This window comes from Streptomyces sp. NPDC007084 (assembly GCF_040703595.1).
Taxonomy (GTDB): domain Bacteria; phylum Actinomycetota; class Actinomycetes; order Streptomycetales; family Streptomycetaceae; genus Streptomyces.
In genome coordinates this window covers 113,118-169,050 of record NZ_JBEYFY010000011.1, presented here as the reverse complement: position 1 = coordinate 169,050, position 55,933 = coordinate 113,118, and the positions used below count along the sequence as shown (strand labels likewise).

Sequence of the window (55,933 nt, the reverse complement as noted above, 5' to 3'; positions counted from 1 at the left end):
CGGCACGGGCTGCGGAGCGATCTGCGGCCCCGGCTGCGGGGCGGGCTGCGGGGCCGGATAGGCGGCGGCAGCGACCGGCTGCGGCTCGGAACGGGTCGGGGCCGGGGCGGGCTGCCGCTGGTCGGGGAAGATCACGGCGGCGGCCGGCCGTACCGGCGGAGCGGGCGGCAGGACGGCCCCGGGGGCGGGCGCGGGCTGCACCTGAGCGGCGGCGGCCCCGGGCCAGGCACCCGTCTGGGCGACGGTCCGGGCGGCCGGCGCCCGCAGCCCGGCCCCGTTGGTGGCGCCCACCAGACGGTCGACGGCCGCCGTACCCGAGCTGTAGCCGGTCCCTGTGCTCAGCTCCGGTACGGCGGCTCCCCTCCTGGACGCGTAGAGCACCTGCTCCAGGCCGGACACCAGGCGACGCACGTCGGACTGGGGGCGCACCACGAGTCTCAGGAAGCGGCTGGACGAACCGATCTTGTTGCCGCACTCGCGGACCAGGATGCGGTGCTCGGTGAGCAGCCGGTCCCGGACCACGGTCCCCTCGGCGCCCACGGGCAGGCGTACGAAGAGGAAGTTGCCCTGCGAGGGATAGACCGTCAGGCCGGGCAGCGCGGCGAGTTCGCGGGCCATGTCGAGCCGGTCGCGGCGGACCATGTGCAGGCTCTCCAGGTACTCGGCGCCGTGCTCCTTGAGCATGAACACCACGCTCTCCGCGAAGGAGTTGAGGTTCCACTTGGGCAGCATCGAGCGGACCCGGCCGGCCAGGGCGGGGTTCGCGACGAGATAGCCGAAGCGGATGCCGTGCAGGCCGAAGTTCTTGCCGAGGCTGCGCAGCACGATCACGTTGGGCCGCATGACCGCGTCCTCGACGACACTCGGCTCGGACTCGGCGTCGGCGAACTCCAGGAACGACTCGTCGATGACGATCAGGTCCAGGTCGGCCATCGCGTCCATGAACTGGATGACGGACTGGCGGGGCAGGAAGCCGCCGTCGGGGTTGTTCGGGTTGCACAGCACGGCGACCCGGGTGCCGCGGGCCCGGATGAACTTCGCGTACGCGGCGAGGTCGAGCGCGAAGCCGGTGGACTCCTGGAGCGGGAACATGTCGACCCGCTTGCCGGTCTCCATGGGCTGGTCGGTCCAGCGGCCGAAGGTGGGGACGGGTATCGCGAGGGACTCGCGGACCAGCAGATGGTCGATCCAGGTGATGAGTTCGGTGGAGCCGTTGCCCATCGCGACACACTGCGGCGGAAGCCGGAGCAGCGAGCACAGCTCGGCGGTGATGGTGTCGGCGCTGCTCGGGTAGTAGGTGATGATCTCCCGCAGCCGGCCCGCGAGTTCGTCGAACATCGCGGGGGTGGGGAAGTACGGGTTGCACGGAATGCAGAAGTCCAGGGGCCCGGCTCCGTCACCCTCCCGCGTCAGTGCGGCCATCGACGGGCTGTGCGCCGCGGTGCCGCGAAAGAGCGAGGTGACATTGCCTGCCATGGAACCTCCGTAGGGGGCGGGCCCGCTGGGGAGGACGGGCCCTTGGACGAGGGGTGGCCCGCGCGGGGGAGCACGGGCCGCCCTCCCATACGGACGCGGGGGCGAGGCTGTTCAATCGCCGGGAGAGGGGCGGATGGAGGGAAATGGCCGGGGGTGTCGCGTACCGGCCTGCCGGAACTTCCGGTTCCGCACAGAACTTTCACAGGCGCGCCTAGGAACGTGACCGAGAGCGAACTTAGTCTTCCCGCGTCATGGACTACTGCCACCCGTGCCGACGGCACCTCAACGGCGCCCTCGCCTGCCCCGGCTGCGGCACCCCGGCCGAGGCCCCACGCGCCCGGGAACCCCGGGTGCCCGACACCCGCCCCGCCACCCACGGGGAACGGGCCACCGCCCCGTCGTACGGCGAAGGGGCGTCGGACGGTCCGGTCAACTCCGCCTACGGCGAAGGGACTTCGGACGGTCCGGTCAACTCCGCCTACGGCGAAGGGACTTCGGACGGTCCGGTCAACTCCGCCTACGGCGAAGGGACTTCGGACGGCCCGGTCAACTCCGCCTACGGCGAAGGGACTTCGGGTGGCCCGGACGACGCGGAGGCGCTCGGCCCCGGGGCCGGTACCAGCCGGCGGGACCGCAAGGCCGCCGCCCATCGCAGGCGCCGCCGCCGCGCCCTGTTCGTCGCGGCGGGCTTCGTCCTCGCCGCCGGCGGCCTGAGCCTCGCCGAACTCGGCGTCGACGCACCCGGGTTGGGTCCCGGCCCGGCGGTGGCCGGCCGGCAGTCGCCGGACGGCTCCGCGGCCCGGGTGAAGGACTCGGCGCGGCCGAACGGCGACGCGGCGGCCCCCGCCGGTGCCTCCGCCGGCCGTACCTCCAAGGCCTCGGCGTCGGCCTCGCCCTCCGCCTCCGGTTCACCCTCCGTGTCCGCCTCCGCGACCAGCGGCACGGGCACGAAGGAGGACCAGTCGGTGAGCGCGGGCCCGCGCCCGGACCGGCCCACCTCGGCCGCGCCCGCCCCCTCGGCTCCCGGGACCTCGGCCCCCGCCACGACGGCCCCGACGACCCAGGCCCCGCCGCCGGACCCGACCCCCTCCAAGACGTGCAGCCGCTTCCTGTGGTGGTGCGCCTAGCGAACGCCCCACGGGGCCCGGCGAGTTCACGGGCCCCGTCAGCGCACGGCGCGCCCCGTGGTTCACGGCCCCGGCGGCTCACCGTGCCCGTCGGTTCACGCCGCCGTGTCGTCCGGTTCCACCATCCGGGACAGCAGGTCCCGCAGGGTGAGCCGCTCCTGTTCCGACAGGCCCGCCAGCGGCTCCCGCGCGAACTTCAGGGAGTCGCGCAGGCCGCCGGCCACCGCCCGTCCCTCGGCCGTCGCCGCCGCCAGCTTCACCCGGCGGTCCGCCGGGTCGGGGCGCCGCTCCACCAGGCCCCGCGCCTCCAGCCGGTCCACGATCCCCGTCACGTTCGACGGCTCGCACCGGAGCTTCTGCGCCAGCCGGCGCATCGGCAGCGGCTCCAGGGAGAGCAGGCTGAGCAGCCGCGCCTGCGCGCCGGTCAGGGCGTGCTCGGCGGCGGCGTCCTCGTACTCGTCGTGGTAGCGGGCCACGACCGTGCCGATCAGCTCGACGACCTCCAGGGTCAGCGGGTCGATCCGGGGTCTCTTCTGGGGAGCCATGCCGTCGAGCCTACCCCGTTACTTGACATCATGAAATATTCAGGAGCATGGTTGTTTCAGGTAGTGAAGTAGTTGGCATCGAGCTACCTGGTAGCCACGCCGTTGTTCACCGTTGAAAGGCGCACCCGCATGTCAGAGGCCGCTCAGCTCCCCTCCGTCAACCGTGAATGGCACCTGGTCAGCCGTCCCGTGGGCTGGCCGAAGCCCGAGGACTTCGCGCTGGTCGAGGCCGAGGTGCGGCAGCCGGGCCCGGGCCAGGTCCTGGTGCGCAACGCCTATGTCTCCGTCGACCCGTACATGCGCGGCCGGATGAGCGCCGCCAAGTCGTACGTCGCCCCCTTCGAGCTGGGCAAGACCATGCAGGGCGGTGCGGTCGGCGAGGTCGTCGCCTCGAACGCGGAGGGCATCGCCGTCGGCGACCACGTCCTGCACTTCTTCGGCTGGCGCGAGTACGCGGTGGTGGACGCCAAGCAGGCCGTCAAGGTCGACCCCGAGGCGGCGCCGCTCTCCACGTACCTCGGCGTGCTCGGCATGACCGGCCTCACCGCCTACGCCGGGCTGCTGCGCGTGGCGGACTTCAAGGAGGGCGACTCCGTCTTCGTGTCCGGCGCGGCCGGCGCGGTCGGCAGCCAGGTCGGCCAGATCGCCCGGCTCAAGGGCGCCTCGCGGGTCATCGGCTCCGCCGGCTCGGACGATAAGGTCAAGCTCCTGGTCGAGGAGTACGGCTTCGACGCGGCCTTCAACTACAAGAACGGCCCGGTCTCCCAGCAGCTCCGCGAGGCCGCCCCCGACGGCGTCGACGTCTACTTCGACAACGTGGGCGGCGACCACCTGGAGGCGGCGATCGGGTCCCTCAACCGGGACGGCCGCATCGCGATCTGCGGCATGATCTCCGTCTACAACAGCACCGAGGCCGTCCCCGGGCCGAAGAACCTGGCCCGCCTGATCCAGACCCGCGGCCGTATCCAGGGCTTCCTCGTCGGCGACCACTACGACCTCCAGGAGGAGTTCGTCCGGGAGGTCGGCGGCTGGGTGCGCTCCGGCGAGCTGAAGTACAACGAGACGGTCGTCGAGGGCATCGAGAACAATCTGGAGGCGTTCTTCGGCGTCCTGCGCGGCGACAACACCGGGAAGATGATCGTCAAGCTCTGAGCAAGGGCGGCCCTGTCGCCGGGCTTCCGGAATGCGGTAACTTCTTTCCGAAGTCGTCGCGATCGTGGGCGCGAGTCGCGGCGGCCGGCCAAGGAGGAGCGCACCGTATGTCCATCCAGCAGTCCGAGGTCCTGTACACCGCCGTCGCCACCGCCGAGAACGGCAGGGACGGCCGGGTCGCCACCGACGACGGCAAGCTCGACGTCGTCGTCAACCCGCCGAAGGAGATGGGCGGCAGCGGCGCCGGCACCAACCCGGAGCAGCTCTTCGCCGCCGGGTACAGCGCCTGCTTCCAGGGCGCCCTCGGTGTCGTGGCCCGGCAGGAGAACGCCGACATCACCGGGTCGACCGTCACCGCGAAGGTCGGCATCGGCAAGAACGACGACGGCTTCGGGATCATCGTGGAGATCTCCGCCGCGATCCCGAACGTCGACGCCGGCACCGCCCGCGCGCTCCTGGAGAAGGCCCACCAGGTCTGCCCGTACTCGAAGGCGACGCGCGGCAACATCACCGTGACCCTCGTCTGACGGCACCCGTCGCGAAACCCCGTGGAGGCCGCACCCGGAAAGGCGGGGTGCGGCCCCCTCCGCGCCCGGGGCGCACCCCGATAGGGTTCCCCCATGCGTGATCTCGGGGTGGGTTTCGGTCATCTGGTGCGCGGCCAGCGGTGGGTGGTCCGGCACGGCAAGCAGTACGGGTTCGGCCTGCTGCCCGGCCTCATCACGCTCGTGCTGTACGCGGCGGCGCTGGTCGCGCTCGCCCTGTACGGCGAGGACCTGGTCGCCTGGTCCACGCCGTTCGCCGACGACTGGTCGAGCCCCTGGCCGGGACTCTTCCGCGGTTTCCTGACCGCCGTGCTCTTCGCCCTCGCCCTGCTCCTCGCGGTCGTCACCTTCACCGCCGTGACCCTGCTGATAGGCCAGCCCTTCTACGAGAGCCTCTCCGAGAAGGTCGACCGCGACGTCTCCCCGGACGGCACGGCCCCCGAGTCGGGGCTGTCCCTCTGGCGCGAACTGTGGATCTCCGGCCGGGACAGCCTCCGGATCGTGGTGCGGGCCGCCTGCTGGGGCGTGCTCCTCTTCGCGCTCGGCTTCGTGCCGCTCGTCGGCCAGACCGTCGTCCCGGTGGTCGGCTTCTTCGTCACCGGCTTCTTCCTCACCGAGGAACTCGTCGCCGTCGCCCTGCAACGCCGAGGCGTCGACCTGCGGGGCCGCCTCACCCTGCTCCGCGCCCGCAAGACCCTGGTCTGGGGCTTCGGCACACCGCTGGCGGTCGCGTTCGTGGTGCCGTTCGTCGCGGTCTTCCTGATGCCGGGCGCCGTCGCCGGCGCCACCCTGATGGCCCGGGACCTGCTCGGCGAGGAGACCGGCGAGGGCGCGAGCGACGCCGAGGTCGCCGCCGCGGCGAATTCCCCCGAGGGCACCACGCCCGAGGGCGGCTCTCCCGAGGGCGGCTCTCCCGAGGGGGCGACTCCCCACCGGACCGCCGGCCAGGGAGCCGAAGGCACGGCGCAGACCCCCGCGCCGTAACCTCGCGCCGCCCGGCCCTCGGACGGAGAACGCCGCCGCCCGGCCCTCAGGCGGCGAACGCCGCCGTCCGGCTCAGACGGAGAACGCCGCCGCCGACGTCCGCAGGGCGGCCAGGAACGCCGTGCCCGCCGGGGTCAGGGACCGGCCCCGCGGCGTCGCCGCGTACACCGCCCGGGCCGGCGCCGCCTCGTCGCGGACCGGGAGCAGCGCGATGTCGGGCCGTACGGCCTCGGCGGCGAGCGCCGGGACCAGCGTCACCCCGAGCCCGGCGGCGACGTACCCCTGCTTGGCGGTCCAGTCGGCGACGACATGCGCGACGCGGGGCCGGAACCCGTGCCGCAGGGCGGCGTCGAGGAGGGTCCCCTCGGGGCGCCGGCTGCCGGAGATCCAGTCCTCGTCCGCGAGTTGGGGCAGCCGCACCGCGTCCTCGCCGGCCAGTGGATGGTGCGCGGGGACGGCCACGTAGAGGGACTCGTCCAGCAGATGGTGCAGCGTGCAGAGGTCCAGCGCGGCGCGGCCCGTCGTCGAGACGACCGCCAGATCGAGGCGTCCCGCGGCCAGCCGGTCGAGCAGGGCCGGGGTGAGCCCCTCCTCGCGGCCGAGCCGGACGGCGGGGTGCCGGGCGCGGAACGCCGCGATGGCCCGTGGCACCAGCGCCGCGTCCGCCGTCGCGAAGGCGCCCACCCGCAGCCGTCCGCCCGCCGCGTCGCGCAGCGCGGCCAGTTCCCGGCGCGCCCCGCGCAGCCGCTCCACGACCGACTCCGCGTGCGGTACGAGGATCAGCCCGGCCTCGGTCGGCCGGACACCCCGGGGGAGCCGGTCGAACAGCGGCGCCCCGCCGAGCGCGGCCTCCAGCGCGGAGATCTGCCGGGACACCGCCGACTGCGTCCACCCGAGCGTCCGCGCGGCCACGGTGAACGATCCGTGCCGGGTCACCTCCAGGAACACCCGGAGCCAGACGGTGGAGAGATCGGCGGCGTCACCCGGAACGGGCGGGGCCGCCGCCCCGCCGTGCGCCCGGGTCTTTGGTGAAGTTGCTCGCGGAAGACCCGCGTTGGCGGCTCCCGCCTCGGACGCGGAGCCGTCGGTCGGGGCGGACGGATCGTCGCCGTCATGCTGGATGGGCATGGCAGACATGCTAGACATTCGCTTGTCGCATCACAGGGGCCCCGCCTAGCGTCGTGGGCATGGAGAAGATCGCCTTTCTCGGGCTGGGACACATGGGCGCGCCCATGGCGGCCCGGCTCGTCGGCACACAGCACCCGTTGACCGTCTGGAACCGGAACGCCGAGAAGGCCGCGCCGCTCGTCGCCGCGGGCGCCGCGCTCGCCCCGACGCCCGCCGAGGCGGTACGCGGCGCGGACGTCGTGATCACGATGCTGGCCGGTCCCGCCGCCCTCGAAGCGGTCGCCGAGGCGATCGTGCCCGAACTGCGCCCGGGAGCCCACTGGGTGGAGATGTCGACGGTCGGCCCCGGCGCGGTCGGGAAGCTGGCGGCCCGGCTGGGGGAGAGGGTGACCCTGGTCGACGCGCCCGTCGTGGGCAGCGTCGACCGGGCGGCGGCGGGCCGGCTCGCCATTTTCGCGGGCGGCGCGGCGGACGGCGTCGCGGAGATCCTGGCCCGCCTCGGGACCGTCACCCGCACCGGCGCTTCCGGCTCCGGAGCCGCCCTCAAGCTCGTCCTCAACGCCGCCGCCCTCGGCGGAATCGCCCTGGTCGCCGAGGCCCTGGCCCTCGCGGACGCCCTCGGCCTGGACGAGGACACCGCCCGCGCCGCGCTGGCCGCGGGACCGCTCGGCGGCGCCGTCGGCCGCGCCCACGCCACGGACGTCCACTTCGCCGCCGCGCTCGCCGCCAAGGACCTCGCGCTCGCCACCGAGGGGGCCCGCCTTCCGGCCCTGGACGCCGTCGCGGAGCACTACCGGCGCGCCGCCGAGGACCCCGCCACCGCCCACGAGGACATCGTCCACACCGTCACCCGTATCCGCCGCACCTCCTGAGGAGCCCTCATGCGTGTCACCCTCGACAGCCCGGCCGCCGCGCCGCAGCCCGCCAACGCCTACTACTCCCAGGTCGCCCGCGTCGAACTCCCCGGCGGCGGAGCCCTGTTGTACCTCTCCGGACAGGTCGCCGAAGGGGCGGACCTCGCCGCCCAGAGCCGCGGGGTCTTCGAGACCGTCGCCGCGCTGCTCGCCGCCCACGGCGCGACACTGGACGACATCGTCAACATCCGGACCTACCTCACCGACCTCGACGACCTGCCCGCCTACGGCGCCGTACGCCGGGAGTTCCTCACCGGCACCCCGCCGACCAGCATGACCTTCGAGGTGTCGCGGCTGTTCCGGCCGGACGCGCTGGTGGAGGTGGAGGTCGTCGCGGCGGTCGGCGCCCCGGCGCCGGAGCACGCGTCGGGGTGGGGGGCCGCCGGTGCCGCGAGCGGCGTCAGTCCTCGCCCAGCAGCGTGAGGAAGTCGCGGAACGCGGCCGGCATGTCCACCGACTCCGGGTCCAGCAGCCACTGGTACTGGAGCCCGTCCATCACGGCCACCAGCAGCGGCGCGGCACGCTCCGGGGTGAGCCCGCTCGGCAGCCGCTCCCCGTACTCGGCCCGCAGCGCCGAGGCCATGCCCGCCCGCACCGCGGTGTAGCGCCGGGTGAAGAACTCGCGCGCCGGATGCCCCTCGGTGACGCTCTCGCCGAGCAGCGCGGCGAAGGTCTGGATGATCCCCGGCCGCATCGCGTTGTACTCGACCAGCGAGACGAGCAGATCGGAGCGCCAGGCGCCGTCCGGCACGGCGTCCCACTGGTCCCGCTCCTTGAGGACGGCGACGAGCAGCGCCTCCTTGGTGGGGAAGTGGTGCAGCAGCCCCTGCTGGGTGAGCCCGACCCGTTCGGCGACCGCGGCGAGGCTCGCCCCCCGGTAGCCGCGCTCGGCGATCACCTCCAGTGCCGCGCGCACGATCTCCGCGCGCCGCTCCTCACTCCTCGTCCTGGTCGCCATGGCGTCACCGTACGACATGCGCTCACCCCGCTTATAACGGCAGGGTAACGAAACCTACCGCTCTACAGGCACCCGGTGCAGGATGAGAGGGCGCAGACGGCTTTCAACGAGGAGGTGCCGGCATGACGGAGACAGCGGCGGACACGGCGAACGGCCCGCGGGGAGCGGAGGCGGCGCACGGCCCGCGCGAGGCGGACGCGGCCCGCGAGGCCGTGGTCGAGGCGGCCCTCGCCCGCCTCGACCTGGACGCCAAGACCCGCCTGCTGGCCGGCCAGGACATGTGGACGCTCCCGGCGCTGCCCGAGATCGGCCTGCCGTCCCTCGTCATGTCCGACGGCCCGATCGGCGTCCGCGGCGTCCACTGGACCGCCGACGACCCCTCCGTCGCGCTGCCCTCGCCCACCGCGCTCGCCGCCACCTGGGACCCGGAGCTGGCCCGCCGCGCCGGCACCCTCCTCGCCCAGGAGGCCCGCCGCAAGGGCGTGCACGTCCTGCTCGCCCCGACCGTGAACCTGCACCGCTCCCCGCTCGGCGGCCGTCACTTCGAGGCCTACAGCGAGGACCCGCTGCTGACCGGCGCGATCGGCGCCGGCTATGTGAGGGGCGTGCAGTCCGGCGGGGTCGGCACCACCGTCAAGCACTTCGTCGCCAACGACGCCGAGACCGACCGGTTCACCGTCGACAACCGCGTCTCCGAACGCGCCCTGCGCGAGCTGTACCTGGCGCCCTTCGAGACCATCGTGACCACCGCCCGCCCGTGGGGCGTCATGACCGCCTACAACAAGGTCAACGGCACCACGATGACCGAGCACCACCACCTCGTGAACGAGGTCCTGCGCGGCGAATGGGGCTTCGACGGCTTCAACGTCTCCGACTGGATGGCCGGCCGCGCCACCAAGGCCGCCATCGAGGGCGGCCTCGACGTCGCCATGCCCGGCCCCCGCACCGTCTACGGCCCCGCCCTCGCCGCCGCCGTCCGGTCCGGCGAGGTGGCCGAGGCCACCGTCGACACGGCCGTCCGCAACGTACTGCGCCTCGCCGCCCGCGTCGGTATCCTCCAGGGCGCCGAACCCGTCGTCACCGAGCCGCCCGCACCCCTCGACGGCCCGGCGCTGGCCCGCGAGATCGCCCGCCGCTCCTTCGTCCTCGTCCGCAACGAAGGCGCCCTGCCGCTCCCGCGAGGACAGCGGGTCGCCCTCATCGGAGCCGCCGCCCGCGACGCCCGCGTCCTCGGCGGCGGCTCCGCCACCGTCTTCCCCGCCCACGTCGTCTCGCCCCTCGACGGCCTCACCGCCGCCCTCCCCGAGGGCACTCTCGGCTACGCCGTCGGCGCCGACCCCACCGTCGAACTCCCCGTCGCCGACAAGGGGTTCGCGCTGCGCGCCATCTGCCGCGACGCCTCGGGCACGGTCATCGGCACCGGCTCCGCCCCGAACGGGCAGATCCAGTGGATGGGCGACGACCTGCCCGAGGGCGTCACCCACGAGGCCCTGCGCACCGTCGAACTCACCGGCACCTTCACCCCGCGCGACACCGGCCCGCACACCTTCGGCATCAAGGGCCTCGGCGCGTTCACCCTCACCGTCGACGGCACGACGTACTTCGACGACGTCCAGGGCACCGACAAGGACGACCCCTTCATCACCTTCTTCGGCGCCCCCGTCCCGCGCGGACAGGTCGAACTCACCGCCGGACAGCCGGTCGAGGTCTCCCTCACCCACGTGGTCGTCTTCCCCGAGGACGTCCCGATGAAGGTCGTCGGCTTCTCGCTCGCCCACCAGGAGCCGGTGCGCGACCCCGACGAGCTGATCGCCGAGGCCGTCGAGGCGGCCCGCGCCGCCGACACCGCCGTCGTCGTGGTCGCCACCACCGACCGCGTCGAGTCCGAGGGCTTCGACCGGACCGACCTGAGGCTCCCCGGCCGCCAGGACGAACTGGTGCACGCCGTCGCCGCCGCCAACCCGAACACCGTCGTGGTCGTCAACTCCGGCTCCCCGGTGGAACTTCCGTGGCGCGACGAGGTCGCCGCCGTGCTGCTGAGCTGGTTCCCCGGCCAGGAGGGCGGCGCCGCCCTCGCCGACGTCCTCACCGGCGCCCACGAACCCGGCGGACGCCTCCCCACCACCTGGGGCTCCCTCGCCGACGCCCCGGTGACCCAGGTCACCCCCGTCGACGGCGAACTCCCGTACACGGAGGACGTGTTCATCGGCTACCGCGCCTGGGAGAAGGAGGGCCGGACCCCGTCGTACGCCTTCGGCCACGGCCTCGGCTACACCGAGTGGACGTACGAGTCGATCGCGGTCGAGGGCGGCACCGTGACCGTCCGCGTCCGCAACACCGGTGAGCGCGCCGGACGCGAGGTCGTCCAGGTCTACCTGGCCCCCGTCGAGCCGGACGCCGAGCGGCCCGCCCGGGTGCTCGCCGGATTCGCCGCCGTCGAGGCGGCACCCGGCGACAGCGCCGAGGCCGTCGTGGAACTCCCGCGCCGCGCCTTCGAGATCTGGGACACCGCCGCCGGCGGCTGGGCGTTTGTGAAGGGTTCGTACGAGATTCAGGCAGGGCGTTCCCTCACGGACCGCCGACTGCGCACGATCATCGAGGCGTAACCGTTCGCACGCCCCCTTGAGCAGCCCCGGTCCGGAACCTGACCTCCGGACCGGGGCTCGCCCTTTCCCGCAGGACGCGGGCGCGCGGGCCCCCGGACGCGCGGGCCGTCAGGCGCGCGCGGAGAACGCGTACACCGTCTCCGACCGGTACACCCCGCCCGGCCGCAGCTCGGTGCTCGGGAACTCCGGCCGGTTCGGCGAGTCCGGGAAGTGCTGGGTCTCCAGCGCGATCCCGTCGTTGGGCGCGAAGGGCGCGTCCAGGTGGTCGGCCGTGTAGAACTGGACGCCCGGTTCGGTGGTCGCGACCGTCAGCACCCGCCCGGACGCCGGGTCGTGCAGCTCCGCGACCTCGACCGGAGCGTCCGTGATCCCCTTGTCCAGCACGAAGTTGTGGTCGTAGCCCGCGCCCGTCTTGCGCGCCGCGCGGAAGTCGAAGCGGGTGCCCTCGACGGACTCCAGCTCCCCGGTCGGGATGAGGTCCGCGTCCACCGGCGTCAACCGCGAGGCGTCCAGCCGCAGTTCGTGCCCGATCGCGCTGCCGGACCCGCTCAGGTTCCAGTACGTGTGGTTCGTCAGGTTGACCACCGTCGGCGCGGACGTGACCGCCTCGTAGGCGATGCGCAGCGCGCCCCGCTCGTCCAGCGTGTACGTCGCGGAGACCTCCAAGCGGCCCGGGAAGCCCTCCTCGCCGTGCGGACTGACCCGGGACAGCCGCACCCCGTGTTCGACCGGCACCGCGTCCCACACCCGCTTGTCGAAGCCGCCGTCGCCGCCGTGCAGCGAGTTGGGGCCGTTGTTCGGCGCCAGATGGTAGGTCACCCCGTCGAGCGGGAAGCGCGCCCCGCCGATCCGGTTCGCGTACCGCCCCACCAGCGCCCCGAGATACGGCTCCGGATGCTCCACGTACCCCGCCAGATCGGGGAAGCCCAGCGTGACGTCGAGGACCCGCCCGTCCCGGTCCGGCACCTCGGCCGACTGCACGATCCCGCCGTACGTGAGCACACGCACCCGGACCCCGGCCCGCTCCAGCGTGAAGCGATGGACGGGGGTGCCGTCGGAAAGTGTGCCGAAAAGTTCGCTCATGACGGAAACCCTAGGTGACGGGCTTCCGGGAGGTAACGGTCCGGTAGGCGATCTCCGCGAGTCGGGCCTGTCCGTCCGTGCTCGGGTGGAACCAGTCCCAGTGACTCAGCTGGTCCGTGCCGAAGCGGTAGTCGAACACCGCGTTCCCGTCGAAGCGGCAGTGGGTGTCCTTGGCGCACACCTCGCGCAGCACCCGGTTGTAGTCCTCGACCCGCTCCCGCACCCGGTCCCGGCGCAGCGTGGCCGCCGAGGTCAGCGAGTCGGCGTCGCCCAGCATCGAGGGGCAGATGCCCAGCTTCCAGATCTGCTTGCCCAGCGCGTTGCCCCGCCCCTGGGACCACAGCCGCTTCAGGTCCGGCACGCTCGACACGTACACCTGGGTCCGGGGCAGCTTCCGGCGCAGGGTGCCCATGGCGTCCTCGAACTGCTCGCGGAAGGCGTCGACGGAGGTCATCGCCGAGGTGGAGGCGCGGCACGCGTCGTTGGCGCCCGCCATCACCGTGACCAGATCCGGCTTGCGGGTCGCCGCCTGCGCCATCTGGCCCGGCAGGTCGGCCATCCGGGCGCCGGTCACCGCGTAGTTCCAGCTCCGCTCGGCCGCCCCCGCCGTGCCCAGCAGCCGGACGGCGAGGCTTCGCACCCGCGGGTCGCTGCCGGTCGCCCAGGACACCTCGGGGCAGTCGGACAGCACGCTGCACGCGTCGAACCCCCGGGTGATGGAGTCGCCGACCGCGGCCACCGACCGCGGGCTGCGGTCCCAGGCGGGCGTCGGCTTCGGGGACGCGTGGCTCCCCCCGCCGCTGGGCGCCGAGGAGGCGCCGCCGGAGGCGTCGCACCCCGCGGCCCCGAGGAGGGCCGCCAGCGCGACGGCGAGGACGGCCCGTGAACGCCGGCCGCGATTGCGCATCCCGTGGTCTCCTCGTTCGTCGTACAGGGTTGGCCGGCACCGCCCCGGGCGGGCCGGTCGCACCACGTCGCACACGGCCGGTCACCCGCGCTCCACGCGCGGCCGGACCGGCTCCAGGGCCGCGTCCGAACCCCTGACAGGAGGTCAGGACGCGTCCCGCCGGGTGAAACCTCTCGGTTCACGGCGCCTGGACCGACGGTACGTCACACTCCTCGCGTCACCGCACGGTAGCCTCGCCCCGTGGCCGCCCTGCCACTGCCGTTCCGCTAAGTTACAAGATGTCTCGCTCTGTCCGGAGGCCCCAGTGACGACACGTGGAGTTCTCTACGTGCACTCCGCGCCCCGCGCGTTGTGCCCGCATGTCGAGTGGGCGGTCGCGGGGGTGCTCGGCACGCGCGTCAACCTCGACTGGATCCGGCAGCCCGCCGCCCCCGGCACCTGGAGATCCGAGTTCTCCTGGAAGGGCGAGGCCGGCACCGCCTCCCAGCTCGCCTCCGCCCTGCGCGGCTGGCACCTGCTGCGCTTCGAGGTCACCGCCGAACCCTGCCCCACCGCCGAGGGCGAGCGCTACAGCTGCACCCCCGAACTGGGCATCTTCCACGCGGTCACCGGCATCCACGGCGACATCCTCATCCCCGAGGACCGGCTGCGCGCCGCCCTGCTGCGCTCCCAGCGCGGCGAGAGCGACCTGGAGGCCGATCTCTCCAAGCTCCTCGGCAAGCCCTGGGACGACGAACTGGAGCCCTTCCGCTACGCCGGCGAGGGCGCCCCGGTCCGCTGGCTGCACCAGGTGGTCTGACCCCGGCCGAGAACGCGCCGAACGGCGTGTGGCCCGTACCCCGGAATCCGGGGTACGGGCCACACACCGTTCAAAGGCGGGGAGAGCGGCGTCAGATCGTGCGGAACGCCAGCACCACGTTGTGGCCGCCGAACCCGAACGAGTCGTTCAGGGCGGCGATCCGGCCCTCGACGGGCAGCTTGCGCGCCTCGCCGCGGACGATGTCGGCGGCGGCCTCGGCCTCGGGGTCGAGGTTCTCCACGTTGATGGTCGGCGGCGCGATCCGGTGGTACAGCGCGAGCACGGCCGCGACCGACTCCACGCCACCGGCGCCACCGAGGAGGTGACCGGTCATCGACTTGGTCGCGGACACCGCGAAGTGGTCGGCGTCGTCGCCGAACACCTTGCGCAGCGCCTTCAGCTCGGCCACGTCACCGGCCGGCGTCGAGGTGGCGTGCGCGTTCACGTGCACGATCTCGGCCGGGTCCAGGTCGGTGTTGTCGAGCAGATTCTGCAGGGCGTGCGAGATGCCGCGGCCCTCGGGCTCGGGCTGCACGATGTCGTGCGCGTCGGCCGAGATGCCCTGGCCCACCGCCTCGGCGTACACCCGCGCGCCGCGCTTGGCGGCGTGCTCGGCGGACTCCAGGACGAGCACACCGGCGCCCTCGCCGAGGACGAAGCCGTCCCGGGCGATGTCGTAGGGGCGCGAGGCGCCCTGCGGGTCGTCGTTGTTCTTGGACATCGCCATCATGTTGCCGAACGCGGCGATCGGCAGCGGGTGGATGGCCGCCTCGGTGCCGCCGGCGACGACGACGTCGGCGCGGCCCGTGCGGATCATCTCGACGGCGTAGCCGATGGCCTCGGCGCCGGAGGCGCACGCGGAGACCGGGGTGTGCACGCCGGCGCGGGCGCCGACGGCGAGACCCACGTTGGCGGACGGGCCGTTCGGCATCAGCATCGGGACGGTGTGCGGGGAGACCCGGCGTACGCCCTTCTCCTTCAGCACGTCGTACTGGTCGAGCAGGGTCGTCACGCCGCCGATGCCGGAGGCGATGACGGCGCCCAGCCGGTCGGGGTCGACGCTCGGGTCCTCGCCCGCCTTGTCGGTGAAACCGGCGTTCGCCCAGGCCTCCTTGGCCGCGATCAGCGCGAACTGCGCCGAGCGGTCCAGGCGGCGGGCCTGCGGGCGGGGGATGACCTCGCTCGGCTCCACGGCGATCTGCGCCGCGATACGGACCGCCTGGTCGGCGGCCCACTCCTGCTCCAGGGGGCCGACACCGGAACGTCCGGCGACCAGGCCCTCCCAGGTAGAGGCTGCGTCGCCACCCAGCGGTGTGGTTGCGCCGATACCGGTGACGACCACGGTGCGATTGGTCGGGCTCACGGGAATTCTTTCTCCAACGGATACGAGGATTCAGCGGCGCCACCGCCGGGTGGCGGGGCATCAGCCCAGGCGGACCAGGGCACGGCGGCCGGGCGAGCCCGGACGGCCGGCCCAGGTGATCCGAGGATCAGGCCTGGTGCTTGAGGATGTAGTCGGTGGCGTCACCGACCGTCTTGAGGTTCTTGACGTCGTCGTCCGGGATCTTGACGTCGAAGCGCTCTTCGGCGGCGACGACGACCTCGACCATGGACAGCGAGTCGACGTCCAGGTCGTCGGTGAAGGACTTGTCCGTCTGGACGTCCTCGGTGGGGATCCCGGCGATCTCGTTGACGATCTCGGCGAGACCTTCGACGATCTCTTCCTGAGTGGCGGCCATGTCAGGCGCTCCTTCGGTGTGTTTACAGAGGGTGGCGGTGTTCCGTACGGACCGGATGATCCGGCACGGAGTGCCTAGGGGAGGGTAACGACCGTCGCGGCGTACACGAGACCCGCCCCGAAGCCGATGACGAGCGCGGTGTCGCCGCTCTTCGCCGCTCCGGTCGCCAGGAGCCGCTCCATCGCGAGCGGGATCGAGGCGGCCGAGGTGTTGCCGGTGGTGCGCACGTCACGCGCGACCGTGACGTGCTCCGGCAGTTTGAGGGTCTTCACCATCGAGTCGATGATCCGCTCGTTGGCCTGGTGGGGAATGAAGACGTCCAGGTCGGCCGGGCTGATCCCGGCCGCGTCCAGTGCCTGCTGCGCGACCTTCGCCATCTCGAACACGGCCCAGCGGAAGACCGCCTGGCCCTCCTGCGTGATGGCGGGGAACTTGACCTCGCCCTTGGAGTCGAGCGGCAGCTCGGACACGTCGCCGCTCCGGAAACGGTCCCAGGACACCGTCTGCTTGATCGTTCCGGCTTTGTCGCCCTCGCTGCCCCACACGGTCGGGCCGATGTGCGGCTCGTCCGAGGGGCCCACGACGACCGCGCCCGCGCCGTCACCGAACAGGAAGGCCGTCGCGCGGTCCTCCAGGTCGGTCAGGTCGGACAGCCGCTCCACGCCGATGACGAGGACGTACTCGGCCGAACCCTCCACGATCATGCCCTTGGCGAGGGTCAGGCCGTAGCCGAAGCCCGCGCAGCCGGCCGAGATGTCGAAGGCCGCGGCCTTGTCCGTGCCGAGCTTGTCGGCGATCTCGGTGGCGATGGCGGGGGTCTGCGCGAAGTGCGACACGGTGGAGACCACCACGGCGCCGATCTGGTCGGCGTTGATCCCGGCGTCGGCGATGGCCTTGCCGGACGCCTCGACCGACATCGCGGCGACGGTCTCCTCGTCGGAGGCCCAGTGCCGGGTCTCGATCCCGGAGCGCGAACGGATCCACTCGTCGGAGGAGTCGATCGTCTCCAGGATCACCTCGTTGGGCACCACACGGACCGGGCGGTATCCGCCGACGCCGAGAATGCGCGCGAACGGAGCGCCCTTGGGTGCCTTGATCTTCGACATGCTCTCGGGCTCCTTAGGCCGCGCTGTGCTCGGCGATGAGCTCGCGAGCCGCGTCGAGGTCGTCGGGGGTCTTCAGGGCCAGCGTGGTGACGCCGGGCAGCGCGCGCTTCGCCAGACCGGTCAGCGTGCCGCCGGGGCACACCTCGATCAGCGCGGTCGCGCCGAGTTCCTTGAAGGTCTCCATGCACAGGTCCCAGCGGACCGGGTTGGCGACCTGGCCGACGAGCCGCTCGACGACCTCGGCGCCGGTGGCGACCGTCCGGCCGTCCCGGTTCGACACGTACGGGACCCGCGGGTCGGCCGGCGTCAGATCCCGGGCGGCCTTCGCCAGCGCCTCGACGGCGGGAGCCATGTGCTCGGTGTGGAACGCGCCCGCGACCTTCAGCGCCACGACACGCCGGACACCCTCGGGCTTGTCCGCCTCCAGCGCGGCGAGCTGCTCCAGCGTGCCGGCGGCCACGATCTGGCCGGCGCCGTTCACGTTCGCCGGGGTCAGGCCGAGCTTCTCCAGGTGCGGGACCGTGGTCTCGGGGTCGCCGCCGAGCAGCGCCGACATGCCGGTCTCGGTGATCGCGGCGGCGTCGGCCATCGCCAGGCCGCGCCGGCGCACGAGGGTCAGCGCGGCGGTGTCGTCGAGGACGCCGGCGAACGCGGCGGCGGTGATCTCGCCGACGCTGTGGCCCGCGACCGCGCCGGGGCGCACGTCACCGAGGGCGGCGGCGGACAGCAGGCCCGCGGCGACCAGGAGCGGCTGGGCGACGGCCGTGTCACGGATCGCGTCCGCGTCGGCCTGGGTGCCGTAGTGGGCGAGGTCGAGCCCGATGGCGTCCGACCACGCGGCAACGCGGTCGGCGGCGCCGGGCAGTTCGAGCCAAGGAGTCAGGAAGCCGGGCGTCTGGGCGCCCTGGCCGGGAGCGACGAGTACGAGCACTCTCACACTCTCTCTTGTGGACGGCCACGGCCGCCCGTGGGGACAGGGACGAAGAACACGAGGGGGAATTGTAGGTCCCCGACAAAAGGCTAGGTCTGGGGATCTCCATCGGCGAGACGCCCCAGGATCAGCGCGATCCGCAGCGTGAACGCGGATCGTACATCCGAGGGCGACCAGCCGGTGACGTCAGTCACACGTCGGAGCCGGTAGCGCACGGTGTTGGGATGGACGAAGAGCATCCGGGCGGCGCCTTCGAGACTGCTCGCCTGTTCCAGATAGACGCTGAGCGTCTCCAGGAGCGCGGAGCCGGCCTCCTCCAGCGGTCTGTAGATCTCCTCCACCAGTTGCTCGCGGGCGGACGGATCGGAGGCGATCGCGCGCTCCGGCAGCAGATCGTCCGCCAGCACCGGGCGCGGCGCGTCCTGCCAGGCGGTGCACGCCTTCAGCCCCGCCGCGGCGGCCTGCGCGGACCGGGTGGCGGCCAGCAGGTCGGGCACGATCGGCCCGGCGACCACCGGTCCGGCCGCATACGGGCCGATCAGCGACTTGGCGACGGCGAGCGGGTTGTCGCTGCCGCCCGCGATGACCACGAGCCGGTCGCCGAGCACGCCGGTCAGCACCTGGAGCTTGGCGTGCCGGGCGGCCCGCCGGATCGCCTCGACGGTCAGCTCGCTGTCGCCGTCGGGTGCCGTGCCCAGCACCACACAGACGTGTTCGGGGGAGTTCCAGCCGAGCGCGGCGGCCCGCGAGACGGCGCCCTCGTCGGCCTCGCCGGAGAGCACGGCGTTCACCACGAGGGATTCGAGCCGGGCGTCCCAGGCGCCCCGGGCCTCCGCCGCCTGCGCGTACACCTGGGCGGTCGCGAAGGCGATCTCGCGGGCGTACACGAGCAGCGCCTCGCGCAGCACGGACTCGTCGCCGGGGGCGGCCACCTCGTCGATGGCCGACTCCATCACCTCGATCGTGGTGCGCACCATCTCCACGGTCTGGCGCAGGGTGATGGCCCGGGTCAGCTCGCGCGGCGCGGTCCCGAAGACGTCGGTGGAGATGGCCTGGGGCGCGTCGGGGTGCCGGAACCACTCGGTGAAGGCGGCGATACCGGCCTGGGCGACCAGCCCGATCCACGACCGGTTCTCCGGCGGCATGGCCCGGTACCACGACAGCGTCTCGTCCATCCGCGTGATCGCCTGCGCGGCGAGACTTCCGGAGGACTTCTCCAGCCGCTTCAGGGTGGCGGAGTGCGCGTGGACGTCGTGCGCTGGGCGCTCGGTGTTGCTGGATTCGGGTTCGGGCACGGGACAAGACTGCCTTATCAGGACGGAGCCGTGCGGCGGCGGGTCGCATGTAACAGCGGGGCCGGGCGCCCGGCCGGGGCTACGGTGGTCGGTGTGATGGACGTCCGCCGCGCCGACGAGCGCTACCGCGGAGGGGACCCGGCGGCCGGGATCTCCTCGCTCCACGCCTTTTCCTTCGGCCCGCACTACGACCCCGACAACCTCCGCTTCGGCGCGGTGATCGCCTGCAACGAGGAGCGGCTCGAACCCGGCGCCGGCTTCGACGAGCACCCGCACAGCCACACCGAGATCGTCACCTGGGTGGTGGAGGGCGAGCTGACGCACCGTGACTCGGCGGGCCACGAGTCGGTGCTGCGCCACGGCGACGTGCAGCGGCTCAGCGCGGGCGGCGGGGTCCGGCACGTCGAGCGTAACGACGGCGAACTCCCGCTGGTCTTCGTCCAGATGTGGCTGGCCCCGCTGGAACCGGGCGGCGACCCGGCCTACGAGACCGTCCGCGGCATCGCCGACTCCACCCCGTACGCCCTGCCCGAGGCGGGCGCCATGCTGCACGTGCGCCGGCTGACCGCGGGCGAACGCGCCGCCGTGCCCGACGCGCCGTTCGTCTACGTCCATGTCGTGCGGGGCGAAGTCCGCCTGGACGGTGAGGAGTTGGCCGAGGGGGACGCGGCCCGCATCACGGACGCCAAGGACGTCGAACTCGTCGCGGGCGCGCCCGCCGAGCTGCTGATGTGGGAGATGGCGGTCGGCTGAACCGGCGCCCGGCCGCTCCCGCCGCGGGCGCCGGCCCGGCGGAGGTCAGCCCGCCAGCTCCGCGAGGACCGCGTCGGTGAACGGCGTCCACGCCTCGACCGCCCAGGGGCCGAAGGCGCGGTCGGTCAGCGCGACGCAGGCGGCGCCCACGGCCGGGTCGACCCACAGGAACGTACCGGCATGGCCGAAGTGGCCGAAGGTCCGCGGGGAGGACGAACCGCCGGTCCAGTGCGGCGACTTGTGGTCGCGGATCTCGAAGCCGAGGCCCCAGTCGTTGGGGTTCTGGTGACCGTAGCCGGGCAGCACGCCCTTGGTGCCCGGGTACTGCACGGTCATCGCCTCCGCGACCGTACGCGGGTCGAGCAGGCGCGGCGCCTGGACCTCGGCGGCGAAGCGGACCAGGTCGTCGAGCGTCGAGACGCCGTCCTTCGCGGGGGAGCCGTCCACCGTCGTCGAAGTCATGCCGAGCGGTTCGAGGACGGCCTCGCGCAGATAATCCGCGAAGGGCATCTCCGCGGCCTTGGCGATGTGGTCCCCGAGCACCTCGAAACCGGCGTTGGAGTACAGCCGCCGCTCCCCGGGCGCCGAGGTCACCCGGTGCTCGTCGAAGGCCAGCCCCGAGGTGTGCGCGAGCAGGTGCCGGACCGTCGAGCCTGGGGGCCCGGCCGGTTCGTCCAGCTCGATCGCCCCCTCCTCGTACGCGACGAGCGCGGCGTACGCGGCGAGCGGCTTGGTGACCGAGGCGAGCGCGAACCGGTGGCCGCCCGGCCCGTGCGAGCCGACGACCGTGCCGTCCGCGCGGACGACCGCGGCGGCGGCGGTGGGGACGGGCCAGTTCGCGGTCAGCGCCAGACTCTGCAAAGACATGCCCACGACCCTAAGCGGCTCACAGGCTCAGCCGCATCGAGGGGTCCGGCTTGCGGACGAAACCGAGGGAGGCGTAGAGCGGCTCGGCGGCGGCGGAGGCGTTCAGGTCGACCTGGGGCACACCCCGCTCGCGGAACCAGTCGAGCAGCGTCTCCACGCAGGCGCGGGCGTACCCGCGGCGCCGGGCGTCCGGGTCGGTGGCCACGCTGAAGACGTGCCCGACCGCGCCGTGCGGGTTCTCCGCCCGCCCGATCCGGTACTCGACCGTCCCCGCTACGAGGGCCGCGAGCGCCCCGGGCCGCTCCGGGTGATCGACCACGAAGGCCGCGAAGGACCCCTGCGGATCGGCGAGTCTCGCGCGTACGGTGGGCAGCGAGGCGGCGTGCCAGGCGGTGGAGCCGTCGGCGGAGAAGACGGAGTCGATCATCACCTGGCGCAGGCGCAGTACTTCCGGGGCGTCCTCGGCGGTGGCACGGCGTACGAGACTCATGAGCGGCACGGTAGTCACCGTCTCCCGGCCGCGTCCTGGTGATTTCGGCGGAGTCCGCTTGCTTCGAGTGCACTCCAAGGTTTTAGCGTGGAGACCATGACCGTGATGGAGACCACTGCCGAGGCCGTCGAGACCGGCGCCGACACCTGCGCCGGCCCGCCCGAGGGGGAGGACAGGCGCCCGGACGGCCAGGACAACTACACGATCAGCGAGGTCGTCGCCTACACCGGCCTGAGCGCGCACACCCTGCGCTGGTACGAGCGCATCGGGCTGATGCCGCACATCGACCGCTCGCACACCGGCCAGCGCCGCTACAGCAACCGCGACCTGGACTGGCTCGGCCTGGTCGGCAAACTCCGGCTCACGGGGATGCCGGTCGCCGACATGGTGCGCTACGCGGAGCTGGTGCGCGCGGGCGACCACACGTACCTGGAGCGCTACGAACTCCTGGAGGCGACCCGCCGGGACGTCAAGGCCCGGATCGCGGAGCTGCAGGACACCCTCGCGGTGCTCGACCGCAAGATCGGTTTCTATGGTGACGCCGGGCGCGCCCTGGCGTCGGAGAGGTCCCGATGACGGACAGCAGGATCGCGACGGTACGGCTCGGCGCCGACGGACCCGAGGTCGGCGTGCAGGGCCTCGGCTGCATGGGGATGAGCTGGGCCTACGGGCCGCCGGACGCCCAGCGGTCCCGGGCCGCGCTGGACCGCGCGCTGGAACTGGGCGTGACGCTCTTCGACACGGCCGACGCCTACGGCGGGGGCGAGAACGAGAGGTTCCTGTCCTCCTTCGTCGGCGCCCACCGGGACGAGCTGGTGATCGCCACGAAGTTCGCCCTCACCAGCTCCCCGGACGACCCCTACAAGCGGATCGTCCGCAACGACGCGCCGTACATCCGGGAGGCCGTCGAGGCGAGCCTGCGCCGGCTGGACGTCGACGTGATCGACCTCTACTACATGCACCGCCGGGACGTGCGCGTCCCCATCGAGGAGACCGTCGGGGTCATGGCCGAGCTGGTTCGCGAGGGCAAGGTCAAGCACCTCGGGCTGAGCGAGGTCACCGGCGGCGAGCTGCGGACCGCGCACGAGGTGCACCCGATCACCGCGGTGCAGTCCGAGTGGTCGCTGTTCAGCCGGGACATCGAGGCGGGCGTGGTGCCCGCCGCCCGTGAGCTGGGCGTCGCCCTGGTGCCGTACTCACCGCTCGGCCGCGGCTTCCTCACCGGCTCCTTCACGCACGCCGACGAGGAGCTGACCTCGGACGACTTCCGGCGGACGATGCCCCGCTTCACCGGCGAGAACGCCTCCGCCAACGCCGCGCTCCTGGAACCGGTCCGCACGGTCGCCGAGGCGCACGGGGCCTCGCTCGGCCAGATCGCCCTGGCCTGGGTCCAGCAGCGGGCGAGCGTCCACGGCCTGACCGTGGTGCCGATCCCGGGGACCACCAGGAGCGCTCGGGTCGAGGAGAACACGGCGGCCACCCGCATCGTCCTGACCGACGGTGAACTGGCGCTGCTGGAGCCGATCGCGGCGAAGGTGGCCGGCGACCGCTACGCGGACATGACCTTCTCCTCGGCGGGCCGCGAGTGAGCCGGGGCCGAGCGCGAGTGAGCCGAGCCGGGGCTGAGAGCGAGCCGAGCCGGGGCCGCGCGGGCGCCGGGGCCGAGCGCGAGTGAGCTGAGGCCGGCCGCTACAACTGCGCCAGCAGTTCGGCCTTCTTGGCGGAGAACTCCTCGTCGGTGACGAGCCCCGCCTCGTGGAGTTCGCCGAGGTGCCGGATCCGGTCGGCGATGTCGGCCGGGTCCCGGCGCGGCACGGCGGACACCGCCACCGGGGCGGGGCTCGCGGAGCGCACCGCGGCGAGCACGGCCGCCGCGAACGGCAGCGACTCGTGGACCGGCCCGTAGCCGAGCCCGAAGACGACGGCCGCGGGGTCCTGGTCGGCCTGCGCGGGCTGCGTCAGGGACCCGGGCTCGCGCCGCAGCAGCCGCAGATGCCCCTCGAACACCTCGGGAGAGCGCCATTCGACACCGCTCAGCGCGGAGACCGGGAAGCTCTGGTCGCCGGCCTTCCACTTCGCGGACGAGGCGCCGGTCCAGAACCACCGGAAGGACACCGCCCTGCCGTCGAAGGACGCCTTCCCGTCGTACGCCTTGAAGGCGAGCGGCCCCTCGGGCGGGTCCACGAGATAGCGCTCGGCGGGTTCGTCCTCGGCGGTGAGCCGGGCGCGCAGTTCGTCCGCGTAGTACTCGGCGAGGGTCTCCCGCTCGGCGGGCAGCACCAGCCGGTAGGGATCGCACCCCTCCTTGAGCTGTCCCGCCGCGGCCTCCATCAGCGGGTCGGCGCCGGGCCTCGGCACCGCGCGCAGCACGACCGTGCCCCGCTTCCCGGGCGTCAGCGTCACCGCCGCGACCGCCTTCAGGGGGATACGGCGTTCGCCGAGCGCCTGGAACAGCTTCGGCGTGCGGATCCCCCGTTCGAAGCGGATGAGCACGGAGTCGGTATCGAACTCCCAGGCGGCATGAAATCCGGCCAGTACGTCACCCATGCGGGCCATCGTATGCGGCACGCAAGCCTCCGTCGCCTCTCCGGGCGGACCGCTGTTCTTCCGGTCTCTACGCGCGTCAGGCCGACGCCCCGGCGGACAAACCCGCCCGGCAGGCGTCGTCGTCGTGCGCGCATCGGACCGCGCGGTACGCGCCAATCCCGATCTCCGCGAAGTTGCGGAGACTTTCCGTCCCCGGCTGGAAGTAGCCGGCGTGTCCCTTCGCGCCCTCGGCCGACAGCACGCGTGCCCCGAACCCCTTCGACACCGGGTCGGCGCCGTGCCCGAGGCCGCCGACCTCCATATAGGGCACGTCCTGGATCCAGTCGTCCGCGTCGCGCATCGCCCAGACCCGGGCGCCGGTGCGCAGGTTCGCCGCCTTCGCCGCCCGCATGCCGGGGCTGCCGGCCACCGCTATGTCGGAGACCCGCGCGGGCAGCGCGTGCGCGGCCACCCCGCACAGCACCGAGCCGTAGCTGTGGCAGTAGAGCGCGACCGGCGAGCTTCCGGGCAGGGCCCGCAGCAGCGCGTTCAGCCGTACGGCGCCGTCCTGGGCGCGCATGGCGGTGGCCGAGTCGATGCCGAGCCCGCTCGGGGCCGTGTAGTCGGCCCACGCGATCACGGCCGTGCGCGCTCGCGGGTCGGCGGACCGCTGAGCCGCGTACAGCGCGCTCGCCATGCCGACCGGCGCGGAGTACCGCTTGAAGGTGCGCTGGAAGGTGAGCAGGTCGGTGTCGACGCCGGGCACCACGACCGAGACGCGCCGGGCGGTGTCGAGGTCGCCGAACACCTCCGCGATCCGGCCCGATCCGTTGGGGTCGAAGGCGAGGATCTTGCGGCCCTTGCCGAGCAGCGCGTCGTAGCGGTGCATCCGGCGTCCCGCGTCGTACTGGCCGACGGAGGAGAGCCGCTTGTCGTGCATCCGCCGGTGCTCGACCTTGCGTTCGTGCTTCATCGCCAGGCGGTTGGCCCGGTAACGCAGGGAGACCGGCGCGCCGTTCATGTTGCCGACCGCGAGCGGGTAGCGGTGGGCGAGCCGGGAACGCTGGTGCCCGTCGAGCGTGTCGAAGAAGCCGGCCAGCCGGGCGGGCGCGCTGTCCGGGTCCGGCAGCCGGTGCCCGCCGATGCTGCCGTGCTCCCACGCGGAGCGGGACGCCTGGAGCGGGGAGGGACCCCGGTGGCTGTGGAGCGCGGTCCAGCCACTGGTGGCCAGCATCACGAACACCACGGCCAGCGCGAGCAGCGCACGCCAGACGTTGAGTTGGGGGGCTGTGTCGAAGGAAGTCACTGAGAGGACACCCTAGGAGAAGTGCGGCGCCTCCCGTTAAACGAGTGACCGGGATCACGTTTCTGGCGGGGTAATTGGGGGAAACCGGGTTCAGTTTGAGTTAAATAGTCACACTCTGTAGGTGAATTCCTGCGACGGGTGTACGAGTTGTGACGCTCTGTGCGGCGGTGGCCGCGGCGGCGCTGGAGGGGGCTGGTGGGACTGGTGGCAGCGGTCGCGGCGGGGATGGTGGCGGCCGTCGCGGCGGGGATGGTGGCAGCCGTCGCGGTGGCGCTGGTGGTGGCGGTCGCGGCGGCGCTGGTGGGGGCCGGTCAGGCCGGCCGGGTGTCCCACTTCTGCGCCAACGCGGGCCCCACGTGGTCGAGATAGGAGGCGGTCAGCTCGCGGATCGCCGCCACGCTGGTGTCCTCGCCCGCGCCCCACCGGCGCCCCGTCACCCGCATCACCCCGCCGAACACGGCCACGGCGATCCTCGGCCGGGGGTCCGCGTCCACGTCCAGGCCCTCGCGCTCGGCGATCAGCCGGGCGATCTCCTCCTCGATCTCCTCCGAGCGGCGCAGATGGGCCGCCAGCAGTGCGGGCGTCGACTCGATCAACCGGTAGGTCCGCATGTGGAGTTCGATCGGGACGACGGCCTCGATCGCCTCACCGATGGTGTCCCAGCTCTCCAGGACCGCCCGCCGCATCGCCTCCAACGGGGCCTCGTGGGGCGGCCGTTCGCGCACGGCGTCGATGAAACGGGACTCGGTGAGCCGCTGGAGGAAGAGGGCGGCGTCCTCCTTGCCCGCGAAGTAGCGGAAGAAGGTGCGCTGCGAGACGTCGACGGCCTCGGCGATCTCGTCGACGGTGGTGCGCTCGTACCCCTGCGTGGTGAACAGTTCCAGGGCGGCCCGCAGCAGCGCGTCCCGGGTGCGCTGCTTCTTGCGCTCGCGCAGACCGGGGCGCGGCGCTCCCGCCACGCCCGCCGCTCCCGGCGCGGGCGCGGCCATGGCAGTCGCGGGCCCGGTCGTCGCCGTGGGCGCCGTCACGGCCGCTCGCGCGGCCTGCGCCGGCGTCGTCGGCCCGGCCTCGCCGGCCCTGTTCCTCATGATCCCGGAACCTCTCCCTCGCGTCCCTCCCCGAACTGTCGGCCCAGTTCAGCCTATCTGTGAGTAACGTGACAGTTACCGACTTGTGAATTGGTTTGTCAACTGTCAGCGGCTGTCACTAGCCTCGAAAACATGACTAGTCAGACCACCATCGACAAGCCGGAGCCCGGCGACAACGCTCCGGCCTCCCCGGCGGGCGGGGCCCCGTCCGCGGGCCTGCGCGGCCATCCGTGGTTCACCCTCATCACCGTGGCCGTCGGGGTCATGATGGTGGCCCTGGACGGCACCATCGTCGCGATCGCCAACCCCGCCATCCAGAAGGACCTCGGCGCGAGTTTCGCCGACGTCCAGTGGATCACCAACGGCTACTTCCTCGCCCTCGCGGTCACCCTGATCACCGCGGGCAAGCTCGGCGACCGCTTCGGCCACCGGCAGACCTTCCTCATCGGCGTGCTCGGCTTCGCCGCGGCCTCCGGCGCGATCGGCTTCTCCAGCAGCATCGCCCTGGTCGTCACCTTCCGCGTCTTCCAGGGCCTGTTCGGCGCGCTGCTCATGCCGGCCGCGCTCGGCCTGCTGCGCGCCACCTTCCCGGCCGAGAAGCTGAACATGGCCATCGGCATCTGGGGCATGGTCATCGGCGCCTCCACCGCCGGCGGCCCGATCCTCGGCGGCCTGCTCGTGCAGCACGTGAGCTGGCAGTCGGTGTTCTTCATCAACGTGCCCGTCGGCGTCCTCGCGCTGGTCCTCGGCGCACTGATCCTCACCGACCACCGCGCCGCGAACGCCCCGCGCTCCTTCGACCTCCTCGGCATCGCGCTGCTCTCCGGCGCCATGTTCTGCCTGGTCTGGGCGCTCATCAAGGCCCCGGCGTGGGGCTGGGGTGACGGCCTGACCTGGACCTTCCTGGTCGCCTCGATCGCCGGCTTCGTGCTCTTCGCCCTCTGGGAGAAGCGGGTCAAGGAGCCGCTGATCCCGCTCGCCCTGTTCCGCTCGGTGCCGCTGTCGGCCGGTGTGGTGCTGATGGTCCTGATGGCCATCGCCTTCCTCGGCGGACTGTTCTTCGTCACCTTCTATCTCCAGAACGTGCACGGCATGAGCCCGGTCGACGCCGGTCTGCACCTGCTGCCGCTGACCGGAATGATGATCGTGGGCTCGCCGCTGGCCGGCGCCCTCATCACCAAGGTCGGCCCGCGCATCCCGCTGGCCGGCGGCATGGCGCTCACCGCGGTCTCCATGTTCGGGATGTCCACCCTGGACACCGGCACCAGCAGCCTGGTCATGTCGGTCTGGTTCGCGGGCCTCGGTCTCGGCCTTGCCCCGGTCATGGTCGGCGCCACCGAGGTCATCGTCGGCAACGCGCCGATGGAGCTGTCCGGTGTCGCCGGCGGTCTCCAGCAGGCCGCGATGCAGATCGGCGGCAGCCTCGGCACGGCCGTCCTCGGCGCCGTCATGGCCTCCAAGGTGGACGGCGACCTCGCGGGCAACTGGGCCGCCGCCAAGCTGCCGCCGCTCACCCCGGCCCAGCTCGACCAGGCCTCCGAGGCGGTCCAGGTCGGCGCCGCGCCGGTCACCAAGGACACCCCGGCCGCGCTCGCTGCGCGGATCACCGAGGTCGCCCACGACACCTTCATCTCCGGCATGAGCCTCGCCTGCCTGGTCGCCGCGGGCGTCGCCGTGGTGGCCGTCTTCGTCGCGCTGCTCACCAAGCGCGGCGACAACGCCGAGGCGGCGGGAGCGGGCGCCGGACACATCTGACGGACCGGAACACCTGATCGCCGAATCGCCGGATCACCCGGCCCGCGTGGCGGAATTTCGCCTATCCGGGTGATCACCCTCAGGTTCCCTCCCGTTGGGCACGCGCCGCAGGTCACAGTGGGTCACGTCCTCCGTACGGCCTGGAGGACGACCGGGTCTGCGGCGCGCTGCCGGAGGGGGGCGGCGCGCGTGCGGGTCTGTACGCGTGGAACGGGGGTACCCGAGGCATCGACCCGAACGGACCGAGAGGTCACGGGAGTTCAGGAGTTGATGATGGCGGGCTTCGGAAACGGTACGCGCAGGTACCCCCGTTCACGTGGCCGGATGGGACCACGGACCGGGCCGGACAGCGCGACCCTGGGCATCATCGGAGTCGTGTGCGCGGTTGCCGGCTTCTTCACGCTGGGAATCGTCCTCGGACCGGTCGCGATGATCTGCGGCTGGTTCTCGATGGGGCGCCGCTGGACGGGATCGGGACCGGTACCGGCCCTGATCGCCCTCGTCCTGGGAGCGATCGACACACTCCTCGCGATCATCTGGCTGGCGGGCGGAACGGGCAACGGCCTGCTCTGACCACGCCGGCGGCCCACACGTCACCCGTCGTCCGGATGTTCGCGTCCGGGGCGTTCCAGTCCCCGGAGGGCGGACCGCGAGGACGGGCACGGGCGAGGAAAGAGGGGAGGGGCGGCAGACCCACCGGGTCTGCCGCCCCTCCCCTCCTTCTCTGTGCTGTTCCGGTCTTTCTCTGTGCTTCCGGCCGCCGCGTCCGCGCGACCGGTTACGCGTCGCCGCCCGCCGCACCCGGGTCGGCCGCCGTCACGTCGAGGAGCTGGTAGCGGTCGACGGCCTGCTTCAGCACCGACCGGTCCACCTTCCCCTCCCGGGCCAGCTCGGTCAGCACGGCCACCACGATCGACTGCGCGTCGATGTGGAAGAACCGCCGGGCCGCGCCGCGCGTGTCCGCGAAGCCGAAGCCGTCCGCGCCGAGCGACTGGTAGGTGCCGGGCACCCAGCGCGCGATCTGGTCCGGGACCGAGCGCATCCAGTCCGAGACCGCCACGAACGGCCCCTGCGCCGTTGACAGCTTCCGCGTCACGTACGGGACGCGCTGCTCCTCCTCGGGGTGCAGCAGATTGTGCCGCTCCACCTCGACGGCCTCACGGCGCAGCTCGTTCCAGGAGGTCGCCGACCAGACGTCCGCCCGAACGTTCCACTCCTCGGCGAGGATCCGCTGCGCCTCGACCGCCCACGGGACGGCGACACCCGAGGCGAGGATCTGCGCCGGGATGGTGCCCGAGGTGCCCTCGGCGTAGCGGTAGACGCCCTTGAGAATGCCCTCGGTGTCCACGTTCTCCGGCTCGGCCGGGTGCTGGATCGGCTCGTTGTAGACGGTGAGGTAGTAGAAGACGTCCTCGCCGTGCGGGTGCTCCTCGGTCGAGCCGTACATCCGGCGCAGGCCGTCCTGCACGATGTGCGCGATCTCGAAGCCGAACGCCGGGTCGTAGGCCACACAGCCCGGGTTGGTCGAGGCGAGGAGCTGGGAGTGGCCGTCCGCGTGCTGAAGACCCTCACCGGTCAGCGTCGTACGCCCGGCGGTCGCGCCCAGGACGAAACCGCGCGCCAGCTGGTCGGCCATCTGCCAGAACTGGTCGCCGGTGCGCTGGAAACCGAACATCGAGTAGAAGACGTAGACCGGGATGAGCGGCTCGCCGTGGGTGGCGTACGCCGAGCCCGCCGCGATCAGCGAGGCCGTGCAGCCCGCCTCCGAGATGCCGTCGTGCAGCATCTGGCCGGTCGGCGACTCCTTGTAGGCGAGCAGCAGTTCACGGTCCACCGACTCGTACTGCTGGCCGAGCGGGTTGTAGATCTTCGCACTCGGGAAGAACGAGTCCATGCCGAAGGTGCGGTACTCGTCGGGCGCGATCAGCACGAACCGCTTGCCGATCTCCTTGTCCCGCATGAGGTCCTTGAGGAGCCGCACAAAGGCCATGGTCGTCGCGATGGACTGGTGACCCGAGCCCTTCTTCACGCTCGCGTACGTCTTGTCCTCGGGCAGCGCCAGCGGCTTCGACCGCACCACCCGCGTCGGCACGTACCCGCCGAGCGACTTGCGGCGGTCGTGCATGTACTGGATCTCCTCCGAGTCCCGGCCCGGGTGGTAGTACGGCGGCGCGCCGTCCTCCAGCTCCTTGTCGGAGATCGGCAGGTGCAGCCGGTCGCGGAAGCCCTTGAGGTCGTCGACCGTCAGCTTCTTCATCTGGTGCGTGGCGTTGCGGCCCTCGAAGTTCGGGCCGAGCGTCCAGCCCTTGACCGTCTGGGCGAGGATCACCGTCGGCTGGCCCTTGTGCTCCTTGGCCGCCGAGAACGCCGCGTAGATCTTCTTGTGGTCGTGCCCGCCGCGCCCCAGGTGCAGGATCTGGTCGTCGGTCATGTTCTCGACCATCTTGCGCAGCCGGTGGTCGTCACCGAAGAAGTGCTCGCGGATGTACGAGCCCGTCTCCGTGGCGTACGTCTGGAACTGGCCGTCCGGCGTGGTGTTCAGCCGGTTCACCAGCACGCCGTCGCGGTCCTGGGCGAGCAGCGGGTCCCAGGTGCGGTCCCAGACCAGCTTGATCACGTTCCAGCCGGCGCCGCGGAACTGCGACTCCAGCTCCTGGATGATCTTGCCGTTGCCGCGCACCGGGCCGTCGAGCCGCTGGAGGTTGCAGTTGACCACGAAGGTCAGGTTGTCCAGGCCCTCGCGGGCCGCGATCGAGAGCTGGCCGAGCGACTCCGGCTCGTCCATCTCGCCGTCGCCGAGGAAGGCCCAGACGTGGGACCTGGAGGTGTCGGCGATACCGCGCGCCTCCATGTAGCGGTTCATCCGCGCCTGGAAGATCGCGCCGAGCGGGCCGAGGCCCATCGAGACGGTCGGGAACTCCCAGAAGTCCGGCATCAGCCGCGGGTGCGGATACGAGGACAGCCCGTAGGGCGCCTTCGACTTCTCCTGGCGGAACGCGTCGAGCTGCTGCTCGGAGAGCCGGTCCAGGAGGTACGCGCGGGCGTAGATGCCCGGCGAGGCGTGCCCCTGGAAGAAGATCTGGTCGCCGCCGTCGCCCTCGTCCTTGCCGCGGAAGAAGTGGTTGAAGCCGACGTCGTAGAGCGAGGCGGAGGAGGCGAAGGTGGCGATGTGACCGCCCACGCCGATACCGGGGCGCTGCGCCCGGGAGACCATCACGGCCGCGTTCCAGCGGGTCGCGTTGAGGACCTTGCGCTCGATCTCCTCGTTGCCCGGGAAGAACGGCTCGTCGCGGGTGGCGATCGTGTTGACGTAGTCCGTGCTGCGCATCTCGGGCACGGCCACGCGCTTCTCGCGGGCGCGCTCGATCAGGCGCAGCATCAGATAGCGGGCGCGCTCACGGCCGCGCTGGTCGACGGCGGCGTCGAGGGAGTCGAGCCACTCCTGAGTCTCCTCAGGGTCGAAGTCCGGGACCTGGCTGGGAAGGCCGCCAATGATGACCGGGTTGCGATCGGATCCGGAAGCCACGCTGTTCCTTCGCTGTCAGAGGGCTGTCTGAGGCTTTCTGAGGGGCTGTCTGCGGTGGGTTTTCCCTGTATCTGCACCGTTCCCCATCGTGTACCTCGGGAACGCATACGTCATCTCTACTAAGGGGTAACCGAGACGTGCGTGCAGACCTCCGGGACGGGCCCGACCAAAACGCAACGATACGCTCAGTACGTGACGCGTTCCGCAAAGCCGTTCGGTTCTCGTACGCTCCAAGGGTTCCGAAGTTCATAAATGGGGCAGAAGGGTGTGGTGCGCGTCACGTGGCCGGAAGAAGGCCCAGCGGGAGTTGCGTCGGCACTGCCAGGATCGTCACCGTTTCGGCGGTCTCGACGGCCGGGTACTTGCGCGATCCGCTCCGCCCGTGTGGACTACGGCCAATGCTTCGCGCACGCGCGTGGCTGAGACTCCCCCGAGCTCTGGACGAGCGGGGGGAGACCCCAATCCCGAAACATGATCAGGAGGCAAGCCGTGAGCGCGACCGCGGACCACGCGGAGGAGCGGACCAACCCGGCCGCCAGGCTGGGGTTCGAGCCCGGACAGGTGGTCCAGGAGATCGGCTTCGACGACGACGTTGACCACGAGCTCCGTGAAGGCATCGAATCGCTGATCGGCCAGGATCTGGTCGACGAGGACTACGACGACGTCGCTGACGTGGTGCTGTTGTGGTTCCGGGACGAGGACGGCGATCTCACGGACGCACTGGTGGACGTCATCGGTCTCCTTGAGGACGGCGGCATGATCTGGCTGCTGACCCCGAAGACCGGCAGGGACGGTTACGTCGAGCCCAGCGACATCAGCGATGCCGCACAGACAGCCGGCCTCTCCCAGACGAAGAGCATCTCCGTCGGCAAGGAATGGTCGGGCACCCGCCTGGCCACCCCCAAGTCGAAGCGCTGAGCTGCGGCCCCGTCTGCCGACAGAGCGTTTGTGAGGCCCCCGCCGAGCCACCTCGGCGGGGGCCTCGCGCTTGCCCGGCGGCAACCGCCCGGGGTCGCTCCCGAGGTGTCCGCCGGGCACTGCGTACGCTGGGCGTCACCCGAACGGACCCCTGGAAGGGAAGCGAGTGACCATGACCGTCGAGGTCGGCACCAAGGCCCCGGACTTCGAGCTGAAGGACAACCACGGCGCCACCGTGAGGCTCTCCGACTTCCGTGGCGAGAAGAACGTGGTGCTGCTCTTCTACCCCTTCGCCTTCACCGGGGTGTGCACCGGCGAGCTGTGCTCCCTGCGCGACAACCTGCCGCGGTTCACCGAGCGCGACACCCAACTGCTCGCCGTCTCCAACGACTCCATCCACACCCTGCGCGTCTTCGCCGAGCAGGAGGGCCTGGAGTACCCGCTGCTCTCCGACTTCTGGCCGCACGGCGACGTCTCGCGCGCGTACGGCGTCTTCGACGAGGACAAGGGCTGCGCGGTGCGCGGCACGTTCGTCATCGACAAGGAGGGCTTGGTCCGCTGGACCGTCGTCAACGCCCTGCCCGACGCGCGGGACCTGAACGAGTACGTCGCGGCGCTCGACACCCTGTGATTCTTCGGTTCCAAGCCCTGCGGGGCACGGGAACCCGTCACTAGGATCGGATCGTTGATCCGATACCAACGCACCTACGGGGCTCCCCGCCCCTGAACACCATTGGGAGGACTCGTGGGAGTCAGCCTCAGCAAGGGCGGCAACGTTTCGCTGTCGAAGGAGGCCCCGGGACTGACCGCGGTCATCGTCGGTCTGGGGTGGGACGTCCGCACCACCACCGGCACGGACTTCGACCTCGACGCCAGCGCCCTGCTCACGAACGACCAGGGCAAGGTCTCCGGCGACCAGAACTTCGTGTTCTTCAACAACCTGAAGAGCCCGGACGGCTCGGTCGAGCACACCGGTGACAACACCACCGGCGAGGGCGAGGGCGACGACGAGCAGATCAAGGTCAACCTCGCCGCCGTCCCGGCCGACGTGCAGAAGATCGTCTTCCCGGTCTCGATCTACGACGCCGAGAACCGCCAGCAGTCCTTCGGCCAGGTCCGCAACGCGTTCATCCGCGTGGTGAACCAGGCGGGCGGCGCGGAGATCGCCCGCTACGACCTGTCCGAGGACGCCTCGACCGAGACCGCGATGGTCTTCGGCGAGCTGTACCGCAATGGCGCGGAGTGGAAGTTCCGCGCCATCGGCCAGGGTTACGCCTCGGGCCTGCGCGGCATCGCGCAGGACTTCGGGGTCAACGTCTGAGCCTTCGGGCCCCGGCCGTCCCGGTCCGGCGCCGCACCCCTTCGGTGCGGCGCCGGGCCCGCTGTACCACGTGAAGACAGACCTCGGGGAGGACCAGGATCATGGGTGTCACGCTCGCCAAGGGGGGCAATGTCTCCCTCTCGAAGGCCGCGCCGAACCTCACACAGGTGATGATCGGGCTCGGCTGGGACGCACGCTCCACCACCGGAGCCGACTTCGACCTCGACGCCAGCGCCCTGCTGTGCAACGGCGGCCGGGTCCTCGGGGACGAGTGGTTCGTCTTCTACAACCAGCTCAAGAGCCCGGACGGCTCGGTCGAACACACGGGCGACAACCTCACGGGTGAGGGCGAGGGCGACGACGAGTCGATCCTGATCGACCTCTCCAAGGTCCCCGCCAACGTCGACAAGATCGTCTTCCCGGTCTCGATCCACGACGCGGACAACCGCGGCCAGACCTTCGGCCAGGTCAGCAACGCCTTCATCCGCGTCGTCAACCAGGCGGACGGCCAGGAACTCGCCCGCTACGACCTCTCCGAGGACGCCTCCACGGAGACGGCGATGATCTTCGGCGAGGTCTACCGCTACAACGCCGAATGGAAGTTCCGCGCGGTCGGTCAGGGGTACGCGTCAGGACTGCGGGGCATCGCCCTCGACTTCGGGGTCAATGTTTCCTAGGCCCGTCTGTTTCGGTCGAAGGCCGCCCTCTACACTTCGTGGTCAACAGTAGGTAAAGACGAGTGCGGCGCGGGGGAAGCCCTTTCCCGAGCGACCGCTGGGGGTGCCCCCACCACACGATGATTGGGTAGCCAGTGCTTCTGAAAACCTTCGGCTGGTCGTTCGCGATCACCGCGCTCGGCCTGGTCGCAGCGGCCTTCTACGGGGGGTGGACCGCCTTCGGCATCGTGGCGATCCTGGCCGTCCTGGAGATCTCGCTGTCCTTCGACAACGCGGTGGTCAACGCCGGAATCCTGAAGAAGATGAGTGCCTTCTGGCAGAAGATCTTCCTCACGGTCGGTGTCCTGATCGCCGTCTTCGGCATGCGCCTGGTGTTCCCCGTCGTCATCGTCGCCATCAGCGCCAAGATCGGCCCGATCGACGCGGTCGACCTGGCGCTGAACGACAAGGACAAGTACCAGCAGCTCGTGACCGACGCCCACCCGTCGATCGCGGCGTTCGGCGGCATGTTCCTGCTGATGATCTTCCTCGACTTCATCTTCGAGGACCGGGACATCCAGTGGCTGCGCTGGATCGAGCGCCCGCTCGCCAAGCTCGGCAAGGTCGACATGCTGTCGGTCTGCATCGCCCTGATCGTCCTGCTCGTCACCTCCTTCACCTTCGCGGTCCACGCCCACCAGCACGGCGGCGGCCACGTCGACAAGGCGCAGACGGTCCTGATCTCCGGCATCGCCGGCCTCATCACGTACATGGTCGTCGGCGGCCTCTCCGGCTACTTCGAGGACCGCCTCGAAGACGAGGAGGAGCGCGCCCACGAGCAGGAGGAAGAGGCCGAGCGGACGGGCAAGAAGAAGCCGGCCGTCGTCCTCGCCGGCCAGGCCGCGTTCTTCATGTTCCTCTACCTCGAAGTGCTGGACGCCTCCTTCTCCTTCGACGGGGTCATCGGCGCCTTCGCCATCACCAACGACATCGTGCTGATGGCGCTCGGCCTCGGCATCGGCGCCATGTACGTCCGGTCGCTCACCGTCTACCTGGTCCGCCAGGGCACCCTCGACGACTACGTCTACCTGGAGCACGGCGCGCACTACGCGATCGGCGCCCTCTCCGTGATCCTGCTGGTCACCATCCAGTACCAGATCAACGAGGTCATCACCGGCCTCGTCGGCGTCGTCCTGATCGCCTGGTCCTTCTGGTCCTCCGTGCGCCGCAACAAGGCGCTCGCCGAGGCCGAGGGAAAAGCCCCGGCCTCGGACGAGAAGGCTGAGGTCTCGTCCGGGGTGTGACACCCCTTCGCCGGCAGGGGTGTGACGAGCCCCCGGTTGAGGAACGCTCTGAGCGGGGCGGCCGTCGAGGACAGGTCCTCACGGCCGCCCCCCTCGCACACCGAGCCACCTGGGGGCGGAAATGGGCATCTGGCAGGACCTGTGGCGGGGGCGCTCGGCGGACTTCGACTCCGGCAGCGCGGCCTCCAACTCCATCGAACTGACCAAGCGCAACCACACGGTCTCGCTGACCAAGCAGGGCGCGGCCACCGGCAACCTGCGCATCAACCTGTCCTGGCGGATGCGCACCTCCGACATCGGCGGCATGCGGCGCGAGAGCCTGCTGCGCCACCCCTTCCGCACCTTCAAGCCGGAAGTGGTCCAGGCGCACACCCAGAGCATGGTCAACGTCGACCTCGACCTCGGCGTCATGTACGAGCTGGCGGACGGCACCAAGGGCGTCGTCCAGCCGCTCGGCGGCTTCTTCGGCGAGCTGAACGGCCCGCCGTACGTGAAGCTCAGCGGCGACGACCGCTTCGGCTCGGCCTCCGGCGAGACGGCGTACGTCAACCTCGACCACCGCGACGACATCAAGCGGCTGCTGGTCTTCGTCTACATCTACGACCAGACCCCGGCCTTCGACCGCACCCACGCCATCATCACGCTCTATCCGAGCAACGGCCCGCGTATCGAGATCGGCCTGGACGAGCGCCATCCGCAGGCCCGCTCCTGCGCCGTCGTCATGATCGAGAACGTCAAGGGCGAGCTGACCGTCCGCCGCGAGGTGAAGTTCGTCTACGGCTTCCAGGCCGAACTCGACCGGCTCTACGGCTGGGGACTCCAGTGGGGCCGCGGCTACAAGTCGAAGGTCGACCGTTAGAGCCGGCCGGAGGGCCCACCCGCGCCGCCGGGCGGCTTTACGGGGATCACCCCCGCGGGTGGCGCCGGGCTCAGCGGCCGATGAACTGCGGGCCCTGCGGCGGCAGCCGGAAGTCCGGGTCCGGTCCGGCGCCGACGGCCTGCGGGAAGCCGTAGGCCGGCGGCGCGGCGGGCGCGGTCTGGGGCTGCGGATACCCGTAGGCGGACGAGCCGCCCTGGGGGCCTGCCGGCTGCGGATAGCCGTACGCCGGTTCCGTCACGGCCGCGGCGGCCGGCTGCGGATAGCCGTACGCGGGCTGCTGCGGCACCGGGGCGGGCTGCTGGGGGAGCGGCGGGGCCTGCTCGGGCGGCAGCGGGCCGGAGGTCTCCGGCGTACCGGCGGGCGCGGCCCAGGTGCTCGCCTCGGGGGCGGAACCGGCCGCCGCGGCGGCCTCCGACTCGTCCACCGAGATCCCGAAGTCGGTCGCCAGACCCACCAGACCGTTCGAATAGCCCTCGCCGAGCGCCCGGAACTTCCAGCCGTCCCCGCGCCGGTACAGCTCGCCGCAGATCAGCGCGGTCTCCGCCCCGGTCTCCGGCCTGACGTCGAAGTACGCCAGCGGTTCCCCGTCCGGGACGGCGGCGTCGTACAGCAGGATGCGCAGATCACGTACGCGGTCGAAGGTGACGTCGTCCGCCGACGCGACCAGGAGAATCTGTCCGACTCCGGACTCGACACCCGGCAGATCTGTCTGGATCGTGTCGGTGAGGCCCTCGGCGTCCCGCTTCTTGCCGAGCCGCCACACCTTGCCGGACGGATGGCGGGGCTGGTTGTAGAAGACGAAGTCCTCGTCGGATCGCACACGACCGTCGGGGCCGAGGAGCAGCGCCGAGGCATCGACATCGGGGACGCCCTGCCCGGGCGTCCAGCGCAGGACGGCACGCACCGCTGTGGCGTCCAGCGGGACGTTCGACCCCTTCGGCATGGCGTGCGTCATACGGCCATCCTGCCCTCTCGGTCCTGGTCACGACAATGCGGGGTGGCCCCGGATCCGGCGGGTGCCGGACACGGCCGGGTTACCTGAACTTCACGCCCGGTGGGAACCCCTGACATTGATCCATACGTACTATTACCGGCCACATCACATCCGGCCCAGCAGCCGCAGCCCACGAGCCGCCACGGGGGAGTCTCATGCGTCACTTCCGTCACATCACCCCGGAAGAGCGGCAGCGTCTCTTCCACCGGGAGCCCGGCGTCTTCACCGCCGACTCACCGGCCCGCGTCCTCGCCGCCGCCCTCGGCGCGACGCTCTACAGCCCGGCCACCCGGCCCCGGCTCGCCGACGACATCCTCAAGCAGGCCGCGCGGGGCGTGGTCTCCATGGTGCTGTGCCTGGAGGACTCGATCGACGACAGCGAGGTCGTCGGCGCCGAGGAGAACCTCGTCCGCCAGTTCACCGAACTGGCCGCCCGCCCGGACGCCGGCGAGCTGCCGCTGCTGTTCGTCCGGGTCCGGCACCCCGAGCAGATCCCCGACCTCGTGCGGCGCTTCGGCCCCGCCGTCGCGCTGCTGTCCGGGTTCGTCATGCCGAAGTTCACCGAGGAACGCGGGATGCCGTTCCTGGAGGCCCTCGAATCCGCCGAGGCCTCCAGCGGGCGCCGGCTCTTCGCCATGCCGGTCCTGGAGTCCCCCGAGCTGCTCTACCGCGAGTCGCGGGTGGAGACCCTGGAGGGCATCTCCCGCGCCGTCGACAAGTACCGCGAGCGGGTCCTCGCCCTGCGCCTCGGCGTGACCGACTTCTGCTCCTCGTACGCGCTGCGCCGGGCCCCCGACATGACGGCGTACGACGTCCAGGTCGTCGCCTCCGTGATCGCCGACGTGGTGAACATGCTGGGCCGGGCCGACGGCACCGGGTTCACCGTGACCGGCCCGGTGTGGGAGTACTTCCGCGTCCAGGAGCGCATGTTCAAGCCGCAGCTCCGCCGCAGCCCCTTCCTGGAGGGGCAGGCCGAGGAACTGCGCGAGACACTGATCGAGCACGCCATGGACGGTCTGCTGCGGGAGATCGCCCTCGACCAGGCCAACGGCCTGATGGGCAAGACCTGCATCCATCCCTCGCACGTCCTGCCCGTGCACGCGCTGTCCGTGGTCAGTCACGAGGAGTTCAGTGACGCCCAGGACATCCTGCGGCCCGAGCGCGGCGGCGGGGGCGTCCTGAGGTCGGCGTACACGAACAAGATGAACGAGGTGAAGCCGCACCGCGCCTGGGCCGAGCGGGTCCTGCTGCGCGCCGAGGTCTTCGGGGTCGCCCACGAGGACATCGGCTTCGTGGAGCTGCTCACCGCCGGGCTCGCCGGGTGAGCCGGACTCGCCTGGTGAGCCGGACTCACCCGGCGTGGGTGGGCCGGACTCGCCGGGTGGACAGGACTCACCCGGCCGGGGTGGGCCGGACCCACCCGGTGAGCCGCTTCCGCGCGGTGAGCCGTACCCGCCCCGTGAGCCGACCGACCGAGCGACGCACCGACCGACACCCGAGGACTCGATGACCCCTCCTGCGCAGGACCGGCACGACCCGCACGACCCGCACGACCCGAGCGCCCCGCACGTCCCGACCGGACCGGAGGGCGTGAGCGGGCCGGACGGCGTGCCCGGACCCGGCGGTCCGGGCGGGCCCGGCGGCGCGGGCGGGCCCGACGGCTCCACCGGTGCGCCCTGGACCGGGGCCTGGGTCGCCGAGCGGCTCGGGGTCGAGCTGGTCGGCGACGAGCGGCTGTCCGGGCTGCTGGGCCTCGCGCTGCGGCGCAACCCCAAGCGTGCCCACCTGCTCGTCTCGAACGTGCTGGGCAAGCACGTCCCCCAGTCGCCGTCGATCGTGCACGGCCAGGGCGTCGCCCTCGGCCGCCGGGTCCGCGAGCTGCTGGGCACCGAGGAGGCCCGCAGGGCCGTCGTCCTCGGCTACGCCGAGACGGCCACCGGCCTCGGCCACTCGGTCGCCGACGGGGTGGGCGTCGCCCCCTACCTGCACTCCACCCGCCGTCCCGTCCCCGGGGTCACCCCGGCCGGCGGTTTCGAGGAGTCCCACTCGCACGCCACCTCGCACCTCCTCCTGCCCGAGGACCCCCACCTGCTCGCGGGCCCGGGACCGCTGGTCCTGGTGGACGACGAGTTCTCCACCGGCAACACCGTCCTCAACACGATCCGCGACCTCCACGAGCGTCACCCGCGCGAGCGCTACGTCGTGGTGGCGCTGGTCGACATGCGCTCCGCCGCCGACCTGGCCCGCTTCGAGAGGTTCGCCGACGAGATCGGTGCCCGCGTCGACCTGGTCGCCGCCGCGTCGGGCACGGTCCGGCTGCCCGAAGGCGTCCTGGAGAAGGGCCAGGCCCTGGTCGCCGAGCAGGAGCAGGAGCAGGAGCAGGAGCACCAGCGCGAACGCGTGCACGAGCGGGAGGGCGTGCATGGCCAGGAGCGCGCGCATGAGCGCGAGCAGGTCGGCGCAGGGGAGCGGGACGCGTCCGCCGCCCCCGCCGCGGGGGCCGCCGCCCGCGCCGTGCGCGTCGACCTGGGCTGGCCCCGCGGCCTCCCGGACGGCGGACGGCACGGCTTCACACCCGGACAGCGAATACGTCTCGACGGTGCCCTGCCCGCCATGGCCGCGCGGCTCGCCGAGGCCCTGCCGGACGACGCCCGCCGCGTCTTGGTGCTCGGCTTCGAGGAGCTGATGTACGCGCCGCTGCGCCTGGCCCGCGAGCTGGAGCAGGTGGTGCCCGCCGAGGTCCGCTTCTCCACCACGACCCGCTCCCCGGTCCTCGCCCTGGACGACCCCGGCTACGCGATCCGCAGCCGTATCGTCTTCCCCGCGCACGACGACCCGGACGACGGCCCCGGCCCCCGCTTCGCCTACAACGTCGCGGGCGGCGGCTTCGACGCCGTCGTCGCCGTGGTCGACTCCACCGCCGACACTCCCCGACTGCACGCGCCCGACGGCCTGTTGGCCCAGCTGGCGGCGCACACCCCGAACGTGCTGCTCGCCGTCGTCCCCTCGTACGTCCCTGCCCGGCCGTCCACCGAAAGGCCCTCCATGCTGCCCGAGCCCCTCCGCGGCCCCGCCTTCTCCTCGTACGCCCCCGACGAGGTCGGCTGGCTGCTGCGGGACCTGTCGGACGTGACGCTGGAGGCGCCGACCGAGGAGCGCGAGGAGGCGATCCAGAGCGGCGGCGCCCACTACGCGGAGTCCCTGCCGGTCGAGTACCAGCCGAGCACCCAGTACCAGGAGCTGTTCCGCGCCGCCCTCGCCACCTCGGCCGCCCGGATCGCCGAGGCCGTCGGCGCCGTCACCGAGGTGGTCCTCGCCGAGCGCTCCCCGCGTCCGGTCCTCGTCTCGCTGGCCCGCGCCGGCACCCCCGTCGGCATCCTGATGCGCCGCTGGGCCCGGCATCAGCACGGCCTGGACCTCCCGCACTACGCCGTCTCCATCGTCCGCGGCCGGGGCATCGACGCCAACGCGCTGCGCTATCTGGCCGCCCACCACGACCCGGCCGACGTGGTGTTCGTCGACGGCTGGACCGGCAAGGGCGCCATCACCCGCGAACTCGCCGACGCCATCAAGGAGTTCGAGCGGGCCGAGGGCGTCACTGGCTTCGACCCGGAGATCGCGGTGCTCGCCGACCCCGGCTCCTGCGTGCGGACGTACGGCACCCGCGAGGACTTCCTCATCCCCTCCGCCTGCCTCAACTCCACCGTCTCCGGCCTCATCTCGCGGACCGTGCTGCGCGCCGACCTGGTCGGTGAACACGACTACCACGGCGCGAAGTTCTACCGCGAACTCGCCGGCTCCGACGTCTCCGTGGAGTTCCTGGACGCCGTCGCCGCCCACTTCCCGGACGTCGCCGAGCAGGCCCGCGACCGCGCCAAGGACCTGCTCGCCGCCGACCGCACCCCCACCTGGGAGGGCTGGGCCGCGGTCGAGCGCATCAGCGAGGAGTACGGCATCCACGACGTCAACCTCGTCAAGCCGGGCGTCGGGGAGACCACCCGGGTGCTGCTGCGCCGGGTCCCCTGGAAGATCCTCGCGCGCGCCGGAGCGGGCGCCGACCTCGACCACGTACGGCTGCTGGCCGCCCAGCGCGGGGTGCCCGTCGAGGAGGTCGGTGAACTCCCTTACACCTGCGTGGGGTTGATCCACCCGAAGTACACGCGCGGTGCGACCGGCGCCGACGGCAAGGCGGTGACCGCCTGATGTCCGTCTCCAAGGTGCTCGTCGCCAGCGACCTCGACCGCACACTCATCTACTCTTCCGCCGCCCTCGCCCTGACCATGCCCGACGCGCGGGCGCCCCGGCTGCTCTGCGTGGAGGTCCACGAGAGCAAGCCGCTCTCCTATATGACGGAGACGGCGGCCGGACTGCTCACCGAACTCGGCGATCTCGCGCACTTCGTGCCCACCACGACCCGCACCCGCAAGCAGTACCAGCGCATCAACCTGCCGGGCCCGGCCCCCGAGTACGCGATCTGCGCCAACGGCGGTCACCTGCTCGTCGACGGCGTCTCCGACGTGGACTGGCACCGGAGCGTCACCGACCGCCTCGCCTCCGAGTGCGCGCCGCTCGCCGAGGTGCAGGAGCACCTCGCGAACACCGCGGACCCGGTCTGGCTGCGCAAGCACCGGATCGCCGAGGACCTGTTCGCCTACCTGGTGGTGGAGCGCGAACTGCTCCCCGAGCAGTGGGTGAAGGACCTGGCCGTGTGGGCGGAGAACCGCGGCTGGACGGTCTCGCTCCAGGGCCGCAAGATCTACGCCGTGCCCAAGCCGCTCACCAAGAGCGCGGCCGTGCGGGAGGTGGCCCGGCGTACCGGCGCCGTCCTCACCCTGGCCGCCGGTGACTCGCTGCTCGACGCGGACCTGCTGCTCGCCGCCGACCGCGGCTGGCGCCCGGGCCACGGGGAACTGGCCGAGGCCGACTGGACGGCACCGGCGATCACCGCGCTGCCCGAGCGGGGGGTTGCGGCGGGGGAGCGGATCCTCCGGGAGTTCGTGCACGCTTGCACGAGCCCGGAACTCGTCTGATCCGTACGGGAGTTGTGCGATACGTGCGACTGCGCCCCGGATTGTCCTGTCCTGTCCTGTCCGGGGCGCGGTCGTGTCGTTGTGGGTCGTCAGGGGCCGTCACAGGCCGTCACGGGCCGTTACGGTCGCCCGGGCCGGGGTCGGCGGGCCGGCCGACCCCGGCGGACTCCCGGTCGCGGTCCCCGAGATCGCGTCACGGCCTTCCGGCGACCCCCGGTGGTCCCGGCCTGATGGTTCCGGTCCGACGGAGCCGGCCCGATGGGACCGTCTCGACGGTCAAACTCGCCCGAAAAGAGCCGAGATGAGCGCTATGCCCGTCTCGAACGTGCCGCGTCTCACATCGCGCGGCACGCTTCGGGCATATCTGAAGATCTCCTGAGAAAACTCCCCGGATCAGCCGCAGCAGCCTCCGCCGCAACACCCGCCTCCGTCGCCGCCCGCGCCGGGCGCGGGGGCCGGGGCGGACGCCGAACCGCCGGTGGCGACGGCGACCGTCGACAGTAGTTTGACCGTGTCGTCGTGACCGGCCGGGCAGGACGCCGGAGCGGCCGACTCGGCCATCGGGCGGCTGAGTTCGAAGGTGTCGCCGCAGGTCCGGCAGCGGTACTCGTAGCGAGGCATGCCGACAGGTTAGCGGGAAGAGGCCCGCTTCCGGAGTGTCCCGCGGCCCTCGTCGCACGCGGCCGGATGTGCCCGCGCGCGACCGCCGACGACCGGAACGGGCACCATTCGCGTGCGGTCCGTCAACCTGCTCCGTTGACCGCTGTGCTTTTTTTGTCTGGTCGCTGATCGAAGCGATCCCTGGGGTCGCTGATAATTTAATAGCGCCGCGACGAGCCGCAAGGTCGGGGATGGGGGGCTCGCAGCCGCGCGAGCGGCCGCTGCATCTACCCGCGCGCGCAATTCGAAAGTGCGGAGGGAGACGCAGTCGTGACCCAGACTTGGCATCGCACCGATGCCCGGCATCCCTTGTCCACGGGCCGCCCACGCACCGGAGCGCGCCGTGGTTGACCCGATCGGCTCGCACCGCCCCGGCGGCTCCCGCCGCAAGCCGCAGCCCACCCCGCTGTCCCGGCTGGCCGTCCGCCTCGCCCCGCTCACCCGGCTCGCCCGCCGCCTCAGGCCCGCCTACCCGCGGCCGGGCCGGGCGGGCTGGCGGCGCTGGTTGCCCTCCTGGCGCCAGTGGCTCGGCGCCGTCGCGCTCTCCATCGGCCTCAGCGGCTCCCTGCTGGTCATCGCCTACGCCGCCACGGACATCCCGCAGAACCTCAACACGTACGCGACCCAGCAGGACAACGTCTACTTCTGGGCCGACGGCACCCCCATGGCCCGTACCGGCTGGGTGCGCCGCCAGGCCATGCCGCTGAAGGACATCCCCGTGGACGTCCGCTCGGCCGTCCTCGCCGCGGAGAACGAGAGTTTCTACTCCGACCCCGGAATCTCCGTCAAGGGCATCACCCGAGCCCTGGTGCGCACGGTCGGCCAGGGCGACACCCAGGGCGGCTCCACGATCACCCAGCAGTACGTCAAGAACGTCTACCTGAGCCAGAACCGCTCGGTGCGCCGCAAGTTCACCGAGGCCATGATCTCCCTGAAGCTCGACAACAAGATGAGCAAGGACAAGATCCTGGAGGGGTACCTCAACACGAGCTGGTTCGGGCGCGGCACCTACGGCCTCCAGCGGGCCTCCCAGGCGTACTACGGCAAGGACGTCAGCCGGCTCAACGCCAGCGAGGGCGCCTTCCTCGCCTCGCTCCTCAAGGGCGCGGGCCTCTACGACCCCACCCTGAGCGCGGCCAACCACAAGCGGGCCGTGGAACGCTGGTCCTGGATCCTCGACCGGATGGTCAAGACCGGCAAACTGTCCGCCTCCGAGCGGGCCAGGTACACGAAGTTCCCCGAACCGCTCAAAGAGGGCCGCGCGTTCGACACCGGAAAGCAGAGCGACTACCTCGTCGAGCTGGCCACCCAGTACGCCAAGAAGGCCGGGCACATCTCCGACCGGGACTTCGACCTCGGCGGCTACCAGATCTACACGACCTTCGACCGGGGGCGGGAGAAGACGCTCACCGACACCGTGACCGCCGCCCGCGCGAAGGCGAAGAAGGACGACCCGGACAGCGCGAAGGGCGCCCACTACGGCGCCGCCTCGATCGCCACCGACGGACGGATCCTCGCCGTCTACGGCGGCCCCGACCACCGTACGCAGGGCTACAACGAGTCGAACGCGACCACCGTGCCCGCCGGTTCGGCCTTCCTGCCGTTCGTCTACGCGGCCGGCCTCGAACACGGCATCCGCAAGACCCGCGAGGGCGCGCCCACCCCGGTCACCCCCGAATCCCTCTACGACGGAGACGACGGCATCCCGGTCAGCACCCCCGAGGGCCCCTACTGGGACCGCAGCGGCAAGAAGGTCGCCGCCCACAACGACGGCAACAAGGACTACGGGCAGATCACCCTGCGCCAGGCACTCGCCTCCTCCGTGAACACCCCCTTCATGCAGCTCGGCATGGACGCCGGCCTGGACAAGGTGCGCGCGACCGCCGAGGCGTCCGGCCTGCTCTCCTCCAGCATCGGACCCCAGGTGCCCACCATGTCCCTGGGCAACTCCACCCCGAGCGCGATCCGCATGGCCAACGCGTACGCCACCTTCGCCGCGGGCGGCGAGCACACCGAGCCCTACTCCGTGCGCCGCGTCACCCGCAACGGCTACCGCGTCACCCTGGACACCCCGGCCCCGCACCGCGCGATGCGCGCCGAGGTGGCCCGCCAGGTCACCGAGGCGCTCTCCGACTCCTTCCGCACCGCCCACCCGGGCGCGGCGCCCCCGACCGCGCAGGTGGCGGGCAAGAAGGGCACCACTCAGGACGACAAGGCGGCCTGGTATGTCGGCACGAACCGCTCCGTCTCGACCGCGGTGGTCCTCTACCGCATCGACCTGTCCAAGAGCCTCGAACCGCTTCCCCTCGAAGGGATCGCCGGCACACCCGAGACCGACGTCCCGTACGGCATCTGGTCCGGCGCGATGAGCCCGCTGCGCTGACCCCGTCGGCCGGCCGCCCGGACCGGCCCCCTCCGACGGCCGCCGTCCGGCCGCGTCCCCTTCACTCGACCCCCCTCGCAGAATGTGCCCCGTATGAACTCGAAGCACAGCCGGCGCCGGCGCCGGGAGCCCGAACGGCCTTCGGCCGCCGTGTCCGCACGCCAGGGTTTCGCGGCCATGGCGGCCTTCCTCGTCGTCACGTCCCTGACCGCCACCTATCTGGCGCTGAACACGGACCACACCACACCGGCCGGCTCCGCCGGAGTGCACGCCGCCTCCGACGACGCCGCCAAGGCGAAGAAGGAACCGGTCTGGGACGGCAAGACCAAGATCCTCGGCGACGGTTCCACCTCCTACACCGGCCCGCAGAAGGGCGAGTTGAAGGCCGTACCGCTCAAGCCCGGTGAGAAACCGCCCCAGTTCGTCGTCTTCTCCTGGGACGGCGCCCTCCAGGGCGACGACAAGCTGTTCTCCCACTACCGGGAGCTGGCCGAGCAGTACAACGCCCATATGACGTTCTTCCTGACCGGCATCTACCTGCTCCCCAAGGACAAGAAGACGCTCTACGAACCGCCCATGCACGATCCCGGGGCGGCGGCGATCAGCTACCCCACGGACGAGCACATCCGCACCACGCTCGCCGAACTCGGCAAGGCGTGGAAGGAGGGCAACGAGATCGGCACCCACTTCAACGGCCACTTCTGCGGCGACAAGGGCGGCGGGGACTGGAGCGTCGAGGAGTGGGAGAGCGAGATCGACCAGTTCTTCTCCTTCGTCGAGAAGTGGAAGACCAACACCGGCTACAGCGACCTGCCGGCGCTCCCGTTCGACCCGACGAAATCGATCAGCGGCGGGCGCGCGCCCTGCCTCGAAGGCCAGAAGAACCTGCTCAAGGCGATGAAGGCCACGGCGAAGAAGTACGACTGGCGCTACGACGCCAGCTCCGCCGGCGACTTCCAGATATGGCCCGCCAAGAAGGAGGGCGTCTGGGACTTCCCGCTCCAGATGCTCCCCTACGAGAACGGCAAGTACCAAGGCCTGTCCATGGACTTCAACTTCCTCTACAACCAGTCCGACGGCGAGACCGACGGCGATCCGGCCCAGTACCCGCAGTGGGAGCAGGAGACCGTCAAGTCGTACATGGCCGGCTTCGACCGGGTCTACTACGGCAGCCGGGCGCCGCTGTTCATCGGCAACCACTTCGAGAACTGGAACGGCGGCATCTACATGAAAGCCATCGACCAGGTCATCAAGAACGTGTGCCTGAAGAAGGGCGTTCGCTGTGTGTCCTTCCGTGAACTGTCCGACTGGCTCGACGTGCAGAAGCCGGAGACCCTGGAGCGCCTGCGCAGCCTCGACCCGGCCCAGTCGCCGGACTGGTCGACGGTCGTGAAGTAGCCGCCCACCCGGGCACGGAGCGGTCCGTCACGGCACCGAGGGGGTCGCCGGGGCGACTGTGAACATCAACTTACCTCGGACATAAGGGACTAGGTTGTGCTCCGCCGCAAGTCTTCGCCAACCCGCCACAGGTGAGGGGGAGATGTGAAGACGCGGGCGTCCGGAGCCGCCCGGTCAGGCGCCGCCGCGCTCCTCGCGGATCTGGGAGACGACCCGCGCGACGGTCTGCCGTACGGCCTCCGTCTCGGTGAGGAAGTGCCAGTAGTCCGGGTGCCGGCCCTCCAGCGTGGCGACCGCCCGGTCCAGCCGGGCGACCGAGTCGTCCAGCGGGCCCGCGTGCCGCGGGTCGGGGGTGCTGCGCCCCGCCATGGCCAGCCGCTGCGCGTCCCGGATCGCGAACCGCGTCCGGTCGATCTCCTGCTGCGGGTCCTTCTGCACGGCGTTCAGCCGCCGCAGCCGGTCGCCCGCCGCCGACACCGCCTCGTCCGTGTTGTTCAGCAGCGCCCGCACGGTCGCCAGCAGCGCGGTCGCGTCCGGCCAGCGCTGCTCCTCCCGCGCCGCCCGGGCCTCCTTCAGCTTCGCCTCGGCCTGCCGTACGTTCTCCGCGGCGGCCTCCGGAACCTGCTGGAGGTCCTGCCAGCACGCCGCCGAGAACCGCCGCCGCAACTCGCTCAGCACCGGCTCCACCTGTCCGGCGCGGGTGGTCAGCGCCTGGGCGCGGGTCCGCAGCGACACCAGCCGGTGGTCGATCTCCGCCGCCTTCTCCGGCAGCCGCTCCGCCTCCGCGCTCACCGCGGCGGCCTCCCGGGCGACCCGCTCGGCGCGCTCCAGCGTCTCCGGCACACCGTGCTGTCCGGCGCCCTGGTTGAGCTTGGTCAGCTCGGGTCCGAGCGCGGCGAGTCGGGCGGCCAGGTCGTCCGCCCTGAGTCCCGCCTCCCGTACCGCGTCCAGCGCGTTCGACGCGGCGAGGAGCGACTGCCGGGCGCGCTCGACGGCCGGGGCCAGCCGGGCGAGCTGCGTCTCGGCCTTGCCGAGCAGCGGTCCGAGCCCCTGCTCGAAGCGGTCCAGCTCGGTCTTGACCCGGCTCAGCTCGTCCTTGGCCGCGGTCAGCTCCGTACGGGCCCGGGCGGCGACGGACGCCTCCAGCTCGTCCCGGTCCAGGTCGTGGGCGTCGACGGCGGTGATGTACTTCTGGCTCGCCTCGTCGATACGCCGCCCCAGCGCCTCGAACTCGGAGACCGCGCGCCGGGCGGCGGGGGAGTCGTCCACGGCCGTGATCGTCTCGATCGAGATCCGCAGATCGCGCTGGGCGGTGTCCAGCTCGTAGAACGCGGCGGCCGCGGCGTCCTTGGCCGCCTGAGCCTCGGCCCGCTGCCCCTCGGCCCGCCCCCCGAACCACCGCCGCGTACCGCCCCCGGCGAAGGCCGCGGGCAGCGCGAGGGCGGCGAGGAGGGGGAGGGAGACGAGGAGGAGCAGACCGGGGGCGCCCACCGCCTTCACGGCGTGAGCGGACTCTCCGGCGTGGGCGGGCTGTCCGGCCTCGGCGGACTCTCCGGCGTGTGCGGGGTCTCCGGCGTGTGCGGTGTCTGCCGGGTTGGGTCCCTGCCGGGAGGCAAGGGGGTGGCCCGACCGGGAAGGGGTCACGACCGGCGGGTACGACCGCGAAGGGGCCACGACCGGCGGGTACGACCGCGAAGGGGTCACGAACGGCGAGTACGGCCGCGAAGGTGTCGCCGTCACATCCCTCTCCCGTGCTGTCGTCCACTTGCCCGGCTGTCATTCTCCCACCGGTAAGGGACGAACACACGGGCCGGTCAGTTCGCGGTTCGCACCGTGATCTTTCCGTCGCCGGTGTGAGCGGAGACACGGTGCGGGCTGGAGGCGTCCCGGGGCACGTCCACGTGGACCGAGCCGTCACCGCTGCCGGTGGCCACCCGGTAGGCGGCGCGGGGCAGCACGATCGACACGGAACCGTCGGCGCTGCGGGACTCCACCAGGTCGGGTACGGCGCCGAGTTCGAGCCGCACCGAGCCGTCCTCGGTCCGGGCGCGCACCGTCCGCGCGTCCACGCCGAGGGCCTGGATGGACCCGTCGTCGCTGCGCAGGTCGAGCGGCCCCGAGGAGTCGTGGACCCGTACCGAACCGTCGGCGGTACGGATGCTCAGCGCCTCGCTGAAGCCGCGCGCGCTGACACTGCCGTCCCCGTCCCGGACGGTCACGGCGACACCGCTCGGCACGACGATCCGGTGCCGGGCGGAACAGTCGGTGATCACGCCGGAGCACTTCAACCGCAGGACCAGCCGGTCGTGGCCCTCCATGGCCCAGGTCACCTTCGGGTCCCCGCCGAGGGTGACGTGGCCCTGGAACCACCGGGTGACCTGGACCTCGCCCGGCCTCGCCGAGTCCGAGACGACGAGGTCGAGCGCGGAGTCGTCGGAGTCGACGGTCAGGGTCCGGCCGTGCAGGGCGAAGGAACGGTGGTCGGGATGCTTGTCGTCCGCCGCGGAGGCGCCACAGGCGGTGGCGAGCGCGAGGACGCCCAGCACGAGGCCCCCGACGCCGAGGGCCCGGCGGTTGCGTGCGCGGGCAGGTGTACGAGCCATGCTGATCTCCCCCTGAGACGTGCCGCGAGTCGCTCCGCGCGCTCGACCGAACCGGCCACGAAGCCACTCCGAAGCTATGCGGCCCGGCACCCGGGGCCCATCCGGTCCGCTCCCGGACGGGGGTGGGGTTAACCCCCGGCTCCCGTGCCGTCGCCATGGCACGGGAGCCAAGCCATGGCACGGGAGCCAAGCCATGGCACGGGAGCCAAGCCATGGCACGGAAGGCATGGCACGGGAGCCGGGTTTGCGGGTCAGGCCCCTCGGCAATGTAGGCTGTCGACTCGTTCTGGGCGCGTAGCTCAGGGGTAGAGCGCCGCCCTTACAAGGCGGATGTCGGCGGTTCGAAACCGTCCGCGCCCACCAGAGTGGTCAGCAGGTCAGAATGCCCCCGCCGTACTTGGCGGCGGGGGCATTCTGATGTCCTGGGCAGACCGACCCCGGCGGGGAGCGGGTAGCCGGGTGGTCGGCGCTGCCTGGTTCCGGTGCCACTGTGCCCGAACCGGGGGTCTAGACCCATTCCTCAGCGGGCGAGTGCGGCGGTCGGGCCGGTCCGGGGTACGCACTCAGCAGCAGCAGCAGCAGCAGCAGCAGCAGCCGGCGGCGGCATGCCCCGCGCTCAACGAAAGCCCCTCACCGACGGGGCCGTGCTCCCGCGCTCCGCTCTTCCGTCCCCGGGTGGGCATTCCACATGCGCCCGCCCGCGCATCCCACCGTCCGAGTTCGTCGCCCATACGCGCGGCTCCGATGCGTGACCCGGCTCGATCGGTCCTCCGCAGTCACCGCACATCACGTGACATCCCCCCTTGGAGCGGACACGGGGTAACGAGGCCGCATCGGGCACTGCGGTCCGCACTCGTACACCTCGACGCTCAGGTCGTGGGCCCCGCTCATGCCGGTGGCGCGGCCGACGGACCGGGCGCCGCGGCGTAGCGGAGTGGCGCACCAACAGCACGCATGCCCCGAGTACTGCGCTGCGTTCAGGCCCCGTGCCGGTGGCGGCTTCGGCATCCACGTCATGGGCGGCGATCGGCGAGAGGAACGAGGCCGTACCTGATCTGACAGGGATGGCAAGCGAACCGTCGGGTTCCGGGCCCAGGGGAGGAGGCGGTCTCCCGGTTCTGAATCAGCCGCAGGTCCCGCGTGATCCCGTTGTGCCACGCACAACGGCCGTAAGCGATGGGGCTGGTGGGCGTGCCCACGGTCTGCGTGTCGTCGGCCATGTCGACTCCAACCAGTCGGCCAAGCCCCGGGCCCTGCCAGGCCGCGGGGATTTTGTTGTCCGGCCTCACAGTTGTCTCGCCGCAGGGGCGTAACAACCGCATGCGGGGACCGTTAGGCACGGAGTGGAGCTAGCGTCGATTGCGTGCCGAACGTCCCAAGGGGGTACACAGCCGTGAACGAACCGTTGCAGCGGGCCATGGCGCGTGCCCGGATCACCGACCGCCAATTAGCAGAGCGCGTAAGCGTTGACGTGAAGACGGTCAGTCGCTGGCTCACCGAAGACGGACGGATTCCTCGCGCCCGTCATCGCTGGGCCGTGGCTGACGTGCTCGGAGAGGACGAGGGAGTGCTGTGGCCGGAAGCCGCCCGGAAAGCGGTCAAGCTGGGGCCGGACCGTGAGGTGATCTCGGTCTACCCCTACAGATCCGCGGTGCCCGCCTCCCTCTGGCGGACGCTCATCACGCGAGCCGAGCAGCAGCTCGACTTCGCCGGGTACACGAACTATTTCCTCTGGCTGGAGCAGGCCAACTTCGCGACGGCGCTCCGCCGCAAGGCAACCGGCGGCTGTCGCGTCCGCTTCATCGTCGGTGATCCGGACAGCGAGGTCACGCGGCAGAGGGAGCAGGACGAAGGGGTGGCCCTGTCACTGTCCACGCGGATCCGGGTGACGCTCGCCGAGCTGGAGAAGGTGCGGGAGCAGGTCGACGCCCGATTCAGCTCGGGGCACACCCATCTGTCCGTGTTCCGCTTCGACAACGACATGATCGTCACTCCGCTGCTCACCCACAGCGTGGGGCACGACGCGCCCACGCTGCACCTGCGGAGGTGCCAGGCTGACGGCATGTTCGACCGCTTCGCCTCGCATGTCGAGGAACTGTGGAGGCGCGGCTGGCCGGTTCGGGAGGAGCCCGATGGGCAGGCGTGACTACGAGGACGATCCGGACGCACCGGCCGCGAACAGCCTCGTGCCCGCTGCGTCGGTGGTCGTGGTCGATGAGGCCGGCCGGGTGCTGCTCCAGCGCCGGACCGACAACGACAGGTGGGCCCTGCCGGGCGGCCGGATGGAACTCGGCGAATCGCTGCCCGACTGCGCGGTCCGTGAGACACGCGAGGAGACCGGGCTCGACGTCGAGTTGGTCGGCCTCGTCGGCACGTACACGAACCCGGGACACGTCTTCGCCTACGACGACGGCGAGGTCCGGCAAGAGTTCTCGATCTGCTTCCTGGCCCGGCCGACAGGCGGCGAGTTGGCCGTGTCGGACGAGTCGACCGATGTCCGTTGGTTCACCCCGGACGAGACCGACGACCTGCCCATGGTCGCGAGCATCCGCAAGCGCCTCGCCGACTGGCGCACGGGCGAGTACCCGGTCTTCCGGTAGCTCAGGCTCCGCTCCGCGTGCGTCCGCCCACCGCCCGTGGGCGTCGTCGTCGGGGTCCGGAGACAGTGCGACCGTGCGTATGAGGCGGATCAGACGATGGAGTCTTGAGAGATGGAAGGGACAGACGCGCAACGCGTGCCGGTTCGGGCGGGGAATCAGCCGACCTCACGCCCTGTGCCGACACCGCTCAGTCGCAGGTCAGCCTCGTAGCAAGTCCGAGGTGCTCTTAGCCGCCCAGGCTGACGGCCAGCGGACGGCTATCGAGGGACAAGTCTCGTCGATCTTGGCCCCGCGGGCCAGCCCGCTGTCCTGCGCGCAGGGGAGAGACGTGCACCAGCCGTTCCTCAGCGGCTTCGGACGACCGCAGGGGAACGGCCCCACGGCCCCACCCCAAGCCTCCTGCCATTGCCATTGCCATTGTCGCGACGTCGCTGCCGTGGCCTTCAGACGTTGGTACGTTGCAGATGTGTGCTCCGTTCGCGGCTCTTCACGTCGGGGCGCCAGGGGCGTCCGGCATCCTGGCAGAGGGGGGACTATGGCCGACGAAAACGAGGACGTGTTCGCTGCTGGGGAGCGGTTGAACCGTCAGAAGTACGATGCTGAAGAACGTCAGCGGGAGGAACTGGTAGCCGAAGCGGCGGGGGTCTCTGCCTTCACGGAGAAGTTCAACACCTTCGCGCGAACGAGTGCGCGCAGACTGGACGAGGCCGGCGTGCCCTTGCTGACGGTGCCCTGGCAGGCTAAGCGTCCTGTCGGACCTCCGCCTAACTCATGGCTGGCGCGCAAGTTCTGGACTCCCGAGCCGCCCGAACGCGTGCCCGTGCATCACGCCTGGAAGCTTTCGTGGCTCTGGGTCAATGGCAACCGCTACAGCGACATCGGACGCCATCTCACTTGGGGGGATGTCTGGAGCCGCGGTGACAAAAGTGGTGAGTGGATCGGATATCCCATCCTTCTCCTCGATCCCCACGGCAACGTTACGGTGGGACTCACGGCGAAGTTCGAACCATCGCTGGGAGACGGAGGCCCCTTCCGCAACTACCTCTATTGGCCCTCGACGCCTCCCCAGCATGGCGGTCCGCCAGTCGGGGAACGCCTCTCCCGGGTTTCTCCTGAGGATCTAGTGCATTTCATGGGCGAAACCCGATACGTGTCCCACTGGACCGAGCCGGGCACACAGGCGTACCAGGACGAGAGCGATTCCGTAGCAGCACAGAACTCTGAGGCGGCCGCATCCTGCCTCGATCGGATGGCGGCGGGCGTCCTGCACATCATCGACGAGCACAAGGCAAAGGCCACGAGGGATCACGAAGCCAACCCGTGGCGTCATCTCGATCGGTGAGCCGTCGTGACGTGCTCGGGTCGACGACACAAGCCGGAAGCGGAGCTGCGCGTCCGCGCCGTGCGAGGCCAGGACGGGGCCCGCACGATGCTCACTTTCAAGGACGCCGCCGTTGACGAGGAGTCGGGGTCGAAGCCCGAGCACGAGACGGAAGTTGCCGAGGCGGACGCGGTGCACGCGGTTCTGCGGGGTCTCGGTCATGTCGAGACGAAGGAGACGTACACGGGGGCCGTGGGGGCACGGCGCGGTTGACCCCCTGGACGCACGAGTCGGCTCCGCCCTCCTGGGGTGAGTTCTAGGGGCGTCGCAACGTGACCTGATCAACTGGCTGTCGCCAACAGCTTGGTGAGACGCTCGGCCGAGGTATCCCAGCCGAGCGTTCTTGCGCGGCCGGCAGTTCAACTCGGTCGCGACGGTACTCAGTTCCACGCGGCTTGAGCGGACCAGGTCGGTGACTTTGGGAAGTGCTGCTGGAGAACGCCGTTCGTGTTCTCGTTCGAGCCGCGGTGCAGCATCGACATGAAGACGGTCAGCCGCTGACGGCATGTTCGACTGCTTACCTCGCACGTCGTCCAATGGCTAGCAGGGTGAGCGTGTGGTCCCAGTAGTCAGTCCCTGTAGTCAGACCTTCCGTTGATTTCCCCAGATCGCGTGGTCCAGTTCCCACGGTGTGCACGTCAAACGCCCCGCAGCCTCAGTGAGCAGGCTGGTTGCTTGGGCGGTGGTCATCGGGCGCTGCAGCACTCTTTGCAGCCATCGAAGGACCATGCGGTCCGGCTTGATGCGGCTGTCGTCCCCCAAGAGCATCCATAGGTAGGCGAGACGTGCACCCAGGCCATGGCCGGCAACCCCTGCGAGGTCACGCTCAACGTCCTTCAGCTTGTTCGGGTCAGCGAGCAGCGCGTTGGCGTCGGCCAGGGTTGCGACGCCGTGGGATATCAGGATCTCGGCATACTGACGGGCAGCCTTCGCCTTGAGAGGGGCATCGCGGTTCGCTCGTGTGCGTTGTCTGTTCTGCAGGACTTCGAGAGAGAAGGCCTCTTCGCCGTAGTTCCGGATATGCCTAACGAAGTCTTGAAGCGGTTGCTCGCCGGGGACAGGGAGTTCGGCACTCCCTGACAGCGGAGCGGAGATGCCGGCCCACGCCGCGTAGCGGCGGCAAGTAGGCACAGTGTGCCGCTCGTAGTGGGCGTTGATGGAGAAGACGGCGTCCAAGACGCACAAGGAGGTGTGGGCCCACCGAGGGCCTCGCGGTTCGAGGACCAGATCCCCCGCGGCAACGACTACTCGTTCGATGGCGTCCATCGAGCCCCCCATGCCGAAACGGGGAGACAGTGTCGCATAGGACGGCGCGGACAGGGCCGATAGGTACGTCCGCACACCACGGGGCGTCAACAGGGTCTCACTGGGCGCTGTGCGGCCGGGCTTGGGGCGCGCAGATGTCAGGCGCGTCCCCATTGCAATGGGCGCGAACGTGTTGGCCGGCCCCGGCGCTAACCCTCCTGCTGCGTAGGTGCCTTGCGGCCGATGGTCAAAGCCCATTTCACGTTGGAAGATGCCGTGACGGAGACAGTGCCGGGCTTTTCTGCGCCGGTGAGGTGTAGTTGGTTGTAGGTGGTGTCGACCGTTTTGCCGCACCGTAGCGCAAACGACGTGTGGGCCGGCGTCAGTCGCACCTTCAGCTTGCCATCGCCTTGGCAACTGACGGCGACGACCAGGGCGTAGCCCTTCCGCCCAGCCTTGTAAGGCAGTTCGGCGTTGCCGGTTCTCGTGCCGATATGGGCGGCGGGGATCTCGTCGGGGTCAAGGCGGGGCGCGGCGATCACGGCTGCGGGCGCTGACGGCGTGGTTGGGGCTGTCGTCGTGTCCGGCCGGCTCGCACGGCTGGAAGTGTGGTCGGGGCGTGCACTGTCGCTGTGGGGGCTACTGCACCCCGCCAGCGACAACGCCACAGCGGCGGCCACCGGAACGACTCCCCACAGTTTCATCGGCGCTCCCACAGCGCCCGGCCGATACGGCGCGGGGTCGGCCAGGGTCGTTGAGACCGTGACGTCGGATGTGGCATGTGCTTCGGTCATGGCGGTGCCCCCCTTACATGCAGCTCACCGCTGAGGCGAATCCGCCCCTGGGTGGTGTTTCGCCGGTGACGGTTGTGATCGTATGGAGTCACGGCCAACTCACAAGCATGTTCCGCCACTTCCTGAGCAAGATCTGAGGCGGACGCCGGAAGTCCGATTG

At 71.3% G+C, this 55,933-nt stretch carries 51 protein-coding genes, 1 tRNA gene and 1 pseudogene; 29 read left to right on the top strand and 24 right to left on the bottom strand.

Annotated elements, in window-relative coordinates; genetic code table 11:
- A partial coding sequence (locus AB0912_RS13130; RefSeq protein ID WP_366698811.1) for a histidinol-phosphate transaminase occupies window positions 1-1,476 on the bottom strand: 1,476 nt, incomplete at its 3' end.
- Window positions 1,477-1,727: 251 nt separating this feature from the next.
- Here AB0912_RS13130 and AB0912_RS13125 point away from each other — a divergent pair.
- A complete protein-coding gene (locus AB0912_RS13125) occupies window positions 1,728-2,603 on the top strand; it encodes a hypothetical protein (RefSeq protein WP_366698809.1) in 876 nt (291 codons plus the stop codon).
- 95 nt (window positions 2,604-2,698) lie between these two features.
- Here the strand turns inward: AB0912_RS13125 and AB0912_RS13120 are convergent, their stop codons facing one another.
- Complete coding sequence (locus AB0912_RS13120; protein WP_366698807.1) at window positions 2,699-3,148, bottom strand: MarR family transcriptional regulator; 450 nt, start codon at window positions 3,146-3,148, stop codon at window positions 2,699-2,701.
- A 129-nt stretch (window positions 3,149-3,277) separates the two neighbouring features.
- On the opposite strand from AB0912_RS13120, the gene AB0912_RS13115 reads away from it, so the two are divergent.
- The 3 genes from AB0912_RS13115 to AB0912_RS13105 all read left to right on the top strand — a co-directional run bounded on the left by AB0912_RS13115 (window position 3,278) and on the right by AB0912_RS13105 (window position 5,829).
- Window positions 3,278-4,300 carry an NADP-dependent oxidoreductase gene (locus AB0912_RS13115; protein ID WP_366698805.1) on the top strand — a complete coding sequence of 341 codons (1,023 nt, stop codon included), beginning with the start codon at window positions 3,278-3,280 and terminating at the stop codon, window positions 4,298-4,300.
- A gap of 107 nt (window positions 4,301-4,407) precedes the next feature.
- A complete protein-coding gene (locus tag AB0912_RS13110) occupies window positions 4,408-4,827 on the top strand; it encodes an organic hydroperoxide resistance protein (protein ID WP_366698803.1) in 420 nt (139 codons plus the stop codon).
- A gap of 93 nt (window positions 4,828-4,920) precedes the next feature.
- Entirely contained in the window at window positions 4,921-5,829 is a 909-nt protein-coding gene (locus AB0912_RS13105; protein ID WP_366698801.1) for an EI24 domain-containing protein, read from the top strand.
- 72 nt (window positions 5,830-5,901) lie between these two features.
- Here AB0912_RS13105 and AB0912_RS13100 read toward each other — a convergent pair whose 3' ends face one another.
- Window positions 5,902-6,957, bottom strand: a complete 1,056-nt coding sequence (locus AB0912_RS13100; protein WP_366698799.1) for a LysR family transcriptional regulator — start codon at window positions 6,955-6,957, stop codon at window positions 5,902-5,904.
- A 59-nt stretch (window positions 6,958-7,016) separates the two neighbouring features.
- Between AB0912_RS13100 and AB0912_RS13095 the strand changes: the two genes are divergently transcribed.
- A complete protein-coding gene (locus AB0912_RS13095) occupies window positions 7,017-7,829 on the top strand; it encodes an NAD(P)-binding domain-containing protein (RefSeq protein WP_366698796.1) in 813 nt (270 codons plus the stop codon).
- A gap of 9 nt (window positions 7,830-7,838) precedes the next feature.
- On the top strand, window positions 7,839-8,294 hold the full coding sequence (locus tag AB0912_RS13090) for a RidA family protein (protein ID WP_366698794.1): 456 nt from the start codon (window positions 7,839-7,841) through the stop codon (window positions 8,292-8,294).
- On the opposite strand, the gene AB0912_RS13085 is transcribed toward AB0912_RS13090, so the two are convergent.
- The gene (locus AB0912_RS13085) at window positions 8,272-8,847 is read right to left on the bottom strand and encodes a TetR family transcriptional regulator (RefSeq protein ID WP_366698792.1); all 576 of its coding nucleotides are present in this window, start codon (window positions 8,845-8,847) and stop codon (window positions 8,272-8,274) included. The genes AB0912_RS13090 and AB0912_RS13085 overlap by 23 nt on opposite strands.
- A gap of 104 nt (window positions 8,848-8,951) precedes the next feature.
- Between AB0912_RS13085 and AB0912_RS13080 the strand changes: the two genes are divergently transcribed.
- Window positions 8,952-11,435 (top strand): glycoside hydrolase family 3 C-terminal domain-containing protein, encoded by a 2,484-nt coding sequence (locus AB0912_RS13080; protein WP_366698790.1) that lies wholly within the window; start codon window positions 8,952-8,954, stop codon window positions 11,433-11,435.
- 108 nt (window positions 11,436-11,543) lie between these two features.
- Here the strand turns inward: AB0912_RS13080 and AB0912_RS13075 are convergent, their stop codons facing one another.
- Both AB0912_RS13075 and AB0912_RS13070 read right to left on the bottom strand, forming a co-directional pair.
- Window positions 11,544-12,518: an aldose epimerase family protein gene (locus AB0912_RS13075; protein ID WP_366698788.1), complete on the bottom strand. Its 975-nt coding sequence runs from the start codon at window positions 12,516-12,518 to the stop codon at window positions 11,544-11,546.
- A gap of 10 nt (window positions 12,519-12,528) precedes the next feature.
- Window positions 12,529-13,425 carry an SGNH/GDSL hydrolase family protein gene (locus AB0912_RS13070; protein WP_366698786.1) on the bottom strand — a complete coding sequence of 299 codons (897 nt, stop codon included), beginning with the start codon at window positions 13,423-13,425 and terminating at the stop codon, window positions 12,529-12,531.
- A 304-nt stretch (window positions 13,426-13,729) separates the two neighbouring features.
- Here AB0912_RS13070 and AB0912_RS13065 point away from each other — a divergent pair, with 304 nt between their 5' ends.
- Entirely contained in the window at window positions 13,730-14,224 is a 495-nt protein-coding gene (locus AB0912_RS13065; RefSeq protein ID WP_366698784.1) for a DUF3145 domain-containing protein, read from the top strand.
- A 91-nt stretch (window positions 14,225-14,315) separates the two neighbouring features.
- On the opposite strand, the gene fabF is transcribed toward AB0912_RS13065, so the two are convergent.
- The 5 genes from fabF to fasR form a co-directional block, all read right to left on the bottom strand.
- Complete coding sequence (fabF, locus tag AB0912_RS13060; RefSeq protein ID WP_366698782.1) at window positions 14,316-15,587, bottom strand: beta-ketoacyl-ACP synthase II; 1,272 nt, start codon at window positions 15,585-15,587, stop codon at window positions 14,316-14,318.
- Window positions 15,588-15,714: 127 nt separating this feature from the next.
- A complete protein-coding gene (locus AB0912_RS13055; RefSeq protein WP_366698780.1) occupies window positions 15,715-15,963 on the bottom strand; it encodes an acyl carrier protein in 249 nt (82 codons plus the stop codon).
- A 74-nt stretch (window positions 15,964-16,037) separates the two neighbouring features.
- Complete coding sequence (locus AB0912_RS13050; RefSeq protein WP_366698778.1) at window positions 16,038-17,069, bottom strand: ketoacyl-ACP synthase III; 1,032 nt, start codon at window positions 17,067-17,069, stop codon at window positions 16,038-16,040.
- Between the two features lie 13 nt (window positions 17,070-17,082).
- Window positions 17,083-18,000, bottom strand: a complete 918-nt coding sequence (locus tag AB0912_RS13045) for an ACP S-malonyltransferase (protein WP_366698776.1) — start codon at window positions 17,998-18,000, stop codon at window positions 17,083-17,085.
- Window positions 18,001-18,089: 89 nt separating this feature from the next.
- The gene (gene fasR, locus AB0912_RS13040; RefSeq protein WP_366698774.1) at window positions 18,090-19,295 is read right to left on the bottom strand and encodes a fatty acid biosynthesis transcriptional regulator FasR; all 1,206 of its coding nucleotides are present in this window, start codon (window positions 19,293-19,295) and stop codon (window positions 18,090-18,092) included.
- A 96-nt stretch (window positions 19,296-19,391) separates the two neighbouring features.
- Here fasR and AB0912_RS13035 point away from each other — a divergent pair, with 96 nt between their 5' ends.
- Entirely contained in the window at window positions 19,392-20,048 is a 657-nt protein-coding gene (locus AB0912_RS13035) for a pirin family protein (protein WP_366698838.1), read from the top strand.
- A gap of 45 nt (window positions 20,049-20,093) precedes the next feature.
- On the opposite strand, the gene AB0912_RS13030 is transcribed toward AB0912_RS13035, so the two are convergent.
- Together AB0912_RS13030 and AB0912_RS13025 are read right to left on the bottom strand one after the other, a co-directional pair.
- The gene (locus AB0912_RS13030; RefSeq protein WP_366698772.1) at window positions 20,094-20,915 is read right to left on the bottom strand and encodes a serine hydrolase domain-containing protein; all 822 of its coding nucleotides are present in this window, start codon (window positions 20,913-20,915) and stop codon (window positions 20,094-20,096) included.
- A 19-nt stretch (window positions 20,916-20,934) separates the two neighbouring features.
- Complete coding sequence (locus AB0912_RS13025; protein WP_366698770.1) at window positions 20,935-21,405, bottom strand: GNAT family N-acetyltransferase; 471 nt, start codon at window positions 21,403-21,405, stop codon at window positions 20,935-20,937.
- Window positions 21,406-21,501: 96 nt separating this feature from the next.
- Here AB0912_RS13025 and AB0912_RS13020 point away from each other — a divergent pair, with 96 nt between their 5' ends.
- Together AB0912_RS13020 and AB0912_RS13015 are read left to right on the top strand one after the other, a co-directional pair.
- A complete protein-coding gene (locus AB0912_RS13020) occupies window positions 21,502-21,981 on the top strand; it encodes a MerR family transcriptional regulator (RefSeq protein ID WP_366698836.1) in 480 nt (159 codons plus the stop codon).
- Window positions 21,978-22,994 carry an aldo/keto reductase gene (locus tag AB0912_RS13015; RefSeq protein ID WP_366698768.1) on the top strand — a complete coding sequence of 339 codons (1,017 nt, stop codon included), beginning with the start codon at window positions 21,978-21,980 and terminating at the stop codon, window positions 22,992-22,994. Before AB0912_RS13020 ends, AB0912_RS13015 begins: the two co-directional genes overlap by 4 nt.
- Before the next feature lie 100 nt (window positions 22,995-23,094).
- On the opposite strand, the gene AB0912_RS13010 is transcribed toward AB0912_RS13015, so the two are convergent.
- The 3 genes from AB0912_RS13010 to AB0912_RS13000 form a co-directional block, all read right to left on the bottom strand.
- A complete protein-coding gene (locus tag AB0912_RS13010) occupies window positions 23,095-23,961 on the bottom strand; it encodes a DUF4429 domain-containing protein (RefSeq protein WP_366698833.1) in 867 nt (288 codons plus the stop codon).
- A gap of 67 nt (window positions 23,962-24,028) precedes the next feature.
- Window positions 24,029-25,237: an alpha/beta hydrolase gene (locus AB0912_RS13005; RefSeq protein WP_366698766.1), complete on the bottom strand. Its 1,209-nt coding sequence runs from the start codon at window positions 25,235-25,237 to the stop codon at window positions 24,029-24,031.
- 311 nt (window positions 25,238-25,548) lie between these two features.
- Window positions 25,549-26,226 carry a TetR family transcriptional regulator gene (locus AB0912_RS13000; RefSeq protein ID WP_366698831.1) on the bottom strand — a complete coding sequence of 226 codons (678 nt, stop codon included), beginning with the start codon at window positions 26,224-26,226 and terminating at the stop codon, window positions 25,549-25,551.
- A gap of 231 nt (window positions 26,227-26,457) precedes the next feature.
- Between AB0912_RS13000 and AB0912_RS12995 the strand changes: the two genes are divergently transcribed.
- A complete protein-coding gene (locus AB0912_RS12995; RefSeq protein ID WP_366698764.1) occupies window positions 26,458-28,080 on the top strand; it encodes an MFS transporter in 1,623 nt (540 codons plus the stop codon).
- Window positions 28,081-28,350: 270 nt separating this feature from the next.
- Window positions 28,351-28,653: a small hydrophobic protein gene (locus AB0912_RS12990; protein ID WP_366698762.1), complete on the top strand. Its 303-nt coding sequence runs from the start codon at window positions 28,351-28,353 to the stop codon at window positions 28,651-28,653.
- Window positions 28,654-28,858: 205 nt separating this feature from the next.
- On the opposite strand, the gene aceE is transcribed toward AB0912_RS12990, so the two are convergent.
- On the bottom strand, window positions 28,859-31,606 hold the full coding sequence (aceE, locus tag AB0912_RS12985; protein ID WP_366698760.1) for a pyruvate dehydrogenase (acetyl-transferring), homodimeric type: 2,748 nt from the start codon (window positions 31,604-31,606) through the stop codon (window positions 28,859-28,861).
- 489 nt (window positions 31,607-32,095) lie between these two features.
- Between aceE and AB0912_RS12980 the strand changes: the two genes are divergently transcribed.
- The 6 genes from AB0912_RS12980 (at window position 32,096) to AB0912_RS12955 (ending at window position 36,664) form a co-directional block, all read left to right on the top strand.
- Window positions 32,096-32,524, top strand: a complete 429-nt coding sequence (locus AB0912_RS12980; RefSeq protein WP_081217087.1) for a DUF3052 domain-containing protein — start codon at window positions 32,096-32,098, stop codon at window positions 32,522-32,524.
- Window positions 32,525-32,696: 172 nt separating this feature from the next.
- On the top strand, window positions 32,697-33,155 hold the full coding sequence (locus AB0912_RS12975) for a peroxiredoxin (protein WP_366698758.1): 459 nt from the start codon (window positions 32,697-32,699) through the stop codon (window positions 33,153-33,155).
- 114 nt (window positions 33,156-33,269) lie between these two features.
- Window positions 33,270-33,845 carry a TerD family protein gene (locus AB0912_RS12970; protein ID WP_366698756.1) on the top strand — a complete coding sequence of 192 codons (576 nt, stop codon included), beginning with the start codon at window positions 33,270-33,272 and terminating at the stop codon, window positions 33,843-33,845.
- Between the two features lie 101 nt (window positions 33,846-33,946).
- Window positions 33,947-34,522 (top strand): TerD family protein, encoded by a 576-nt coding sequence (locus AB0912_RS12965; RefSeq protein ID WP_366698754.1) that lies wholly within the window; start codon window positions 33,947-33,949, stop codon window positions 34,520-34,522.
- 134 nt (window positions 34,523-34,656) lie between these two features.
- Window positions 34,657-35,805 carry a DUF475 domain-containing protein gene (locus AB0912_RS12960; protein ID WP_366698752.1) on the top strand — a complete coding sequence of 383 codons (1,149 nt, stop codon included), beginning with the start codon at window positions 34,657-34,659 and terminating at the stop codon, window positions 35,803-35,805.
- Between the two features lie 121 nt (window positions 35,806-35,926).
- Window positions 35,927-36,664 carry a Tellurium resistance gene (locus AB0912_RS12955; protein WP_366698750.1) on the top strand — a complete coding sequence of 246 codons (738 nt, stop codon included), beginning with the start codon at window positions 35,927-35,929 and terminating at the stop codon, window positions 36,662-36,664.
- Window positions 36,665-36,734: 70 nt separating this feature from the next.
- On the opposite strand, the gene AB0912_RS12950 is transcribed toward AB0912_RS12955, so the two are convergent.
- Window positions 36,735-37,640: a TerD family protein gene (locus tag AB0912_RS12950; protein ID WP_366698748.1), complete on the bottom strand. Its 906-nt coding sequence runs from the start codon at window positions 37,638-37,640 to the stop codon at window positions 36,735-36,737.
- Between the two features lie 194 nt (window positions 37,641-37,834).
- On the opposite strand from AB0912_RS12950, the gene AB0912_RS12945 reads away from it, so the two are divergent.
- From AB0912_RS12945 to AB0912_RS12935, 3 genes are all read left to right on the top strand, one after another.
- Complete coding sequence (locus AB0912_RS12945; protein ID WP_366698746.1) at window positions 37,835-39,004, top strand: HpcH/HpaI aldolase/citrate lyase family protein; 1,170 nt, start codon at window positions 37,835-37,837, stop codon at window positions 39,002-39,004.
- A 181-nt stretch (window positions 39,005-39,185) separates the two neighbouring features.
- Window positions 39,186-41,882 carry a phosphoribosyltransferase gene (locus tag AB0912_RS12940; protein ID WP_366698744.1) on the top strand — a complete coding sequence of 899 codons (2,697 nt, stop codon included), beginning with the start codon at window positions 39,186-39,188 and terminating at the stop codon, window positions 41,880-41,882.
- The gene (locus AB0912_RS12935; protein WP_366698742.1) at window positions 41,882-42,709 is read left to right on the top strand and encodes an HAD family hydrolase; all 828 of its coding nucleotides are present in this window, start codon (window positions 41,882-41,884) and stop codon (window positions 42,707-42,709) included. The genes AB0912_RS12940 and AB0912_RS12935 overlap by 1 nt, the downstream gene beginning before the upstream one ends.
- A gap of 393 nt (window positions 42,710-43,102) precedes the next feature.
- Here the strand turns inward: AB0912_RS12935 and AB0912_RS12930 are convergent, their stop codons facing one another.
- Window positions 43,103-43,330, bottom strand: coding sequence for a zinc ribbon domain-containing protein (locus AB0912_RS12930; RefSeq protein WP_366698740.1), 228 nt, complete (start codon window positions 43,328-43,330; stop codon window positions 43,103-43,105).
- A 445-nt stretch (window positions 43,331-43,775) separates the two neighbouring features.
- Here AB0912_RS12930 and AB0912_RS12925 point away from each other — a divergent pair, with 445 nt between their 5' ends.
- Both AB0912_RS12925 and AB0912_RS12920 read left to right on the top strand, forming a co-directional pair.
- On the top strand, window positions 43,776-45,752 hold the full coding sequence (locus tag AB0912_RS12925) for a transglycosylase domain-containing protein (RefSeq protein WP_366698829.1): 1,977 nt from the start codon (window positions 43,776-43,778) through the stop codon (window positions 45,750-45,752).
- A gap of 93 nt (window positions 45,753-45,845) precedes the next feature.
- Complete coding sequence (locus AB0912_RS12920; RefSeq protein WP_366698738.1) at window positions 45,846-47,150, top strand: hypothetical protein; 1,305 nt, start codon at window positions 45,846-45,848, stop codon at window positions 47,148-47,150.
- 174 nt (window positions 47,151-47,324) lie between these two features.
- Here AB0912_RS12920 and AB0912_RS12915 read toward each other — a convergent pair whose 3' ends face one another.
- Both AB0912_RS12915 and AB0912_RS12910 read right to left on the bottom strand, forming a co-directional pair.
- On the bottom strand, window positions 47,325-48,641 hold the full coding sequence (locus AB0912_RS12915) for a hypothetical protein (protein WP_366698827.1): 1,317 nt from the start codon (window positions 48,639-48,641) through the stop codon (window positions 47,325-47,327).
- Between the two features lie 323 nt (window positions 48,642-48,964).
- Window positions 48,965-49,753 (bottom strand): DUF4097 family beta strand repeat-containing protein, encoded by a 789-nt coding sequence (locus AB0912_RS12910; RefSeq protein WP_366698736.1) that lies wholly within the window; start codon window positions 49,751-49,753, stop codon window positions 48,965-48,967.
- Between the two features lie 288 nt (window positions 49,754-50,041).
- On the opposite strand from AB0912_RS12910, the gene AB0912_RS12905 reads away from it, so the two are divergent.
- The 5 genes from AB0912_RS12905 to AB0912_RS12885 all read left to right on the top strand — a co-directional run bounded on the left by AB0912_RS12905 (window position 50,042) and on the right by AB0912_RS12885 (window position 53,947).
- Window positions 50,042-50,116, top strand: a tRNA-Val gene (locus AB0912_RS12905).
- Window positions 50,117-51,146: 1,030 nt separating this feature from the next.
- Window positions 51,147-51,899, top strand: a complete 753-nt coding sequence (locus AB0912_RS12900) for a DUF5919 domain-containing protein (RefSeq protein ID WP_366698734.1) — start codon at window positions 51,147-51,149, stop codon at window positions 51,897-51,899.
- Window positions 51,886-52,353: an NUDIX domain-containing protein gene (locus tag AB0912_RS12895; RefSeq protein WP_366698732.1), complete on the top strand. Its 468-nt coding sequence runs from the start codon at window positions 51,886-51,888 to the stop codon at window positions 52,351-52,353. The genes AB0912_RS12900 and AB0912_RS12895 overlap by 14 nt, the downstream gene beginning before the upstream one ends.
- Window positions 52,354-52,888: 535 nt before the next feature.
- On the top strand, window positions 52,889-53,695 hold the full coding sequence (locus AB0912_RS12890) for a hypothetical protein (RefSeq protein ID WP_366698730.1): 807 nt from the start codon (window positions 52,889-52,891) through the stop codon (window positions 53,693-53,695).
- 87 nt (window positions 53,696-53,782) lie between these two features.
- Complete coding sequence (locus tag AB0912_RS12885; RefSeq protein WP_366698728.1) at window positions 53,783-53,947, top strand: hypothetical protein; 165 nt, start codon at window positions 53,783-53,785, stop codon at window positions 53,945-53,947.
- 68 nt (window positions 53,948-54,015) lie between these two features.
- On the opposite strand, the pseudogene AB0912_RS12880 reads toward AB0912_RS12885, so the two are convergent.
- From AB0912_RS12880 to AB0912_RS12870, 3 genes and pseudogenes are all read right to left on the bottom strand, one after another.
- Window positions 54,016-54,201: pseudogene (locus AB0912_RS12880) on the bottom strand (IS30 family transposase); the annotation flags it as partial.
- A 115-nt stretch (window positions 54,202-54,316) separates the two neighbouring features.
- Window positions 54,317-54,910: a hypothetical protein gene (locus AB0912_RS12875; RefSeq protein ID WP_366698726.1), complete on the bottom strand. Its 594-nt coding sequence runs from the start codon at window positions 54,908-54,910 to the stop codon at window positions 54,317-54,319.
- Between the two features lie 278 nt (window positions 54,911-55,188).
- Window positions 55,189-55,773 carry a hypothetical protein gene (locus AB0912_RS12870; RefSeq protein ID WP_366698724.1) on the bottom strand — a complete coding sequence of 195 codons (585 nt, stop codon included), beginning with the start codon at window positions 55,771-55,773 and terminating at the stop codon, window positions 55,189-55,191.
- Window positions 55,774-55,933 lie beyond the last annotated feature (160 nt).

Coding starts and splice junctions, on each gene's coding strand:
- AB0912_RS13125 (WP_366698809.1), top strand. CDS start 1,728: ATGGACTACTGCCACCCGTGCCGACGGCACCTCAACGGCGCCCTCGCC.
- AB0912_RS13120 (WP_366698807.1), bottom strand. CDS start 3,148: ATGGCTCCCCAGAAGAGACCCCGGATCGACCCGCTGACCCTGGAGGTC.
- AB0912_RS13115 (WP_366698805.1), top strand. CDS start 3,278: ATGTCAGAGGCCGCTCAGCTCCCCTCCGTCAACCGTGAATGGCACCTG.
- AB0912_RS13110 (WP_366698803.1), top strand. CDS start 4,408: ATGTCCATCCAGCAGTCCGAGGTCCTGTACACCGCCGTCGCCACCGCC.
- AB0912_RS13105 (WP_366698801.1), top strand. CDS start 4,921: ATGCGTGATCTCGGGGTGGGTTTCGGTCATCTGGTGCGCGGCCAGCGG.
- AB0912_RS13100 (WP_366698799.1), bottom strand. CDS start 6,957: ATGCCCATCCAGCATGACGGCGACGATCCGTCCGCCCCGACCGACGGC.
- AB0912_RS13095 (WP_366698796.1), top strand. CDS start 7,017: ATGGAGAAGATCGCCTTTCTCGGGCTGGGACACATGGGCGCGCCCATG.
- AB0912_RS13090 (WP_366698794.1), top strand. CDS start 7,839: ATGCGTGTCACCCTCGACAGCCCGGCCGCCGCGCCGCAGCCCGCCAAC.
- AB0912_RS13085 (WP_366698792.1), bottom strand. CDS start 8,847: ATGTCGTACGGTGACGCCATGGCGACCAGGACGAGGAGTGAGGAGCGG.
- AB0912_RS13080 (WP_366698790.1), top strand. CDS start 8,952: ATGACGGAGACAGCGGCGGACACGGCGAACGGCCCGCGGGGAGCGGAG.
- AB0912_RS13075 (WP_366698788.1), bottom strand. CDS start 12,518: ATGAGCGAACTTTTCGGCACACTTTCCGACGGCACCCCCGTCCATCGC.
- AB0912_RS13070 (WP_366698786.1), bottom strand. CDS start 13,425: ATGCGCAATCGCGGCCGGCGTTCACGGGCCGTCCTCGCCGTCGCGCTG.
- AB0912_RS13055 (WP_366698780.1), bottom strand. CDS start 15,963: ATGGCCGCCACTCAGGAAGAGATCGTCGAAGGTCTCGCCGAGATCGTC.
- AB0912_RS13050 (WP_366698778.1), bottom strand. CDS start 17,069: ATGTCGAAGATCAAGGCACCCAAGGGCGCTCCGTTCGCGCGCATTCTC.
- AB0912_RS13035 (WP_366698838.1), top strand. CDS start 19,392: ATGGACGTCCGCCGCGCCGACGAGCGCTACCGCGGAGGGGACCCGGCG.
- AB0912_RS13030 (WP_366698772.1), bottom strand. CDS start 20,915: ATGTCTTTGCAGAGTCTGGCGCTGACCGCGAACTGGCCCGTCCCCACC.
- AB0912_RS13025 (WP_366698770.1), bottom strand. CDS start 21,405: ATGAGTCTCGTACGCCGTGCCACCGCCGAGGACGCCCCGGAAGTACTG.
- AB0912_RS13020 (WP_366698836.1), top strand. CDS start 21,502: ATGACCGTGATGGAGACCACTGCCGAGGCCGTCGAGACCGGCGCCGAC.
- AB0912_RS13015 (WP_366698768.1), top strand. CDS start 21,978: ATGACGGACAGCAGGATCGCGACGGTACGGCTCGGCGCCGACGGACCC.
- AB0912_RS13010 (WP_366698833.1), bottom strand. CDS start 23,961: ATGGCCCGCATGGGTGACGTACTGGCCGGATTTCATGCCGCCTGGGAG.
- AB0912_RS13000 (WP_366698831.1), bottom strand. CDS start 26,226: ATGGCCGCGCCCGCGCCGGGAGCGGCGGGCGTGGCGGGAGCGCCGCGC.
- AB0912_RS12995 (WP_366698764.1), top strand. CDS start 26,458: ATGACTAGTCAGACCACCATCGACAAGCCGGAGCCCGGCGACAACGCT.
- AB0912_RS12990 (WP_366698762.1), top strand. CDS start 28,351: ATGATGGCGGGCTTCGGAAACGGTACGCGCAGGTACCCCCGTTCACGT.
- AB0912_RS12975 (WP_366698758.1), top strand. CDS start 32,697: ATGACCGTCGAGGTCGGCACCAAGGCCCCGGACTTCGAGCTGAAGGAC.
- AB0912_RS12965 (WP_366698754.1), top strand. CDS start 33,947: ATGGGTGTCACGCTCGCCAAGGGGGGCAATGTCTCCCTCTCGAAGGCC.
- AB0912_RS12955 (WP_366698750.1), top strand. CDS start 35,927: ATGGGCATCTGGCAGGACCTGTGGCGGGGGCGCTCGGCGGACTTCGAC.
- AB0912_RS12950 (WP_366698748.1), bottom strand. CDS start 37,640: ATGACGCACGCCATGCCGAAGGGGTCGAACGTCCCGCTGGACGCCACA.
- AB0912_RS12945 (WP_366698746.1), top strand. CDS start 37,835: ATGCGTCACTTCCGTCACATCACCCCGGAAGAGCGGCAGCGTCTCTTC.
- AB0912_RS12940 (WP_366698744.1), top strand. CDS start 39,186: ATGACCCCTCCTGCGCAGGACCGGCACGACCCGCACGACCCGCACGAC.
- AB0912_RS12935 (WP_366698742.1), top strand. CDS start 41,882: ATGTCCGTCTCCAAGGTGCTCGTCGCCAGCGACCTCGACCGCACACTC.
- AB0912_RS12930 (WP_366698740.1), bottom strand. CDS start 43,330: ATGCCTCGCTACGAGTACCGCTGCCGGACCTGCGGCGACACCTTCGAA.
- AB0912_RS12920 (WP_366698738.1), top strand. CDS start 45,846: ATGAACTCGAAGCACAGCCGGCGCCGGCGCCGGGAGCCCGAACGGCCT.
- AB0912_RS12910 (WP_366698736.1), bottom strand. CDS start 49,753: ATGGCTCGTACACCTGCCCGCGCACGCAACCGCCGGGCCCTCGGCGTC.
- AB0912_RS12895 (WP_366698732.1), top strand. CDS start 51,886: ATGGGCAGGCGTGACTACGAGGACGATCCGGACGCACCGGCCGCGAAC.
- AB0912_RS12890 (WP_366698730.1), top strand. CDS start 52,889: ATGGCCGACGAAAACGAGGACGTGTTCGCTGCTGGGGAGCGGTTGAAC.
- AB0912_RS12885 (WP_366698728.1), top strand. CDS start 53,783: ATGCTCACTTTCAAGGACGCCGCCGTTGACGAGGAGTCGGGGTCGAAG.
- AB0912_RS12870 (WP_366698724.1), bottom strand. CDS start 55,773: ATGACCGAAGCACATGCCACATCCGACGTCACGGTCTCAACGACCCTG.